At 69.3% G+C, this 54,495-nt stretch carries 44 protein-coding genes; 28 read left to right on the forward strand and 16 right to left on the reverse strand.

Annotation, left to right across the window (positions count from 1 at the left end; translation table 11 throughout):
• From VFK57_20240 to VFK57_20255, 4 genes are all read right to left on the reverse strand, one after another.
• Positions 1–721, reverse strand: a 721-nt coding sequence (locus VFK57_20240) for a nucleotidyltransferase family protein (GenBank protein HET7698055.1), incomplete at its 3' end; no start/stop codon positions are given.
• Positions 721–1,287: a class IV adenylate cyclase gene (locus VFK57_20245; GenBank protein HET7698056.1), complete on the reverse strand. Its 567-nt coding sequence runs from the start codon at positions 1,285–1,287 to the stop codon at positions 721–723. The genes VFK57_20240 and VFK57_20245, both read right to left, overlap by 1 nt.
• Positions 1,288–1,310: 23 nt before the next feature.
• Positions 1,311–2,876, reverse strand: a complete 1,566-nt coding sequence (locus VFK57_20250; GenBank protein ID HET7698057.1) for a trypsin-like peptidase domain-containing protein — start codon at positions 2,874–2,876, stop codon at positions 1,311–1,313.
• 39 nt (positions 2,877–2,915) lie between these two features.
• On the reverse strand, positions 2,916–4,094 hold the full coding sequence (locus VFK57_20255; GenBank protein ID HET7698058.1) for a M24 family metallopeptidase: 1,179 nt from the start codon (positions 4,092–4,094) through the stop codon (positions 2,916–2,918).
• 34 nt (positions 4,095–4,128) lie between these two features.
• Here VFK57_20255 and VFK57_20260 point away from each other — a divergent pair, with 34 nt between their 5' ends.
• The 4 genes from VFK57_20260 (at position 4,129) to VFK57_20275 (ending at position 8,708) form a co-directional block, all read left to right on the forward strand.
• Entirely contained in the window at positions 4,129–4,551 is a 423-nt protein-coding gene (locus VFK57_20260; GenBank protein HET7698059.1) for an archease, read from the forward strand.
• 93 nt (positions 4,552–4,644) lie between these two features.
• The gene (locus tag VFK57_20265) at positions 4,645–6,084 is read left to right on the forward strand and encodes an RtcB family protein (protein ID HET7698060.1); all 1,440 of its coding nucleotides are present in this window, start codon (positions 4,645–4,647) and stop codon (positions 6,082–6,084) included.
• Between the two features lie 51 nt (positions 6,085–6,135).
• Complete coding sequence (locus VFK57_20270) at positions 6,136–8,220, forward strand: VWA domain-containing protein (protein ID HET7698061.1); 2,085 nt, start codon at positions 6,136–6,138, stop codon at positions 8,218–8,220.
• Positions 8,221–8,309: 89 nt separating this feature from the next.
• Positions 8,310–8,708 (forward strand): hypothetical protein, encoded by a 399-nt coding sequence (locus VFK57_20275; protein ID HET7698062.1) that lies wholly within the window; start codon positions 8,310–8,312, stop codon positions 8,706–8,708.
• A 56-nt stretch (positions 8,709–8,764) separates the two neighbouring features.
• Here VFK57_20275 and VFK57_20280 read toward each other — a convergent pair whose 3' ends face one another.
• The 5 genes from VFK57_20280 to VFK57_20300 form a co-directional block, all read right to left on the reverse strand.
• The gene (locus tag VFK57_20280) at positions 8,765–9,304 is read right to left on the reverse strand and encodes a putative metal-dependent hydrolase (GenBank protein HET7698063.1); all 540 of its coding nucleotides are present in this window, start codon (positions 9,302–9,304) and stop codon (positions 8,765–8,767) included.
• Positions 9,305–9,371: 67 nt separating this feature from the next.
• Positions 9,372–9,875 (reverse strand): hypothetical protein, encoded by a 504-nt coding sequence (locus VFK57_20285; protein ID HET7698064.1) that lies wholly within the window; start codon positions 9,873–9,875, stop codon positions 9,372–9,374.
• Between the two features lie 58 nt (positions 9,876–9,933).
• The gene (locus tag VFK57_20290; protein ID HET7698065.1) at positions 9,934–10,392 is read right to left on the reverse strand and encodes a hypothetical protein; all 459 of its coding nucleotides are present in this window, start codon (positions 10,390–10,392) and stop codon (positions 9,934–9,936) included.
• A 45-nt stretch (positions 10,393–10,437) separates the two neighbouring features.
• Positions 10,438–12,567, reverse strand: a complete 2,130-nt coding sequence (gene glgP, locus VFK57_20295) for an alpha-glucan family phosphorylase (GenBank protein HET7698066.1) — start codon at positions 12,565–12,567, stop codon at positions 10,438–10,440.
• A 6-nt stretch (positions 12,568–12,573) separates the two neighbouring features.
• A complete protein-coding gene (locus VFK57_20300) occupies positions 12,574–13,539 on the reverse strand; it encodes a pyridoxal-phosphate dependent enzyme (GenBank protein ID HET7698067.1) in 966 nt (321 codons plus the stop codon).
• An 80-nt stretch (positions 13,540–13,619) separates the two neighbouring features.
• On the opposite strand from VFK57_20300, the gene VFK57_20305 reads away from it, so the two are divergent.
• The 9 genes from VFK57_20305 to VFK57_20345 all read left to right on the forward strand — a co-directional run bounded on the left by VFK57_20305 (position 13,620) and on the right by VFK57_20345 (position 28,505).
• Positions 13,620–14,744, forward strand: coding sequence for a N(4)-(beta-N-acetylglucosaminyl)-L-asparaginase (locus tag VFK57_20305; protein HET7698068.1), 1,125 nt, complete (start codon positions 13,620–13,622; stop codon positions 14,742–14,744).
• 71 nt (positions 14,745–14,815) lie between these two features.
• Positions 14,816–17,341, forward strand: coding sequence for an ADOP family duplicated permease (locus VFK57_20310; protein ID HET7698069.1), 2,526 nt, complete (start codon positions 14,816–14,818; stop codon positions 17,339–17,341).
• Complete coding sequence (locus tag VFK57_20315) at positions 17,338–18,198, forward strand: hypothetical protein (protein ID HET7698070.1); 861 nt, start codon at positions 17,338–17,340, stop codon at positions 18,196–18,198. Before VFK57_20310 ends, VFK57_20315 begins: the two co-directional genes overlap by 4 nt.
• Positions 18,198–20,033, forward strand: a complete 1,836-nt coding sequence (locus VFK57_20320) for a carboxypeptidase-like regulatory domain-containing protein (protein HET7698071.1) — start codon at positions 18,198–18,200, stop codon at positions 20,031–20,033. The genes VFK57_20315 and VFK57_20320 overlap by 1 nt, the downstream gene beginning before the upstream one ends.
• Entirely contained in the window at positions 20,030–21,751 is a 1,722-nt protein-coding gene (locus VFK57_20325) for a carboxypeptidase-like regulatory domain-containing protein (protein ID HET7698072.1), read from the forward strand. Before VFK57_20320 ends, VFK57_20325 begins: the two co-directional genes overlap by 4 nt.
• A gap of 124 nt (positions 21,752–21,875) precedes the next feature.
• Positions 21,876–24,884, forward strand: a complete 3,009-nt coding sequence (locus tag VFK57_20330; GenBank protein ID HET7698073.1) for a M14 family zinc carboxypeptidase — start codon at positions 21,876–21,878, stop codon at positions 24,882–24,884.
• Positions 24,885–25,025: 141 nt separating this feature from the next.
• Positions 25,026–25,994 (forward strand): metallophosphoesterase, encoded by a 969-nt coding sequence (locus VFK57_20335; protein ID HET7698074.1) that lies wholly within the window; start codon positions 25,026–25,028, stop codon positions 25,992–25,994.
• Positions 25,994–27,298 (forward strand): porin, encoded by a 1,305-nt coding sequence (locus tag VFK57_20340; protein ID HET7698075.1) that lies wholly within the window; start codon positions 25,994–25,996, stop codon positions 27,296–27,298. Before VFK57_20335 ends, VFK57_20340 begins: the two co-directional genes overlap by 1 nt.
• A 7-nt stretch (positions 27,299–27,305) precedes the next feature.
• Positions 27,306–28,505 carry a CotH kinase family protein gene (locus tag VFK57_20345; GenBank protein HET7698076.1) on the forward strand — a complete coding sequence of 400 codons (1,200 nt, stop codon included), beginning with the start codon at positions 27,306–27,308 and terminating at the stop codon, positions 28,503–28,505.
• On the opposite strand, the gene VFK57_20350 is transcribed toward VFK57_20345, so the two are convergent.
• Positions 28,502–30,793, reverse strand: a complete 2,292-nt coding sequence (locus tag VFK57_20350) for a fused MFS/spermidine synthase (protein HET7698077.1) — start codon at positions 30,791–30,793, stop codon at positions 28,502–28,504. The genes VFK57_20345 and VFK57_20350 overlap by 4 nt on opposite strands.
• A gap of 37 nt (positions 30,794–30,830) precedes the next feature.
• Between VFK57_20350 and VFK57_20355 the strand changes: the two genes are divergently transcribed.
• The 10 genes from VFK57_20355 to VFK57_20400 all read left to right on the forward strand — a co-directional run bounded on the left by VFK57_20355 (position 30,831) and on the right by VFK57_20400 (position 44,391).
• Positions 30,831–31,679, forward strand: coding sequence for a YitT family protein (locus VFK57_20355; protein ID HET7698078.1), 849 nt, complete (start codon positions 30,831–30,833; stop codon positions 31,677–31,679).
• A gap of 238 nt (positions 31,680–31,917) precedes the next feature.
• Positions 31,918–33,768 carry a hypothetical protein gene (locus VFK57_20360; protein ID HET7698079.1) on the forward strand — a complete coding sequence of 617 codons (1,851 nt, stop codon included), beginning with the start codon at positions 31,918–31,920 and terminating at the stop codon, positions 33,766–33,768.
• Positions 33,768–35,963 (forward strand): carboxypeptidase-like regulatory domain-containing protein, encoded by a 2,196-nt coding sequence (locus tag VFK57_20365; GenBank protein ID HET7698080.1) that lies wholly within the window; start codon positions 33,768–33,770, stop codon positions 35,961–35,963. The genes VFK57_20360 and VFK57_20365 overlap by 1 nt, the downstream gene beginning before the upstream one ends.
• Before the next feature lie 417 nt (positions 35,964–36,380).
• Entirely contained in the window at positions 36,381–36,911 is a 531-nt protein-coding gene (locus tag VFK57_20370; GenBank protein ID HET7698081.1) for an RNA polymerase sigma factor, read from the forward strand.
• On the forward strand, positions 36,880–37,995 hold the full coding sequence (locus VFK57_20375) for a hypothetical protein (GenBank protein ID HET7698082.1): 1,116 nt from the start codon (positions 36,880–36,882) through the stop codon (positions 37,993–37,995). The genes VFK57_20370 and VFK57_20375 overlap by 32 nt, the downstream gene beginning before the upstream one ends.
• Positions 37,995–38,906, forward strand: a complete 912-nt coding sequence (locus VFK57_20380; GenBank protein ID HET7698083.1) for an ABC transporter ATP-binding protein — start codon at positions 37,995–37,997, stop codon at positions 38,904–38,906. Before VFK57_20375 ends, VFK57_20380 begins: the two co-directional genes overlap by 1 nt.
• Positions 38,903–39,706, forward strand: a complete 804-nt coding sequence (locus tag VFK57_20385) for an ABC transporter permease subunit (GenBank protein HET7698084.1) — start codon at positions 38,903–38,905, stop codon at positions 39,704–39,706. Before VFK57_20380 ends, VFK57_20385 begins: the two co-directional genes overlap by 4 nt.
• A 62-nt stretch (positions 39,707–39,768) precedes the next feature.
• Positions 39,769–42,033: an aminotransferase class III-fold pyridoxal phosphate-dependent enzyme gene (locus tag VFK57_20390; GenBank protein HET7698085.1), complete on the forward strand. Its 2,265-nt coding sequence runs from the start codon at positions 39,769–39,771 to the stop codon at positions 42,031–42,033.
• A 7-nt stretch (positions 42,034–42,040) separates the two neighbouring features.
• Complete coding sequence (locus VFK57_20395; GenBank protein ID HET7698086.1) at positions 42,041–42,739, forward strand: glycosyltransferase; 699 nt, start codon at positions 42,041–42,043, stop codon at positions 42,737–42,739.
• Positions 42,736–44,391, forward strand: a complete 1,656-nt coding sequence (locus tag VFK57_20400) for a hypothetical protein (GenBank protein ID HET7698087.1) — start codon at positions 42,736–42,738, stop codon at positions 44,389–44,391. The genes VFK57_20395 and VFK57_20400 overlap by 4 nt, the downstream gene beginning before the upstream one ends.
• Before the next feature lie 54 nt (positions 44,392–44,445).
• Here the strand turns inward: VFK57_20400 and VFK57_20405 are convergent, their stop codons facing one another.
• The 3 genes from VFK57_20405 to VFK57_20415 form a co-directional block, all read right to left on the reverse strand.
• Entirely contained in the window at positions 44,446–44,757 is a 312-nt protein-coding gene (locus tag VFK57_20405; GenBank protein ID HET7698088.1) for an antibiotic biosynthesis monooxygenase, read from the reverse strand.
• Between the two features lie 37 nt (positions 44,758–44,794).
• The gene (locus VFK57_20410; GenBank protein ID HET7698089.1) at positions 44,795–45,250 is read right to left on the reverse strand and encodes a hypothetical protein; all 456 of its coding nucleotides are present in this window, start codon (positions 45,248–45,250) and stop codon (positions 44,795–44,797) included.
• Between the two features lie 117 nt (positions 45,251–45,367).
• On the reverse strand, positions 45,368–46,567 hold the full coding sequence (locus VFK57_20415) for a metallophosphoesterase (protein HET7698090.1): 1,200 nt from the start codon (positions 46,565–46,567) through the stop codon (positions 45,368–45,370).
• A gap of 156 nt (positions 46,568–46,723) precedes the next feature.
• Between VFK57_20415 and VFK57_20420 the strand changes: the two genes are divergently transcribed.
• Both VFK57_20420 and VFK57_20425 read left to right on the forward strand, forming a co-directional pair.
• Positions 46,724–47,245, forward strand: a complete 522-nt coding sequence (locus tag VFK57_20420; GenBank protein HET7698091.1) for a sigma-70 family RNA polymerase sigma factor — start codon at positions 46,724–46,726, stop codon at positions 47,243–47,245.
• Positions 47,242–47,967 (forward strand): anti-sigma factor, encoded by a 726-nt coding sequence (locus VFK57_20425; GenBank protein ID HET7698092.1) that lies wholly within the window; start codon positions 47,242–47,244, stop codon positions 47,965–47,967. The genes VFK57_20420 and VFK57_20425 overlap by 4 nt, the downstream gene beginning before the upstream one ends.
• On the opposite strand, the gene VFK57_20430 is transcribed toward VFK57_20425, so the two are convergent.
• Positions 47,945–48,799, reverse strand: a complete 855-nt coding sequence (locus VFK57_20430; GenBank protein ID HET7698093.1) for a hypothetical protein — start codon at positions 48,797–48,799, stop codon at positions 47,945–47,947. The genes VFK57_20425 and VFK57_20430 overlap by 23 nt on opposite strands.
• Positions 48,796–49,425, reverse strand: a complete 630-nt coding sequence (locus tag VFK57_20435) for a sigma-70 family RNA polymerase sigma factor (GenBank protein HET7698094.1) — start codon at positions 49,423–49,425, stop codon at positions 48,796–48,798. Before VFK57_20435 ends, VFK57_20430 begins: the two co-directional genes overlap by 4 nt.
• Before the next feature lie 158 nt (positions 49,426–49,583).
• Between VFK57_20435 and VFK57_20440 the strand changes: the two genes are divergently transcribed.
• Genes VFK57_20440 through VFK57_20450 form a run of 3 tightly spaced genes read left to right on the forward strand, consistent with a single transcriptional unit; the run spans position 49,584 to position 51,498 of the window.
• A complete protein-coding gene (locus VFK57_20440; GenBank protein ID HET7698095.1) occupies positions 49,584–49,997 on the forward strand; it encodes a DoxX family protein in 414 nt (137 codons plus the stop codon).
• A gap of 30 nt (positions 49,998–50,027) precedes the next feature.
• A complete protein-coding gene (locus tag VFK57_20445; GenBank protein ID HET7698096.1) occupies positions 50,028–51,023 on the forward strand; it encodes an NAD(P)H-dependent oxidoreductase in 996 nt (331 codons plus the stop codon).
• 19 nt (positions 51,024–51,042) lie between these two features.
• Positions 51,043–51,498: a GNAT family N-acetyltransferase gene (locus VFK57_20450; protein ID HET7698097.1), complete on the forward strand. Its 456-nt coding sequence runs from the start codon at positions 51,043–51,045 to the stop codon at positions 51,496–51,498.
• Between the two features lie 2 nt (positions 51,499–51,500).
• Here VFK57_20450 and VFK57_20455 read toward each other — a convergent pair whose 3' ends face one another.
• On the reverse strand, positions 51,501–54,452 hold the full coding sequence (locus VFK57_20455) for a TonB-dependent receptor (protein HET7698098.1): 2,952 nt from the start codon (positions 54,450–54,452) through the stop codon (positions 51,501–51,503).
• Positions 54,453–54,495: the final 43 nt, after the last annotated feature.

The following is a 54,495-nucleotide window of genomic DNA, read 5'->3' on the forward strand; positions in this document are numbered from 1 at the left end:
CGCCGCTGACGAAGCCCATCACCGACCCGCGCCGCTCGGCAATCAGCTGCGGATACAGACCCAGCACCGTCTCGGACGGCACGCCGTCGGGCAGCGACATGAACGCCGCCGCCTCGATGACCTGCGGGCCGATGAAATGAAATCCCTGCGTTCCGCGGCGCGTGAAGGCGGTGACGGCATGGTCGTCGTCGAGCTGCACGCTGCCGTATTTCTCCGGACGCGGATTCGGGATCAGCGCCATCGTCACCGCCGCGCCGCTGCGGCGATGCTGCTCGATCATCGCGCGGAGATCGACGGTCGTCAGCGTGTCGCCGTTCACGAGAACGCAGGTTCCGCCTTCGCCCGTTCGGGGCTTCGGCGCGACCAGTCCGCCGTCATTCCGTTCCGCGGGGCTTGCCGCGCCGGAGCCGCCGTGCGGCGAAGGCGGGTCGAGCAGCAGCGGCAGGGCATGGCGGGGACCGCCGGCGGAGCCGAGCACCGGGGACTCCCACGAGTACCGTACCCGCGCGCCGAGATCGCTGCCGTCGCCGACCACCGCGGTGATCGTCTCGGGCTTGTGGTGAAGATTCAGGACGAGATCGGTGAGGCCCTGCCGCACGAGCCACCCGATCGTGCGGCGAACGAGAGGTTCGCCATCGACCGGCGCAGCGGCCTTCGCGCGCGCGAGCGTCAGGGGCTGCAATCGCGTGCCGAGACCGGCCGCCAGCACGAGGGCTCGCACTACTCGGTGGCGTCGAAGACCATGTCCGGGCCTTTGATGCCCGCTTCGTCGCGATACTTCAGGTACAAGCCCCGGTAGGAGTCGACGATGTAGTCTTCGGGGCGGCGGCCGAGCAGCGTCGCCATCGTCGTGATGCCCTGCTCGCTGCCTTCGATCTCGACGAAGACGCCGACCGGCGTCTCGTCGACCGCCACGATGACTTCCTCGTGGCAGAACTCCTCGCGGTATTTCTCGTAGCGGAACCAGACGTGGAAGCCCAGCTCCTCGAAGATGCGCAGCAGCAGCAGGCCGTCGCCGACGATGGTCTCGAACTCGTCGCGGAGCTTCATCACCGATGCCTGCACGGGGCCCTTGAAGGTGATGCGGCTGTTGCCGTTCTCGACACGGATGCGCAGCACGCAGCGCTGCCGCCGCAGCGACTCGTCCTCGGTGTCGAGCAGGGCGTCTTCCTGGAGCCGCCTGCCGAGGAGCGGCGTGGCCCCCGTCGCCATGATGGCGGCGCGGGCCGATTCGACCGAGTCGTACCTCAGCTTTATCTCGCGCTCGACGGTGGTCGTGCTGCTCATGATCGGGCCGATTATAGGCCCGTCTAGCGCTTCGTCATCGTCACGAATACGTTGTCGCCGTTCCGCCAGACCAGCATGAAGATCGGCTGGCCCAGCTGAGCTTTCTGCAGCTCCCGCGTGATCTGGCTGACATTTGCCACCCTCTGGCGGTTCACCTCGAGGATGACGTCCCCGGGGATCACCCCGCCGTTCGCCGCCGGGCTGTTCCGATCGACGTCGCTGACGATGGCCCCGCCGGCGTTGGCAGGCAGGTCCAGGCGCCGGGCGATTTCGGGGGTGATCTGCTCGAGCGTCATGCCCAGGCCGGTGGCGGTGGGCTCGGGATTGTCGGGCGTGGAGCCGCCGCGCCGGGCGGTGCGGGACTGCTCGGCGTCGAGATCCAGCTCATCCACAACGACGTTCAGCGAGCGGCGCTGGTTGTTGCGGTAGACCACGATCGGCACGCTGGTGCCCGGTTTGGTGCTCACGACCATCGCGACCAGCGAGTCGCTGTCCTTCACCGGCTTGCCGCCGAACTCGACGACCACGTCACCCGGCTCGACGCCGGCCTTGTCGGCCGGACCATTCGGGTTGACCTTGTTGATCAGCGCGCCGTTGGTATTGGGCAGGCCGAAGGCCCTGGCCGTCTCGGTCGTGAGGTGATCGATCGAGACCTCCACGCCGATCACGCCGCGGATCACCTTGCCGTTGCGCAGCTGCGGCAGCAGATCGCGAATCGTGTTGATCGGCGTGGCGAAGCCGATGCCGATGTTCGCCGACCGCTCGTCGGTGTAGATCGCGGTGTTCATGCCGACGACTTCGCCGCGCACGTTGAGCAGCGGTCCGCCGGAGTTGCCCGGATTGATCGCCGCATCGGTCTGCAGCATGTTCTGGGCGCGTCCCGGCGTGCCGCCGAACGGGCGGCCGAGCGCGCTGATCACGCCGACGCTGACGCTGTGCCCGAGGCGGAACGGATTGCCGATCGCCATCACCCAGTCGCCCGCCTGCATCTGCTCGGAGTCGCCGAAGCGGATCGGGGTGAGCGGGGCGCGCGGCATCTCGGTCATCTGGAGGAGCGCGGTGTCGGTCAGCGTGTCATGGCCGACGATCTTCGCCTGGAAGGACTCCAGCCGCTCGGCGCCGTAGAGGCTGATCCGGATCGTCTCCGCCCCGTCGACGACGTGGTTGTTGGTGAGCACGAAGCCCGCGGGATCGATGATGAACCCGGTGCCGGCCCCTTCCATGATCGGCGTCTGGCGCTGGCGGTTGCGGTTGCGCGGCGCCTGCTCCGCGCCTCCGCCGCCGCCCCCGCCGAAGAACCGCTGCAGCAGGTCGTCGCTGCCGCCGAAGTACTCGGTGAGGTCGCGGTTCCGCTGCCGCACCTCGGTCTGGATGTTCACCACCGCGGGGGCGGTGAGTTTGGCGATGTTCCGGAATGTCGTGGCGTCGATCGGCCCCGCCAGCGGCGCGCTGTTCATCGCCGGGACGGACACGGTCTGGGCCGACGAGGCCGGGGCCAGATCGAGCCGCGAGGCGATGACCATGCCGACGGCGAGCGACGCAACCGCGGTGAGGATGATGTAAAAGAGCGAACTCTTGCGGGTGGACATTGGAACTCCGTTACCAGTTGCCAGACTCCAGTTGCCGGATCACAGAAGCACGAACTCGGTCTGCAGCGGGCCCGTGACGGTCGCGTCACGATCGCCGACGAACATATTGATTTCGGTGCGAACGCCGAAATCCTTAGAGTACACGCCCGGCTCGATGGTGAAGCCGGTGCCGGGGATCAGGCGGCGCTCGTCGTGCGTTTCATAGTCGTCCATGTGGACGCCGTTGCCGTGCACTTCGGTGCCGAGGCTGTGCCCCGTGCGGTGGATGAACTGCGCCCCGAAACCGGCGGCGTCGAGGACGGCGCGGCAGGCGCGATCCACTTCGAACCCGCGAATCTCCTGCCCGGCCCGCACCCGTCGCTGGACCAGCGCAACCGCGGCGTCGCGCCCGTCGCGCGCCGCGTTGAAGGCGCGCACGTACAGCTCCGGCACGCGGGCGGCGGTGAACCCGACCCACGTGATGTCAGCAAACACCGCGCCCGGCTCCGGGCGCTTGCCCCACAGGTCGAGCAGCACCACCTCGCCATCATTTATTGATCGCGAGTTCCCGGCGGCCGGCATGTAGTGCGGGTTGCCGGCGTTCTGCTGCGCGGCCACCACCGGCGGTGCGTCGGTCACCAGCCCTTCCTCCTCGAACCACCGCACCATCGCGCGCTGGACGTCGATCTCGGTGACCGCCCGCCCGCTGCGCCGCGCCTCGCGGATGAACTCGAAGGCCCGGTCCTTGATGCGGTACAGGCGCTCGGACGCGTCGCGATGGGTGCCGAGCGCGTCGGCGGACCAGATCGCCTCGAAGCGCTGCACCAGATCGCCGGACGAGACGACGTTCAACCCGAGCCCGCGCACCGCCTCGACGGTGCCGGCGTCGACGCGCGAGATGTATGGAATCGAGTTGTTCGGCGAGTATTCCATGGCCACGCGCTTGAGGCCGCCGAGGACCTGCTGCAGGCCGGCGGCGAGCGTCTCGCGCTGCGAGTAGATCGTCTTGCTGCCCGGCAGATGATCGAGGTTGTAGGGCTCGATCGCGTGCATGAGCTTCTTCGGCTCGCCATCCGCGGGGATGACATAGAACCAGCGCCGGGACGTCATCTTGCCGCCGCCGTCGAGCCCGGTCAACCGCCGCGCGATCGGGTTCGATCCGTGGAAGTCGTACAGCAGCCATCCGTCGAGCCCCTCCTCTTTCAATGCCTGCTGGACGGCGGGAATCGACACCGGCATGGTTTGAGTATAGACGTAAGGGCCGGCAAAACGGATGGGGTTTACCTTCGTCGATCACACCGCGGACGTGGCGGCGGACCTCACCGGCCGCACCGCCGGCGAGCTGTTTGCGTCCGCCGCGCAGGCGCTGACCGACACGATCACGGAGTTGTCCGCGGTGAAGCCGGCGGTCACACAGTCCGTCACACTCGAGGCCGGCTTCCTGGACGACCTGCTGGTCGACTGGCTCAACGAACTCTTGTACCGCTTCGAGGTCCAGAACCTGCTGGTCTCCGACGCGACGGTGACGCTTCGCGAAGCGGACGGCCGCTGGCATCTGGACGCGAGCGTCGCGGGTGAGCCGTTCGACCCGGCGCGCCATCCGTCGCGAGTGCTGGTGAAGAGCGCCACCTACCACGGCTTGCACGTTAGACACGAGCAGGGAACCTGGAGAGCACGCATCGTTTTCGACATTTGACTGTCTCGACGGGATGACGCCCTCACGCTCCGCTGTGGCGAAGCGTCAACCTCGTCGGAGTCGAGCCCGCACCGCTTCCGGCGTGAGGAACACGTGAAGAACGTTGAACGAATGGATCCATATCGCGTCCGGCTGCCGAAGACCGGCGGCATGCGCGTCGACGGCATCGTCTACGCCGACGAACGCATGATGCAGGACATCCAGAAGGACGAGAGCCTGCAGCAGGTGCGCAACGTCGCGCATCTCCCCGGCATCGTCGGCGCCTCGATCGCGATGCCCGACATCCACTGGGGCTACGGCTTCCCGATCGGCGGCGTCGCCGCGATGGATGCCGAGGCCGGCGTCGTGTCGCCCGGGGGGGTGGGCTACGACATCAACTGCGGCGTGCGGCTGCTGCGCTCGACCCTCGTGCGCGACGAGATCGCGCCGCACCTGGACGCCATCGTGACCGAGATGTATCGCAACGTGCCGACCGGCGTCGGCGCGCATCGCCAGGACCTGCGCATGTCGCGCGCCGACCTGCGGCGCGTGCTCGAGAAGGGCGCGGCGTGGGCGGTCTCCCAGGGACTGGGCCGGACCGAGGATCTCGAGACGGTGGAGGAGCGCGGCTGCATCGCCGGGGCCGATCCGGATCTCGTGTCGGACCGCGCGCAGGAGCGGGGCCACACACAGCTCGGGACGCTCGGTTCCGGCAATCACTTCGCCGAGCTCCAGTACGTGGCGGAGGTGTTCGACGAGCGGATCGCCGCCGGGTTCGGGCTGTTCAAGGATCAGGTGACGATGATGATCCACAGCGGATCGCGGGGCCTCGGCCACCAGGTGTGCACCGATCACCTGCGCGTGATGGGGGAGGCCAGCCGCAAGTACGGGATATCGCTGCCGGATCGGCAGCTCGCCTGCGCGCCGGTGACCTCGCCCGAAGGACGCAGCTATCTTGCGGCGATGGCGGCGGCGGCCAACTTCGCGTTCGCGAACCGCCAGGTGATGGCGCACTGGATTCGCGAGAGCCTCGGCGCCGCGCTCGGCATCGCTCCCGATCGGACCGGAGTGTCGGTCGTGTACGACGTCTGCCACAACATCGCCAAGTTCGAGACGTTCGTCGTCGACGGGAACCCGCGGCGCGTCTGTGTGCACCGGAAGGGGGCGACCCGCGCCTACGCGCCCGGCCATCCCGGCACCCCGCCGCCGTACCGCGAGTTCGGGCAGCCGGTGCTGATTCCGGGCGACATGGGGCGCTATTCGTACGTGATGGCGGGAACCCAGACGGCCATGGACGACACCTTCGGCTCCGCCTGCCACGGCGCGGGGCGGCTGATGAGCCGGTCTCAGGCGAAGCGATCGGTCAAGGGGCGCTCCCTGATCAAGGAAATGCGCGACCGCGGCGTCCACGTGATGGCCGCGGGGATGGCGACCGTCGCGGAGGAGATGCCGGAGGCCTACAAGGACGTCGCCGACGTCGTCAACGTCGTCCACGGCGCCGGGGTGGCGGTGAAGGTCGCGCAGCTGCGTCCGCTCGGCGTCATCAAGGGATGAGCGGCAACCGGCCTATAATCGAAGCGCCTGTCTGCTGGTATCACCATGCGAATGATCTCCTCGCTCCTTCTGATCGCGGCGGTCGCGCAGGCGCCCGCACCCGCGCAGCCTCCGGCGCAGCCGCCGCGTCCCTCGGCGCAGCCGCCGGTCACCTTCAAGGTCGAAGTCAATTACGTCGAAATCGACGCGAGCGTCACCGATGCGCAGGGCGCATTCGTCCGGACGCTCACGCGCGACGACTTCCAGGTGCTCGAGGACGGGAAGCCGCAGACGCTGACCGCCTTCTCGATGGTCGACATTCCGATCGAGCGGGCCGACCCGCCGCTGTTCGCGAAGACCGCCATCCCGCCCGACGTCGCGACCAACCGGACGCCGTTCGAAGGGCGCGTGTTCGTGCTGGTCATCGACGACCTGCACACCCGCGGCTATCGCACGATCCGCACGCGGAGCGCGGCGCGGCAGTTCGTGGAGCGCTACGTCGGCGCCAACGACATCGTCGCCGTGGTGAACACCTCCGGGTACGGCAAGGGGATGCAGGACTTCACGAGCAACCGGCAACTGGCGCTGCGGGCGATCGACGCGGCGATGGGCATCAAGGCGGACTCGTCGACCTCGGCGGCGATCGCCGACTACAACATCAACCGTGACCTCCCGGCCGGCGCCGGGTCGAACATCAACGCCTCGTTCAACGAGCTGCAGCGCTTCACCAACGCGCGCAATTCGCTGCGCACGCTGCGCAACATCGCCGATTACATGGCGGGGATGCGCGGGCGCCGCAAAGCGGTGGTCTATTTCAGCGAGGGGATCAACTACAACGTGATCAACCCCTTCGCGAACACCCACGCCACCGACGTCCAGCGCGAGATCCGCGACATGGTCAACGCCGCCACGCGCGCCAACGTGAACGTGTACAGCGTCGATCCTCGCGGCGTCACCAGCGGCATGGAGGACGGGATCGAGATCGGCAACTTCCCGGCGGACGGCTCGATCAATCCCTCGGGGTTGATCGACGAACTGCGTCTGGAGCACGACAGCCTGCGGGTCGTCGCGGAAGAGACGGGCGGATTCGCCGTGCTCAACCAGAACGACTTCCGCACCGGCTTCAGCCGCATCCTCGCGGACAACAGCAGCTATTACGTGCTCGGCTACTATCCGACCAACGACAAACGTGACGGGCGGTTCCGGAACGTGCAGGTGAAGGTGCTGAAGCCCGGGCTGCGCGTCCGCGCCCGCCGCGGCTACGCCGCGCCGACCGCGGGCAAGAAGACCGAACCGGCCGAGACGCCGGCGCGCACCTCGCCGGAGCTGCGCGATGCGCTCGACAGTCCGGTCGCGATCAGCGGCCTGACGATCAGCGCGTTCGCGGCGCCGTTCAAAGGGGCGGGCGGCAACGATGCGCTGGCGCTGGCGGTCGAAATCGACGGCGCCGGGATCCAGTTCTCGCAGACGCCGGCGGGCACGTTCGCCAACGATCTCGAGCTCACGGTGTTCGCGGCGAACGCCGACGGCAAGATCAAGGACGGCGCCCGCGACGTCATCAACCTGGGGCTCCGGCCGCAGACGTACGAGACGGTCCGGCAGGGCGGCTTCCGGATCGTCAGGCGGCTTCAGGTCCCGCCGGGCAAGTACCAGGTCCGCGTCGGCGCGCGCGAATCGGGCGGCCGGGTCGGCACGGTGCTCCTCGACGTCGAGGCGCCAGACTTCTCGAAGGCGGGGCTCTCGATGAGCGGCATCGCGATTGCGTCGGCGTTCGCCAGCCGGATGCCGACCGCGAACCCCGACCCGTCCGTGAACGAGTTGAAGGACGTCCTGCCGTCCGCGCCGACCGCGCTGCGCGAGTTCCCGCGCGGCGACCAGCTCTCGATCTTCGCCGAGGTGTACGACAACGGCGCGAAGGCGCCGCACCGGGTCGAGATCAAGACCGAAGTGCTCGCCGACGACGGGAAGGTCGTGCTGACGAAGTCGGACGAGCGGAAGAGCGAGGAGCTGCAAGGCGCGTCGGGCGGCTACGGCCACACGACGCTGGTGCCGCTCAGCGCGTTCGCCCCGGGCCGCTACGTGCTGCGGATCACGGCGAGGTCGTTTCTGGCGAATACGCCGGCAGTGTCGCGCGAAGTGGAGTTCAGGGTGCGCTGAGGCGAGGTTCGAGGCTCGAGGCTCGAGGTTCGAGGGTCGAGGGTCGAGGGGCGGAATGAAGTTTGTATCGGGTGAGGTGGAGCCACAGGATGAAGCCGCCCGACGATTCCGCCCCGGTGCTCGACTCCCGAACGTCGTCGACCGGACTGGATCCGCGAACCGCGTCGGCGCTCGCGTATCTGGCCGGTCCGTTCTCCGGGGCGCTGCTGCTGTGGACCGAAACCGCCAACCGTGACGTCCGCTTTCACGCGTGGCAATCGATCATCGCGCTCGGCGGTCTGATGCTGGCCGTGGTGGTCAGCGGCGGGCTCGCGGTGCTGGCGCTCTTCGTCTCGGCAACGGCCATGCTGGTGATGCTGCGCGCCGCCACCGTGCTGACAGGCGTGCTCGCCATCGTCTGGGCCATCTGCCTGTGGAAAGCCTTCGCCGGCGGGCGCTGGAAGTTACCACTGGCCGGACACTACGCCGAGCGCCGCCTCCAGCACTGAGCACTGCGCACTGAACGCACCGCGCACCGCGCACCGCGCACCGCGCACTGGCGTGGCTACCAGCCCTGCCGGGCGCGCAGCGTGGTGATGTGCGCCACGTGATGCGGCCCGTGCCAGGCGTAGAGCTGCAGCATGCGATCGAGCGGCATCTGGCCGGACTGCGGGTGCGTCAGCGGCCGCCGGAAATCGGCGTCGGTCATCACCTCGAGCAGGATGCCCCAGCGCTCGTGCAACGCGTCGAGCAGCGACAGCGACGCCTCGATCGGCGCCCGCGCCACGTCGCCGAGCCGCGCCCAGCGATCCTCTTCATACGGGCGGATCGTCGGGTTGTCCTCGGTCAGCGCCAGCTTGAACCGCACGAACGCGTTCATGTGGCTTTCCGGAACGTGATGCACCACCTGGCGGACGGTCCAGCCGCCGTCGCGGTACGGGGTATTCAACTGCGCCTCCGTCAGTCCCCGCACCGCCCCGCGCAGCGCCGCCGGCGTGGCGCGGATCGCGGCAATCGCGGCGCGCCGCGTGTCGGGAGTGACGTCGGGATCGAAGGTGAAGCGGCCGGTGGGGAAGCGGAGATCGGATTCGCCCGGTGAAGTCATGCGCGCATTTTAATGCCCGCATGACCTCCCGGGACAGGCCAAGACCAGCTTGGCCGATGTCGCGCGGCTACTTCTTCGTCGCCGCGGCCGCCTTCTCGTCGGTGAACTTCTTGACCGCCGTGGGCTTCACCTGTCCGTTGGCGTGCGAGAACATCAGCTGACTGCCGTTGATGCCCGGCTTGAGCTGCGCCGCGGTCGTGATCTCGGCGATCTCTCCCGGCGCCAGGGCGTGCCGCAGCCGTCCGCTGCCGACCGACGCCTCCTTCTGCCCGATGTAGAAGTACTCGTCGATGCGCAGGCCGACGATCGGCGCGTTCGAGACGTTCTTGACCTTGGTGGTGTTGTGCAGTTCGCCGTTGACCGCCTTCGGCGTGCCCTTGATGATTTCGATGTACGCCGTTCCTTTGAGCGCCGGCCGCATGCGCGCCTTGATCACTTCCGGCGACGGCGGCGGGGGCGTGGCGGTGGCGGGAACGGCATCCTTCTTCGGAGCGGCCTTGCCTTGCGCGAACGCGGCTGGCGCCGCGGCGAGAAGACCGAGAATGACGGCGGAACAGGCAATGCGCTTCATGTCCAACCTCCAGACCGGGGACCCGGGAGACGACGGACGATGAGCGCAGTATAGACCTCTACATCTCGCCGTTCCAGTCCTCGGGCTCGGGATTGGTCGAGCGGAACACTTCGAGGTGCCACTTGCCGCCGCCCCAGGGCTCGATCACCTCCGCGGCGACGACGTCGACGAGGATCTCGGCGAAGGTGCGCCCTTCGGGATCGCCGTCGAGGTGGTAGGCGGGCTCGTCCCACGCGAACGTCGGATAGAGCATCATCGTCAGGAACAGATCGTAGCCGTCGTCGACGACGATGAGCTGGCCGCAGGGACGCTTCTGCGTGGAATGGTAAATGAGGTACTTCTCCGCGCTGTGCGCGCGGATGTATCGCTTGAGCGCGAACTCGCGCGCGACGATCTCCTCGACGGCAATCTTCTTGTCCCAGCAGTCGCGGCAGTACTTCTCCTCGCCGCGCGGCTCCGAGACGTCTTTGGCGTTGCAGAGCGCGCAGCGCGCCTGAACGACGGTCTTGCGGGGCATATGGCTGATTGTATCAATTCCCGGGAGCCGGCAGGCGGCGCGGCGTCAGCGTCCCACTTCCGCCTGCTGCTGCATCGCCGGCGTATACATCCGGTCGACGTACTCCTTGACCATGCGCCGGGCGCTGAAGCGCGCCGCCACGGTGACGATCGCCTGGCGCACGTAGGTCAGCCAGCGCCGCGGGATGCCGTCCTCCAGGTCGTAGAAGGTCGGGACGATCTCCCGTTCGAGCAGATCGTAGATGCGGGCGGCGTCGGCGGCGTCCTGCGCCTCCTGGGTCGGCTGATCGGCGGCGTCGATCAGCCAGCCGTTCTGGCCGGTGAAGCCCTCGGCCCACCAGCCGTCGCCGATCGAGAAGTGGGGGACGCCGTTGGCCGAGGCCTTCATGCCGCTGGTGCCGCTCGCTTCGAGCGGCTTGCGCGGATTGTTCAACCAGACGTCGCAGCCCTGCACGAGGAAATGCGCGACGTGCAGATCGTAGTCGTCGATGAAGGCGATGCGGCCGCCGAACGCGGGATCGATGGCGCGGCGGTAGACCTGCTGCAGGTGATGCTTCCCGAGTTCGTCCGCCGGATGCGCCTTGCCGGCGAACACCAGCTGCACCGGACGGCGCGCGGCGTTGACGAGGCGCTGCAGCCGGGCGGGATCGTGGAAGATCAGTTCCGGCCGCTTGTAGCCGGTGAAGCGGCGGGCGAATCCGATCGTCAGCGCGCCCGGGTCGAGCAGCGTGCCGGCGGCGACCACGCGCGCGGCGCTGACCTGTTCGTCGCGCCAGCGCTGGCGCGCCCGCTCGCGCACGAACGAGAACAGATACGTCCTGAGCGCGGACCGCGCCGCCCACAGCGCCTCGTCGGGAATGTCGAACACCCGCTGCCACAGCGACGCGTCGTCGTGGCGGTCGCGCCAGTCCGAGGGCATGTACTCGTCGAACAGCCGCACCATCTCGTGCGACAGCCACGTCGGCATGTGCACGCCGTTGGTGATCGCCCCGACCGGCCGGCGCTGCGGCTCGACCCCGGGCCACATCGGCGCCCACATGTCGCGGGTGACCACGCCGTGCAGCTGGCTGACGGCGTTGACCGCGCCGGCAGTGCGCAGCGCGAGCGCGGTCATGTTGAACTGAGGCCCGGCGCCGTTGTCGTAGGCGCCGAGCTGCATGAAGCGGTCGCGGTACTCGCCGAGCGAGCCCCACGCCCCCGACAGGTGGGTTTCCACCAGGTTGAACGGAAACGCGTCGTGACCGGCGGGCACCGGCGTGTGGGTGGTGAACACCGTCGTCCGCCGCACTTCCTCGAGCGCCGCGTCGAACGACTGGCCGCTCTCGATCAGATCGCGGATGCGCTGCAGCACGACGAAGGCGGCGTGCCCTTCGTTCAGGTGCCAGACCGCCGGATGCGATCCGAGCGCCTTCAGCGCCCGCACGCCGCCGATGCCGAGAATGATCTCCTGCTGCACGCGGATCTCGCGATCGCCGCCGTAGAGCCGCGCCGACAGCTCGCGATCCCAGGGCGCGTTCTCTTCGAGATCGGTGTCGAGGAGGTACAGCTTCACCCGTCCGAGCCGCACCCGCCACACCTTGACCAGCACCGTGCGGTTGCCGAGCGGCACCGCGACGATGCACTGGTTGCCCTCGGCGGTCACCGCCGGATCGATCGGCGCGTCGTTCCAGTTCAGCCGCTCGTACGACTCCTGCTGCCAGCCTTCCGGCGAGATGGTCTGGTGGAAGTAGCCCTGCGGGTACATGAAGCCGACGCCGATCAGCGGCAGCCCGAGGTCGCTGGCTTCCTTGCAGTGATCGCCGGCGAGCACGCCGAGGCCGCCGGCGTAGATCGGCAGCGACTGGTGCAGCGCGAACTCGGCGGAGAAGTACGCGATGGTGCCGCGGTTGTCGGCGCAGCGGTGCTGCCACCAGGTGTCGCGCGCCGCCCGGGCGGCGTCGAGCGCGTCCATCGCCGCGTCGTAGATGCTGACGAACCGCTCGTCGCGCGCGGCGGTCTCGAGCAGCTCGGGCGCGATCTGCCGGAGCATGAGCACCGGGTTGTGCGCCGTCTGCCGCCACAGCGGATAGTCGAGCAGCCGGAAGACCTCACGCGCCTGCGAGTTCCAGGTCCACCAGAGATCGCCGGCCAGTTCGGGCAGTCGTTTGATGCGGTCGGGGATGTTCGATTGAGGCATGTCGGACTATTCGCAGGCGCCCACGAGCTTGGCGAACCGGGAGAGATCGACGTTGCCGCCCGAGACGACGGCGACCACCTTGCGATGGCCGCGCGCCGCCATGGCGGGCGCGACGGCGGCGGCGACGGCGCAGGCCGCCGCCCCTTCGGCGATGACGCGCGCCCGCTCGGCGACCAGGCGCATCGCCCGCGCCGCCTCGTCGAGCGAGACGACGATCGAGTCGTCGACGAACTCGTGCAGCAGCGGCCACATCGAGTCGAGCACGGACTTGCCGCCGGCGCCGTCGACGAACGACGCCTGCCACTCGTCGAAGCGGCTCGCCGCGTTGCGCTCGAACGATCGCCGCAGCGGGGCGGCGGTGGCCGGCTCCGCGGCGTAGACGCGGGCGTCGGGGCGCAGCGCGCGGAGCGCGACGCCGATCCCGGCGAGCAGCCCGCCGCCGCCGACCGGCGCGATCACCGCGTCGACGTCCGGCAGGTCCTCGATGATCTCGAGACCGGCGGTGCCGTTGCCGCTGATGAAGTCGTCGTCGTCGAAGGGATGCACGAAATGGCCGGTCATGCGATCGGAGGCGTGCGCCTCGACCGTGCGCCAGCACTCGTCGTAGGAGGCCTTCACGATGGTGGCGCCGAGGCGGTCGATGGCGCGGAGCTTCGCGTCGGGCGCGGTGTCCATCACCATCACGCTGCAGGGCACGCCGGCCTTGCGGGCCGCCAGCGCGACGCCTTGCGCGGCGTTGCCGGCGCTGACGGTCCAGACCCCGCGCGCCACGGTTTCCGGCGGCAGCCGCCGGACGGCGTTGTACGCGCCGCGGATCTTGAACGAGCCGATCGGCTGCAGCGTTTCGAGCTTCAGATAGATGTCCGGAGCGCCCGCGGCGATCGGCCCCAGGGGAACGAGCGGGGTGCGGACGGCGACGTCATAGATGTTCCGCGCCGCGTCGCGGATGGTGTCGATCGAGATGGCTCGCAACAGCCTCGTAGTCTACAATCACCGGGCCCGTCCGCAAACCTGAAACCGTTGAGACGAAAGACGGAACACGAGGACTCGACATGACCGACAAGATCTCCCGCCGCGAATTCGTCGTCACCAGCACCGCCGGCCTCGCTGCGGCGGCGGGCGCGCCGGCGCTGGCGCAGGCGCCGGCGGTCGTCACCAGGAAGCCGGTGAAGCCGGCGGTGATCGCGTCCGCCAACGGCAACCAGTACAAGAACGGCGGCGACAAGACCTGCGTCGAGACGGCGTTCGCGATGATGACGGCCGGCCGGGACGTGCTCGAGTCGCTGATCGCCGGCGTCAACATCGTCGAGCTCGATCCGGCGGACACGAGCGTCGGCTACGGCGGCCTGCCCAACGCCGAGGGGATCGTGCAGCTCGACTCGTGCTGCATGCACGGACCGCTGAAGCGCGCCGGCGGGGTCGGCGCGCTCGAAGGCGTGCGGACGCCGTCGCTCGTCGCCTACCGGGTGATGCAGGAAACCGATCATCATCTGATCGTCGGCAAGGGGGCGCAGGAGTTCGCGCGGGCGATGGGCTTCAAGATCGAGGATGATCTCAACACCGAGCAGTCGCGCAAGACCTGGCTCGAATGGAAGCGGCGCACCGACCCGCTGCACTACCTCGATCCGATCAAGCGCGAGGCGGCGATTCGCCGCGTGAACCTCGACATGATCGACGAGGGCTGGATCGATGCGAATCATTTCTACGGGACGATCAACTGCGACGGCGTGAACGCGAAGGGGGAGGTCTGCGGCGTGACCACCACCAGCGGCCTGTCGTGGAAGATCCCGGGCCGGCTCGGCGATTCGCCGATTCTCGGCGCCGGGCTCTACGTCGACAACGAAGTCGGCGCCGCGGGATCGACCGGGCGCGGCGAAGCCAACCTGTACAACCTGACGTCCTACCTGATCGTCGAGCACATGCGGCGCGGGATGCACCCGAAGGATGCCGGGCTCGAGGCGTTGAAGCGGATCAAGGCCAACACCGTCGAGCAGCGCCTGCGCAAGGCCAACGGCGATCCCAACTTCAACATCAGCTTCTACGTGCTGAGCAACACCGGCGAGTACGCCGGCGTCTCGATGTACGGTGGCAAGAACGTCAACTACGCCGTCTGCACGGAGCAGGGGGCGAAGACGCTGCCGATGGAGCCGCTGCTGCAGGGAAGCGCGACCGATTGACGTCGCTCCGGCGAACGCCGGAGGCAGCCTCGCGATCCACATCGGCACCCGCGCGCTGACGGAGGCGCGACATGCTTCAGGATCTGCGCTACACACTGCGGGCGATCGCCAAGCGCCCGTCCTTCGCGATCGGCACGATGCTGGTGCTGGGGCTCGCGGTCGGCGTGAACACGGCGGTGTTCAGCCTGCTGAACGCGATGCTCATGCGTCCGCTGCCCGTCGAGGCGCCGGGACGCCTCGCGTTCATCTATCACAGCGACGAGCGGCGCATGACCGGCTATCGCGCCTACCAGGAGCTTCGCGCCGGCACCGCCGATGTGTTTGCGGATCTCGCGGCGCGCGGCGGCGACGCGGCGCGCTTGCGGACCGATGGCGACGCCATTCCGCTGACCGGCGAGGCGGTCACTCCCAACTACTTCGACGTGATCGGCGTCGGCGCGGCGCTCGGCCGCACCTTCAGCGCCGCGGACGCGGCTCCCGGCGCCCCGCCGGTGGCGCTCATCAGCGACGGACTCTGGCGATCGCAGTTCGCCGCGGATCCCGACGTCATCGGCCGCAGGCTTCGCCTCGACGCCGGCAGTCCGTACTCGGGCGTGTACTCGGCGGCGCGGGACTACACCATCGCCGGCGTCCTGCCGCGCTCGTTCACCGGGACCGGCAACCCGTGGCAGCCCGCCCGCTACTGGGTGCTGATCGAGCAGCGCTTCGCGGATCTGCGCGCCGCGTGGGGCGATCGAATCCGCCTCGAAGACCGGCCCGCCGTGCCGATCGGGCGGCTCGCCCCCGGGATCACCCTGGCTCGGGCGCGCACCTCGGTCGAAGCGGCGGCGGCCGAGATCCTGCGCCGTTCGCCGGACCCGGTCGCGGCGGGACACACCTTCCGCACGCTCGCCGCGCGTCGCGTGACGCTGCCGTTCCAGGGCGCGTACTACATGGACATGCCGCGCATCACGGCAACCCTGACGGCGGTCGGCACGATCCTGCTGTTGATCGCCGGAGTCAACCTGGCCGGCATGCTGCTCGCCCGCGGCGTGGCGCGGCGGTCCGAGATTGCCATCCGGCTCAGCCTCGGCATCGGGCGCGCGCGCCTGCTGCGCCACCTGCTCGCCGAGAGCGTGCTGCTCGCACTGGGTGCCGGCGTGCTCGGACTGTTCGTCGCCAGGCTCGCCGTCCTCGCCGCGCTGCACGGCTTCCCCTCGCAGGTGCCGGGCGGCAGCGGCGTCACCATCGCCATCGACGTGCCGATCGATCGCCGCGTCGTGGCGTTCGCGTTCGCCAGCGGACTGGCGACCGCGCTGCTGACCGGGCTGGCGCCGGCCTGGCAGGCGCTGCGGATCGATCTGCTGGCGGCGCTCGGCGGCAGTGCGACGACGACCGGCCAGTCGCGATCGCGGCTGCGGCGGCTGGTGCTGATTCCGCAGATCGCGATGGCGCTCGTGCTGCTGCTCGTCACCGGCGTCTTCGTCCGGAGCATGCTGCGCGTCGAGCTCGCGCCGGCCGGTTTCGATCCCCGGCAGGTCGTCACCCTGGAAGTGCTGCTGCCGCAGCGCGCGATCGAGCCGCACGACGCACGGCGCGGGCAGTCGAAGGCGATGATCGCGCTCCAGGACAGGATCCTCGCGCGGCTCCGGTCCGTGGCCGGCGTCCGCAGCGCGGCGGTGGCGGGCGCGTCGTTCGACGGCCTTCCCCTCGCGCGCGGGACCACCTCGATCATTGCGCGATCCGATTACGAGACGACGCGGCAGTACCGGGGCGTGCGGCAGGGGTTCGTCTCGCCGGACTATTTCAGGACGCTCGGCATTCCGCTGCTGCGCGGGCGCGACTTCGACGCGCGGGAAGCGGCGGAGGACGCCTCGTCGGTCATCGTCTCCGAACGGTTCGCCAACGACGTCTGGCCCGGGCGCGACCCGATCGGCGAGCAGATCGCCACGCACTCGCCCGACAGCCCCTATCCGATTCGCTGGCGCACCGTGATCGGCGTGGCCGGATCGGTGACGCTGCCCTCCGAGGAATTCGCCTGGCCGGTCTTCTATTCGCCGATCGCGCGCGAGGCGCTGATGGGGACCACGTTCCTGATCGCCGGCGACGGGAATGCCGCCGAGCTGGGCGCCGCCGCGAGGGAGGCCGTCCGCGCGGTGGACGCGACGGTGCTGGTGACGCACGTGCGCCCGCTGGAGGACGTGGTCAGCGGTCTTCGCTATCCGCGGCGTTTCACCGCCGGGACGGTGGGCGCCTCGGGGATCACCGCGCTGCTGCTTGCCGCCATCGGCGTGTTCGCGCTGATGTCCTACGCGGTCGCGCAGCGCCTTGCCGAGATCGGCGTGCGGATGGTGCTCGGCGCCGGCAGGCGCGATGTCATTCGCCTCATCCTGCGCGACGGCGCGTCGGTGGCGCTGGGCGGCATCGGACTCGGCTTCGCGCTGGCGTTCGCGGCCATCCGCTACGCGTCGCACGCGATCGTGCCCCTGCCCGCGGCCGACGCCGCCACGTTCGTCGTCGTCCCGGTCGTACTCGCATCCGTCGTGCTGCTCGCCTGTTACATCCCTGCGCGGCGCGCCGCGTCCGTGGATCCGCTCATCGTCCTGCGCCAGCCATGATTTTCCGTACCTCTGGCGTGCTGCTCCTCGCGCTCGCGCTCGCGGCTCCCGGGCGCACCGCTGCCCAGCAGCGACCGCTGTCAGTGAAGGACGTGATGGCGCGAGTGGCGGCGTACGTCGAGGCCTACGGTGCGCGCACCTCGGTCGTGGTGGCGACCGAGCACTACTCGCAGCAATCGCGGCGCTACAAGGCCATGCCGGAGAAGCGGCAGCTGGGCGCCGACTTCGCAATCGTGAAGGTCGACGGCATGCGCGGCTGGCAGGGGTTCCGCGACGTGATCGAAGTGGACGGCACGCCGCTGCCCGACCGCAACGATCGTCTCGCCCGGCTGCTCACCCATTCCGGCGGCTACGACGAGGCGCGGCGGCTGCTCGCGGAGAGCGCGCGCTTCAACATCGGCCCCATCGAGCGCGACTTCAACGTGCCCACGACCACGCTCTTCTTCTTCACTCCGCAGAACCTCGACCGCTTCAGGTTCTCCGCGGTGACCGCGGGCGCCGACGGTATCTGGGAGATCGCCTTCCGCGAGACGGCGCGTCCGACATTGATCCGCACACCCCGCGGCCGCTCGATCGCGTCGAGCGGAACGCTGTGGGTGCACGCGGCCGACGGCACCGTCGTGCGCACGCGCCTCGAGGTCGAAGGGTTCGCGATGAGCTCGACCCTTGGCAACCGCTCGCGCGGCACCGGGAGCGTCGACGTCGTCTATCAGCGCGTGCCCGCGCTCGACATGTGGCTGCCCGCGTCGATGGACGAGGACTTCGAGATCCGCACCGGCGAGCACCGCGAGGGCATTTCGGGCCGCGCCTTGTACTCGAACTACCGGCAGTTCACGACCAGCGCGAGGATCAAGTGATGCCTGAGCCCGCGACACGCGTCGCGCGACTCGGCGCGCTCGCGGCGCTGACGGCCTTGGCGGTCGCGGCCGGCGCCCAGGAGCGGCCCGGCGAAGGGACGATCGCAGGGCGCGTGGTCGACGCGACGACCGGGCAACCGGTGAGCGCGGCAGTCGTAGCGGTCGCGGGATTCGCCTCCGGCGCCAATGCGCCCGCGTCCCGGATTCTGACGGACGGGGAGGGACGGTTCCTGCTCCGCGGCCTCAACCTGCCCGGCAACATCGACGTCATCGCGGCGAAGAGCGGGTACGCCGAGGGGGCGTACGGTCAGAACCGGCCGAACGGCTCGCGGCAGAACGTCGAGCTCACGGCCGCTCGCAAGACCGCCGACATCGTCATTCGCTTGTGGCGATACGCCGCGATTACCGGCACGGTCACCGACGAGGCCGGCGAGCCGCTCGTGCGGGTGCAGGTGCGCGCCGTGCAGCGGCGCGCGGGGATGGCGCGCGGATTCTCCGGCGCCGGCGGCGCGGCGATGACCGACGACCGCGGCGTGTATCGCATCAGCTCGCTTCTGCCGGGCGATTACATCGTCATTACCTCGCAGCCCGGTCTGTCGGCGCCGGCGGGCATCTTCGCCGACGTCGCCCGCACCGGACGGGCCAGCGGCGAGCTTGCCGCGCTCGTGGCGGGACGATCGATGGGCGAGCTCGCCGCGGGACTCAGTCTGCAGGGCGTGCGCGTCGGTGACGCGTTGTATGCCACCGGTCGCGGAACGGTCACGCCGCCGCCTCCGGCCGGCACACGAATGCAGATCTATCCGCCGACGTTCCACCCCGGTTCGACCGTCCCCTCGCAGGCGGCGATCGTCACTGTCGCGGCCGGCGAAGAGCGCGCGTCGATCGATCTTCATCTCACGCCGGTCACGACGCTGCGTGTGTCCGGCACGCTGATCGGCCCCTCCGGGCCGGCGGGAATGGTGCCGCTCCGCCTCACGCCGGGCAGCGTCGATCTGATCGCGCCGGAAGCGCTCACCGCCGTCGGTGTCACGGACGCGTCCGGCGCGTTCGTGTTTCCGGCCGTCGTGCCGGGCAGTTATGTGCTCAGAGCCGAACCGCGCGAGTCTCCGAACCAGACCTGGCTCGCGATGCCGCTGGCGGTGGGCGGGGACGACGTGGACGGGATCGTCGCGACCCTGCAGCCGCCGCTGCGAGTGACGGCGCGAACGCGGTTCGAGGGGAACGCCCCGCCCCCCTCGCTCACCCCGCCGCAGGGTCGAATGGTGACGCCCCTCTTTACGCTCGAGCCCGAAGATGGCGGCCCGGCCGTGCCACCAGGAGTGGCGGCGCTGAGCGCCAACGAGAGTCTGACGCTCACCGGGTTTCCGCCCGGACGCTACCGCGTGCGGGTGAACAACTCCCCGCCGGGGTGGATGTTCAAGGCGGCGATGCTCGACGGTGTCGACGTGTCGCTGAATTCGTTCGAATTCTCGCGCGACGTCGCGGATCTCCTGCTGGTGTTCACCGATCGCTGGAGCGGTGTCGGCGGGGTCGTCCAGGGGGCGTCCGCCGATCGCGCGGTCGTGATGCTGTTCCCGGCCGACAGCCGCGCCTGGGTCGACGCCGGGCCGAGCCCGCGTCGGTTGCGCACGGCCAGGGTGGACGCCAGGGGCTCCTTCGGTATGCGCTCGGTTCCCGCCGGCGACTACTACGTCGTCGCCATCCCTGACGAACAGGCAGGCGACTGGCGCGATCCGGCCGTCCTGGAGGCTCTGGCGCGGATCGCGACCCAGGTGACCGTCACCGAGGGAGAGCACAAGATGATCGACCTCGTGGTGAAGGAGATGCGGCAGTGATCGGCGCGGCGGCGGTTCTCGTGCTCCTCCTCGACGCGCAGCAGACGCCGGCGCCGCGGGATGCGCGCCCCGCCTCCGTCGCGCCGACCGGCCGGATCACCGGAGTGGTGGTGAGCGACGAGCCGCAGCCGCGTCCGCTGCGTCGCGCGCGCGTCGTTCTCAGCGGCGGCGGACTCGAGATGCCGTTGACGGCGATTACGGCCGATGACGGCGCCTTTGTTTTCGAGGCTTTGCCGGCGGGACGATTCACGATCACTGCGAGCAAGGACGCCTACGTCAGCATGGCGTACGGCGCGCGCCGCACCGGGCGGCCCGGGACCGGCGTCCAGATTGCCGCCGGCCAATCCGCAGCCGTGACGCTGCGCTTGCCGCGCGGCGCCGTGATCACCGGGACGATCCTCGACGTCGACGGACGGCCGGCCGCCGGGGTCTCTGTTTACGCGGTGTACCCGCGCCCCGGAACCGCCTTCACCGACCGGGTGTGGAGCACTGCCCCGGGAACTGCCGCCGCGGTCTCGGACGATCGCGGCGTGTACCGGATCTACGGTCTTGCCGCGGGCGAGTACCTCGTCTCGGCCATTCCTCAGGCGCGGTTTCCATTCACGAGCGGCCCGCCATCTCAGGAGATCCGCGTGATGCTGCGCGGCAACGCGGTGTCGCGGCCGATGACGCTCGCACCGGTGCTGCACCCGGGCGTTGCCGATGTGAGCCGCGCCGCGCGCGTGCTGGTCCGCGCAGGGGAGGAACGCGGCGGCATCGACGTGCAGCTGGAGTACGTGCCGCTCGCGACCGTCAGCGGCACGGTGGCGGCGCCTGCCGGATGGGCACCGGCGCGCGTGACGCTGTGGAGGACCGACGACACCGCGCAGCCGCCGGGCGGACCCGTGGTCAGCACGGACGAACAGGGGCGCTTCACCTTCCGCGGCGTGAGTCCGGGCAATTACCGCGTCGCCGCGCGCATCACCCAACTTCCCGGCAGCGGGCGGGGCGCACAATTGACCGGCGCGGTCTACTACGGCGCCGCGGACGTCGCGGTCGCCGGCGACGACGTCGACGGGCTGGCCTTGTCCCTGCAGCCGGGACTGACGCTCAGCGGCCGCATCGTCTTTGAAACCGATCGCGCGGCCGCTCCTGCGCTGCCGTTCCAGCTCAGGATCAACCCGCCCGCCTCGTTCAACAGCGCGGGCGGAAACTGGCCGATGCCGCCGGTCGTCATCGACGGCGCCACCTTCCGGATCGAAGGGCTCCTGCCGGGGCCGTATCGAATGTTCTCGGTTCCACAAGGAATCCGCGCGCCGATCGGATCGTGGTGGTTGAAGTCGATCTCCGCCGCAGGACGCGAACTGCTCGACACGCCGATCGCGCTGCTGCACAGCGTGGACGATGCGGTGGCGACGTTCACCGATCGCGCCAGCGAACTCGCGGGAACGGTGCGCGACCGGCAGGGCGCGTCCGTCCCCGACCTCTGGATCGTGGCGTACCCCGTCGACCGCAGCGGATGGTTCTTCAATTCCCGGCGCATCGCCGCCGCGCGTTCCGGACGGAACGGGGAGTGGAGTGTCCGCAACCTGCCCCCGGGCGAATACCGGGTGGCGGCCACCGACCTCGAGCAGAACGAATGGTTCGATCCGGCGGTGCTGGAACGGCTGCTGCCGGGCGCCACTCCGCTCCGCATCACCGGCCCCGAGAAATACACCGTGGACCTGGTTCTCCGCTGATCGGCCGTGCGCTGACCGCCGGCCGCACTCCGGATCCCCGATCCCTGATCCCTGATCCCTGATCCCTGATCCCTGATTCCCGATCCTGATATATTTCGCCGCGTCCTCATTTAAGGAGATCCCCATGCGAAAGTTCCTGGTCGCCGCGGCGCTGCTCGTCGCGGTGGTGTCGCTGCCGGCGCAGCAAGCGGTGCTCGAGACCCGCGATCCCGCGCAGCAGCAGGATGCCGACTTCGAGGAGTCGGTGAAGGAATGGACGACCCAGCCGTACTTCATCAGTCCGCTGGTCGATCACCTGCCGCTCGTCAAGGGGATCCCGACGCCGAAGTCGGTGCTCGGCTATCACATCGGCGCGCCGGCGAAGCTGACCTACTACGCCGACATCCTCAAGTACTACCGCGCGCTCGCGGCGGCGACGCCGCGGGTCAGGGTGGAGTCGATCGGCAAGAGTGACGAGGGTCGCGACCTCGTGGTGGTGTGGGTCTCGTCCGACGAGAACATCAAGAACCTGCAGAAGAACCGCGACAACCTCGCGCGCATCGCCGACCCGCGCGGCGCGACGCCCGACCAGATCAGGCAGCTGATCGCGACCACCAAGCCGCACTACCACTTCATGGGCGGGCTGCACAGCGGGGAGACCGGTCCGTCCGAGATGCTGATGGAGCTGACCTACCGGCTGGCGACGGAAACGTCGCCGCTCATCAAGCAGATCCGCGAGAACGTGATCGTGTCGATCACCCCGGTCGCGGACCCCGACGGGCGCGATCGGAACGTGGACTGGTTCTACAAGGGGCTCGACGAGCAGGAGAGCGCGCGCGCGGCGCAGGGGACGGCCCCGCAGGCGGCGCCGCCCGCGCCGGCCGCCGGCGGCGGGCGCGGCGGCGCGGCGCTGCCGTACTGGGGCAAGTACGTCTTCCACGACAACAACCGCGACATCAACCTCTCGCAGGTGTCGATGCGCGCGCTGGTCGACTGGTACTTCACTGCGTACCCGCCAATCATGCACGACCTGCACGAGGCGCAGCCGCTGCTCTACACCTACAGCGGCGGGCCGCCGCAGAACCCGAATCTCGATCCCATCCTGTTCACCGAGCTGCCGCTGTTCGCGAACTTCGAGCTCTCGCAGATGACGAAGTGGGGCATGCCGGGCGTCTACACGCACGCGTTCATGGACGGCTGGTCCCCCGGCTATCTGGGCTCCGTCGCCTACAACCACAACGGCATGATGCGGATGTACGAGACCCAGTCGGGGCGTGAGAGCGGACCCGGAGCCCAGGGCGCCGGCAGAGGCGCGGAGGGTGCCGGGAGAGGCGCCGAGGGTGCCGGCGGTGCACCGGCGGGTGCAGGCCGGGCCGGCCGGGGTGCTGGTGCCCGCGGTGGCGGCGGGGCGGAAGGTGTTCCCGCGGCGGCGGCAGCGCAGCCGCCGGCGGGTGCGGGACGCGCGGGTGGCGGGCGGGCGACCGTGCCGACCGGCCGCGGCGGCGGCCAGCCGCGCGAGTGGTACCGCGGACTCCCGGTCCCTCCGCCCGATGTGATCGCCAACTTCTCGCGCCGCAACAACACCAACTACATGCAGACCGGCGTGCTGTCGGGGCTGCAGATGACCTCGATGATCCCGAATCTGGTGATCGAGAACTTCTATCGCAAGACGCAGAACTCGATCGACGCCGGGAAGAAAGACGCGCCGTTCGGCTACGTGATTCCGTTGAACGCCAGGGGGGACATGACGCGCGCCGTCACCCTGGTGAACATCCTGCGCGCGCAGCGCATCGAGGTGGGCACGGCGAACGCCGAGGTGAAGATCGGCGAAGACACCTTTCCCGCCGGTTCCTATGTCATCAAGCGCGATCAGCCGTACGGTCGTCTGGCCAAGAACCTGCTCGAGCGGCAGAACTATCCCGACCCGAACCTCACCACCTACGACGACAGCGGCTGGACGATGGGGCTGGCGACCAGGGTGGACGTGAAGGAGATCAAGGACAAGGGGATCCTGGACGTGGCGGTGACGCCGGTGAAACAGGCGGCGGTGAAAGGACGCGTCGCGGGCACCGGCGGCGCCGGACTCGCCGTCGCGCACTACGGCTCGAACAACATGATCGCGTTTCGCTACAAGCTGCGGAACGTGCCGATGCGGATTGCCGAGAAGAGCTTCACCGCCGACGGCGTCGAGTTCCCCGCGGGCTCGTTCGTGATCGCCGCCGGAGCCGACATGGCCGCCGTGCGCGCCGCCGTGGAGCAGCTGGGGCTCACCGCCGCGGCGCTGTCGTCCGCGCCGGCGGTGGCGATGCACGACGCCGATCTGCCGCGGGTCGCCATCTATTCATCGTGGAACGGCACCCAGGAAATCGGCTGGTACCGGCACGCGTTCGATCAGTTCGGCATTCCCTTCGAGCTGATCTTCAAGGAGCGCGTGAAACAGGGCAATCTGCGCGCCGCGTACGACGTCATCCTCATGCCGACGCAGCAGGCGAACCGGCAGGCGGTGTTCGCGCCGCCCGCGGCGCGGCCGGTCCCATACGTGAAGACGGACAAGTTCAGGTTCCTCGGCGACTACGGTTCGTCGCCCGACATCACCGGCGGGATGGGGGGCGAAGGCGTGGACGCGTTCGCCAGGTTCCTCGAAGCCGGCGGCACCTTGATTTGTACGGGCAACGCGGTTCAGTTCCCCACCGAGCTCGGGTTCGCGCGCACCGTCAGCGCTTCGGATTCGACCAGCAGCGCGTTCTATGCCCCGCGCCCGCTGATCAACGCCGAGGTCGTGAAGCCGGAGCATCCCGTGTTCTACGGCTATACCGACCGGATCATGCCGGTGAAGTATCTCGGCGGGCCGCTGATGTCGGTCGGCCAGGCCGATCAGGCGGCGGTGCTGGCGCGGTATCCCGGCGGGGAAGCCAACGTGCTGAGCGGCCTGATGCGCGGCGCCGACGAAATCGCCGGACGCCCCTTCGCGATCGACGTGCCCGGCGGCTACACCGGCAAGGGGCGCATCGTCCTCTTCTCGAACAACCCGATTTACCGCTGGCAGAACCACGCCGAGTTCAACCTCGTGTTCAACACCCTCATGAACTGGAACGACATGGGGCCGGCGGCGGCGGCCGGCACCCGCGCCACGTCCTCCAGCGGGGGGCGCTGAGATCGGGCTGTGATCGGCCGGGCGGCGCACGGCAAAAGGGGCCGATCGGGGTGAATCCGCCCCGGCGGCCCCCAGATGCGTTACTCTGTACTCTCTCGCCCACAATCGACCGGGGAGTCCGCAACCGGAGCTGACCGCGCCGTGAACTTCGATCCCGTGTCCGCCGCCTCCGTGCCTCGCGCCGCCGCGACCGGGCATCCTGTGCCGCGACGCCCGTTTCGCGCCGCCGCGACGGCTGTCGCCGCGGCCGCGATGCTGTTGGCCGCCTGCAGCGGCGGCAGCTCCACGCCGGGACCGGGGCCGACCCCGCCGCCCCCCCCGCCGCCGGTGACCACCGCGACCCTGCTTGCGGCCGGCGACATCGGCGAGTGCGGCTACGGCGCGCTCGATACGGGCCGGTTGATCGACGGGCTGTCCGGGACGCTGCTCGCGCTCGGCGACCTCGCGTACATGCACGGCAGCGCCGCGAATTTCCGCGACTGCTACGACCCCGCGTGGGGGCGGCACATGGACCGCACCCGGCCGGTGCCCGGGAACCACGACTACGAGACCCCGGGGGCGGCGGGGTATTTCGACTACTTCGGCGGGCTCGCCGGGAACCGCGGCCAGGGCTACTACTCCTATTCCGCCGGTCCGTGGCGCGTGATCGCTCTGAACAGCGAGATCTCGATGGCCGCCGGATCGCCGCAGGTGCAATGGCTGCGCGACGAGCTCCAGGCGAATCGGACGCAATGCACCCTGGCTTATTGGCACCGGCCGTTGTACAGTTCCGGCCCTAACGGCAACAACCTCGACACCCGGGTGCTCTGGTCGACGCTGATCGAGTTCGGCGCCGAAATCGTGCTGAACGGCCACGACCACATGTATGAGCGCTTCGAGCGGCAGGACGACCAGGCGCGCCCCGACCCGGTGAACGGGCTTCGGCAGTTCACGGTCGGCACGGGCGGAGCGCACCTCACCAATCCCGGTCCCCCGAAACCGAACAGCGCCGCGCGCTCCGCCGCGTCGTACGGCGTGCTGCAGCTCACGCTCAACCCGACTTCCTATTCCTGGGAATTCATACCGGCCAACAACGCCTTCCGCGACAGCGGGGCGGGAACCTGCCGCTGATGCTGACGTCGGCCGCGCTGGTGCTGGTTCTGATGCGCGCCGCGCCGCCGCCCCCGAGTCCCGCGCCGCCAGCCGGGCGCGCGGACCAGCAGCAGGACGCGAAACCCAGGAAGCCCGACAAACCGAAGCCGGTGTTCAAGCTCGGGGACGAGCATCCCGAGTTCGATCTCGGCAAGGGCAGCCGGATCGAATTGCGCGCGCGCTTCGCGGCGGATCGCAGCGGCTCGGACGCGTCGACGGCGGATCCCGCCGAGGTGTCGACGATCGATCTCGGCAAGCGCCGCATCGGCGTGTCGGGCGAGATCCGGAACGCGTTCGAGTTCCAGGTCGAAGCGGAGCTGGACGACGACGATCCCTGGCGGGACGTGTACGGCGACTTCAAGTACTTCGGCTTCGCCCGGGTGCGCGGCGGCAAGTTCAAGATCCCGTTCAGCCTCGACGAGAACACCGGCGCGAGCCGGCTCGACTTCATGTACCGCTCGCTGGCGGCCACGCATCTGGCGCCGGGCCGGGATCGCGGCGTGATGGTGCACGGCCGCGTCGCGAAGGAGCGGCTGCGCTACGAGGCGGGCGTGTTCGAGCACGATGGCAAGAACGCGCGGACGAACAATCCGGCGAAGGTGTTCGGCGGCCAGACGCTCGCGGCGCGCGCCGCCGTCGAACCGCTTCGCAACACCAAGGACGCGGTCGGCGACCTGTCGTTCGCCGTCGCGTACTCGCGCAGCGACGTCCCGGAAGGGATCTCCGGACTGCGCGGGCAGACGGTGCTGCAGCAGAGCTTCTTCACCGGCGCCGACTACATCGTGAATGGCCAGCGCCGCCGGCTCGGTGTCGAGATGGCGTTCCTTCCCGGCCCCGCCTCGGTGAAGATGGAATGGATGCGCGTCGAGACCGAGCGGCTGGGCGAGAGCGTCGAGGACGGCGACCTGTCGCCGATCGTCGGCGACGGCTGGTACGTGAGCGGTACCTACGCCCTCACCGGAGAGAAGAAGTCGCGCGTGCAGCGGCCGCGCAAGCCGCTGTTCCAGGGGGGCTTCGGCGCGGTGGAGGTCGGTGCCCGCATCGAGAGCCTGCGGTTCAGGAGCGGCGTCTCGGGCGAGACACCGTCCACCAGCCCGCGCGCCGACGTGATCGTAGGCAACCGCAATCAGGTGACGACGCTCGGGGTGAACTGGTACATCAACCGGTTCGTCAAGATCCAGGCGAACTTCATCCGCGAGAAGCTCGACGATCCGGCCCAGGGGCCGCTGCCGTCGAAGGCGAGCTTCAACACCAAAGCGATCCGGTTCCAGTTTGCGCTGTGAGGCCAGTATGATCGCGCGCCGCGCTCTCGGAAACGTGCTCATCGCCGCGCTGCTGGCCGGCGCCGTGCCGGCGTCGGCGCAGACCGCGGCCGATCTGTTCGACGTCAACACCATCCAGGAGATCCGGCTGTCGGTGAACAGCCGCGACCTGCGCACGCTGCGCGAGCGGTTCGCGGAGAACGCCTACTACACCGCAGATCTGACCTGGCGGAACATCCGCGTGCGGAACGTCGGCATCCGCTCGCGCGGCCTGGGCAGCCGCAACGGCACCAAGCTCGGCCTGCGGGTCGACATGGCGCACTACACGACCGGCCAGACCCTGGTCGGTCTGTCGACGATCGTGCTCGACAACCTGTGGCAGGACGACGCGATGATCCGCGAGCGGCTCGCGTTCACGATGTTCGAGCGTCTCGGCGTGCCCGCGCCGCGCGAGTCGTTCTGCCGGCTCTACATCAACAACGAGTACCAGGGCCTGTACGCGGTCACCGAAGAGATCGACGGCGACTTCGCGCGCCGCGTCACCGGCGAGACCGACGGCACGATGTTCGAGTATCACTACGTCCGCGAGTGGCGCTTCGAGGATCTCGGCGACATCTCCGCCTACAAACCGCTGTTCGAGCCGCGCACGCATCGGCTCGACGCCGACGGCGCGCTGTACACGCCGATCCAGAATCTCATCCGCGAGGTCAACGGGCCCGACGACGCCGTCTGGCGCGAGCGCGTCGAGCAATACATCGATCTCAACCAGTTCGTCACGCACGCCGCGGTCGAATCGTTCATCGCCGAGAACGACGGGCTGCTCGGGTATGCCGGGATGAACAACTTCTATCTCTACCGGCAGCAGGGCACCAGCAAGCACCGTCTCTTCCCCTGGGACAAGGACAACGCCTTCCTGTTCATCGACGGGCCGGTCGCGACCACCGACGCCAACGTGCTGTTCCGGCGCGCCATGGGCCATGCCGACCTGCGCGAGGTTTATCTGTCCACCGTGGAGCAGGCGGCGCGGATCGCCGCCGCCGACGGCTTCCTCGCCGCCGAGATCGAGCGGCTGGCGGCGCAGATCTTCGACGCCGCCCGCGCCGATACGCGCAAGCAGTTCTCGAACGAGCGGTTCGACGAAGCGGTGGAGTTCATGCGCCAGTTCGCCGCGCGGCGCCCCGCGCTCGTGCTCGACGAAGTCGCGCGGATCCGCCGCAGCGGGTTCTAGCGGCCGCCGGCGCCGCGATACCGCACGCCGAACTCGTCCCGCGGAAAGAGATCCTCGTTCAACCCCTCGGTTGGCGCCGTGTCGGCGCCGCTCAGCACTTGCGGAGGCGTATCCAGGTACCGCGCCAGCAGGGCGTTGATGTTCACGCCGGCGCGGAGGTAATGGTCCTGGACCGCTCGGGACGCCAGCCGCGCCCGGACCTTCGCGGCGTCGAACTCGATCGGCGCCGTGCTCCCGATCAGGATGTCGCCGAAGTTGAGCGCATGTGGAAACACCTGCACGAACGTGTCGACGATCCGCGGCGTGGGCGCCCACGACACCGCGAGCCCGCCCGGCGACAGCCGCGATCGCACGAGCGTGAAGTAGCCGGTCGAATACAGATTGCCGGAATACGCGCTCGCCGGCCGAAGCGCGTCCGCTTCGATGATGTCGAAGGTGCGCCCGGCGTTCATCAGATACGCGCGTCCATCCCCGGCGACGTGTTCGATGCGCGGATCCGACAGCAGCGCGGCGAGCCCGCCGTATTGCGTGCGGCGGTGCCATTCGGCCAGGGTCGTCAGCTGGGGACGAATGATCTCGATGCAGGTGATCCGCGTCAGTTCCTGGCGGCCGGCCACGGCATGGACGGTGTCCCCCGATCCGAGTCCGATCAGCGCCGCTTCGCGCGGCTGCGGGTGCACGAACGCCGGCAGCGCGCCGAGCACCGTATGAATGTCCCCGTAGGGAATCCAGCTCTGGCCGATGCCGTTGACGAAGACCACGGCGCTCCGGCCGTCCGCCTTCAGCGCCGACACGCCTGACGCATCCTCGCCGACGACCAGCCGCTGAGGCACCGTCCCATGGAGCCGCGCCCACAGGCGCGCGCCGCCCGGCAGGGCGGTCGCGAGGATCACACCGGCGAGCCCGGCGCCTGCCGCCAGCACCGGCGTGACGCCGCGCCGCGGCAGCGACAGGACGGCGAGCGCCAGGAACATTCCGCCCGTCACCGCGAGCATCCGCAGCGAGCCCGCCGACCCGAGATAGGTCAGCGCGATCCATCCAGTCAGCACCGCGCCGAGCGTGCTGCCGGCGATGTTCGCGAGCATCACGGTGCCGACCAGGCGCCCGATATGCGCGAGGTCGGACACGACGATGCGCTGGATCAAGGGGAAGCTGGCGCCCATCGCCACGGTCGCCGGGCCGATCAGGATCGCGGGCATCAGCAGGTAGAGACGCACGAACTGCGCCCGGTCTCGCGCACTCTCGTTGCCGAAGAAGTTCGCGGCGGCGGCGGCCGCGTCGAACGGCTCGTAGCTCGCGAAGTAGGCCAGCAGCGCCGAGAGCGCCGGAGCCGTTCCGAGGCCGCTCGTGAGGGCGAGGATCGCCCCGCCCGCATAGAGCGCCACGAACGCCTGCAGCAGCAGGAAGGACAGCGCCGGACGCCGCACCCGCCGCAGCATCGCGCTTCCGATCGCGGCGCCCAGTCCCAGACCGGCAAGGTAGATCGCGAGCAGCGTGCCGAACGTGAACGCCGACGACTTGACCATCACGCCGAGCAGGCGGAACCACACGATCTCCAGCGACAGGGCCTGGAAGCCGGCGATGCCGTAGAGCACGGCCCAGGTGCGGAACCCCCAGGGCGGCGGCTCCGGCGCAGGCGCGCCGCGCTCGGTCGAGGCGGCGGACGCGCGTGCTTCCGGCACGGCGGCCGCGCGCCGCCGCGTCAGCCCCAGCGCCGCGGCTGCGGCCAGCGCGTTCAGCGACGCCGCGATCCACAGGCTGCCGGCCAGGCCTGCGGATGGAAAGAGGATCCACGTGGTCGCGAATGCGCCGGTCGCGGCGCCGAGCGTGTTCAGCCCGTAGAGCACGCCGATACGCGCCGGCGCCCCAGCCAGCGTCGACGTCACCGCCCGTGCCAGCAGCGGCAGCGACATGCCCATCCAGAACGTCGGCCAGGCGAGCGCGCCGAACACGACGATCGCGACCGCGAGCGGACTGAGCGCGAGCCCGCCGAGCGTCAGATACATCCAGTCGTAGAACAGGTAGCGGCTCGCGGCGCCGAACAGCCCCACCGCCGCCTCCGCGGCGGCGAACAGCCACAGGCACTGCGCGCGGCTCAGCCGATCGGCGACGTGGCCGCCGGCGAGGCTGCCGGCGCCGAGGCCGGCCATGAACGCGCCCACGATCACCGTCGTCGAGTAGACGTCGGCGCCGATCGGCAGGACCAGCATCCGCTGCCACACCACCTGGTAGACGAGCGCCGCGAATCCGGACAAGAAGAACGCGAGTGCGGCAAGTAGGATCGGCATGCGAGCGGCGCCTGACGATTCTACGTTAGGATCCCGCATGCATTCGCTGCGCCGGGAGGCCCTCAACACCGTGCTGATCGCCGGCGGCATCATGTCGGCGGCGATGGGGTTGAAGGGATTCCTGTTCCCCAGCAACTTCATCGACGGCGGCGTCACCGGCATCTCGATGCTGCTCTCCAAGGTGACGCGCGTGCCGCTGGCGTTGTGGCTGCCCATCGTCAACCTGCCGTTCGTGATCGTCGGCTACCGCCATCTCGGCGTCGCCTTCGCGGTGCGCAGCACGCTGGCGATCCTCGGGCTCGCCGCCGCGCTCGGCACGATCCAGTTCCCGGACGTGACCCACGATCACCTGTTGACCGCCGTGTTCGGTGGCGCATTCCTGGGCGCCGGCATCGGGCTGGCGGTGCGCGGCGGCGCGGTGCTCGACGGCACCGAGATCGCGGCGCTGTTGATCGGCAAGCGCAGCTCGATCCTGAAGGTCGGCGACGTGATCCTCGGGTTCAACGTCGTGCTGTTCATCGTCGCGATGAGCGTGCTCGGAGTGGAGCCGGCGCTCTATTCGATCCTCACCTACGTGTCGGCGGCGCGGACGGTGGACTTCATCCTGCACGGCATCGAGGAGTTCATCGCCGTGACGATCATGTCCGGCTCGCCGCAGCCGATCCGGGCGGCGATTCTCGACGAGATGGGGCGCGGCGTCACGATCTACCGCGCCAGCGGCGGCAAGACCGGCGAAGATCGCGAGATCCTCTACTGCGTCGTCACCCGGCTGGAGATCGGCCGGGTCATGCGCATCGTCGAGTCGGTCGATCCCTCCGCGTTCGTGGTGCAGCACCCGCTCTCCGACGTGCGCGGCGGGGTGGTGCACCGCCACGCGATGCACTGACACCACGCGAATCCCTCGTCCCTGATCGCTGATCCCGGATCGCTCATCCCGAATCCTTGGATCCCGAATCCTGCATCACAAATCCGTCATTCGGGATCCGTCAACGCGGGATTCGAGGATTCGAGGATCCGCGATTCGGGATTCGGGATCAGGGATGAGGGATAAGGGATTCGCGTGTGGGTTCGCGTTTGCAGTCCGCCCGCTACGCCCAGGCGTCTGATCTGGCGAGGAGGCGGACATGCTTCGACTGACATTGATAGGCCTGCTGAGTGCGCTGCTGGCACAGGACGCGCCGCGTGCCGACGGATGGGTGGTGCTGCCCATCGAGGAGTACAAGGCGCTGCGGACGCGGGCGTTTCCGGTGCCGCCGGATCCGCCGCCGCCTCCACTCGACGCGGCGTTGACGCGGGTCGACTACGACCTGCGCCTCACCGGCGATACCGTGAGCGGGCAGGCACGGCTCACCGTCGACGTGCTCAAGCAGGGCTGGGCGAGCATTCACGTGCCGTCCGGCATGCTGGTGCGAGACGCGCGCATCGACGGCAAGCCGACGGCGCTGGTGGAAGGCACGCCGCCGCGCGTGCTGATTTCGCGTCCCGGGCGCTCCACGCTGACGCTCGACATCGTCGTGCCGCTGACCGCCGGCGCCGGTACGGAGTCGATCTCGTTGCCGGCCGCCTCGTCTGCGCTCTCGGCGGTGACGCTCGCGGTGCCGCGCACCGGCGTGGCGCTCACCGCGAGCGGCGGCTTCATTGCCGAACAGAGCGAAACGGGCAGCGGAAGCCGCTGGGTGGTCTACGGGAACCCGGGCAAGCCGCTGACGTTCAGCTGGAAGCGGCGCGCCGACGATCGGCGCAGCGCGCTGCCGCTGCGGACGCGCGCGCGCGTGACGCAGCTGGTCTCGCTCGGCGAAGACGCCACGCAGATCACGTCCAGCATTCAGTTCGAGATCACGCAAGGGCAGGCGCGCGAAGCCGCGATCGCGCTGCCCGGCGATCTGATCGTCAACCACGTGTCGGGCCCGACGCTGGCCGACTGGAACGTCGATCGCAACCGTCTCACCGTCACGTTTCTCGAGCCGGTCACCACGCAGACGTCGATCGTGATCGGCGCGGAAGTGAAGGCGCCGCGGCAGGGATCGATCGCGATTCCTCTCGTCCGCGTGCCGGCCGCCGAGCGCGAAACCGGCGGGGTCGCGATCGACGTCGTCGGCGCCGGAGAGATCGGCGACCGCGATCCGCGCGGCCTGGACGCCGCGGATCCCACGGATCTCGGCGACATCGTCGCCGGACGCGAGTCGCCGTCGATGGTCGCGTTCAAGTTCCATCCCCTGCCGGGATCCGGGGCGCGATCGCTCACCGTCGAGGTGACGCGATACGCCTCGAAGGCGGTGCTCGTCGCCAACGTCGAGGAAGCGCGCTACGACGCGCTGCTCGGAGAAGACGGCAAGGTCCTGGTCCGCGCGCGCTACGCCGTCCGCAACAACCAGCGCAGCTTCCTGGCCGTCGCGCTCCCGGCGCAGTCGACGCTGTGGAGCGCCGCGCTCGCCGGACGTCCCGTCAGGCCCGGCATGGGGCCGAACGGCAGCGTGCTGCTGCCGTTGAAGAAGGGACGATCGAGCGAAGAGGCGCCGTCGTTCATCGTCGAACTGATGTACCTGCAGCGCGCGGCGTCATGGATCGAGCGCGGCGAGGCGCGTGTGACCCTGCCTGCGGTCGACCTGCCGGTGTCGCGCACCGGCCTGACGCTCCATCACTCGCCGCGGTATGCCGTCGAACCCCGTCCCGGATCGTTCCGCGTCGAGCCCGACACCGGCCCATGGGCCACGGTGTTCCATGCCGCCGGGGAACTGGCGGAGCCGACGGCCGTGACTCAGAAAGCCAGCGAGGCGGCCGCCGATCGCGCGGACGATCTGAGGCTGCTCGTCGATCGCTTCCGGAAGGAGGCCGGACGCACCGCGCCGGGGGTCATTCCCATCGCCATTACATTCCCGGCGCTCGGTCCATCCGTCTTTCTCGCCGCCGAGTTGACGCCGGAAATGCAGGCGCCCGCACTGGACGTGCGGTATCGCAAGACTGGAGGCCACTGATGTACCGCGCCATCACGTTCGCGATGGCGGCCGTGACGGTCGCGGCTGCGGCGTTCGCTCAGACGCCGCCCGCCGGCGTACCCGGCACGGTGACGCTGACGCGCACCGAATACGATCGGCTCCTCGATCTGTCGACCCGCCGGCCCGGCGGGCCGGAGACCGCGCCGGTTTCAGCGGCGCTCGCGCGCGCCGACGTCCGCGCCCGCGTCGAAGGGACGACGGCGCGATCGATGGTCCGGCTGGACGGCGAAGTGCTCCGCGCCGGCATCGCCAGTGTGCCGTTGATCAAGAACGCGACCGTGCTCGACGCGCGCCTCGACAACCGTCCGCTGCCGCTGGTGTCGCAGGGAGGCGCGCACGTCGGGCTCATCGCCGGCCCGGGGCCGTTCACGGCGACGCTCGAAATCGGCGCTCCGCTGGCGTTTCAGCCCGGGCGCGCGTCATTCCTGCTCCCGGCTCCGATGTCGGGCAGCGCCGTGGCGACGATCGACGTGCCCGGCGAGCAGGCGGACGTGCACCTGTCCAGCGGCCTGATTCTCGGCCGGCGCGCGACGAACGGCCGCACGATCGTCGACGCGACGCTCACGCCCGGCGTGACGACGGAAGTGTGGTGGTCGACGCACGACTATGCCGCGAGTGCAGGCGCCCGGGACCTCCGGATGCTCGCGGACGTGAAGTCCATCGTCAGCCTCGGCGACGCCGACATTCGCCTGATCTCGCTGGTCAACGTCACCGTGGTGCAGGGGGAGCCCGAGCGGATCGCGGTGGCGATCCCGGCGGGATACGAGGTCACGAGCGCGACCGGTCCATCGCTGGAACGGACGGAGCCCGGCCAGGGAACGGTCACGCTTTTCGTCGCGGATCCCGGCTTGCGGCGGCACCAGTTCCTGATCAGCCTCGAGCGTCCGCATGGGGGCGGCTCGTTCAAGCTGGACACCGGACTTCCGACGATCGCGGCCGCGCAGCGTGAAACCGGCGAAGTCGCGATCGAGGGGCTCGGGCCCATGGAGGTGACGTCGCCCGAGATGCCGGGGCTGCGGCGTATCGACGTCCGCGAGCTGGACCCTGCATTGGCGTCGGTGGCGCGGCAATCGCTGCTCGCGGCGTACCGCTACCAGCGAGCCGCCGACGAACCGGTCTCGCTCGCCCTCGACGTGCGGCGGTTCGCCGACGCGGCCGTGCTGTCGGCCGTCGCGGAACGCGGCGTCGCGACCACGCTGGTGACGCCGGAGGGGCGGGCGCTCACCGAGATCACGCTGTACCTGCGCAATCGCGCGCAGGCCTACATGAAGGTGTCGCTGCCGCCGGGCGCGGCGATCGTGTCGGCGGAAGTGGAAGGCGCGGCGGCCAGGCCCGCCGAAGGGATCGACGGGGCGCGTGTGCCGCTGCTGCGTCCGGGATTCCGGCCGTCCGGTCTCTACATCGTGTCGTTCGTCTACCAGCACTCGGGCGCGCCGTTCCTGAAGAAGGGGGACATGCGCATGGAACTGGCGAAGATGGACGTGCCGGTGAACGTTCTCGAGTGGGAGCTGTTCCTGCCCGATCGCTTCCGCGCCGATCGCTTCGCCGGGAACACGATCGCGCTCGCGCATCTGCCCGGCGGCGTCCTCGCGCCGGTGTCGGCGGCGGTCTCGATCTCGGGATCCGGCGGCGGCTCCGGCGGCGGCGTCGGCATGTCGTTCGCGATCGCGCCGCTGCCGCAGCCGGATCGCGGGCAGATGAACGGCCGAATCGTCGACGAACGCGGCGCCGTGCTGCCGGGCGTCACGGTCGTCATCGAGGGGGCCGGTCAGAAACAGGAAGCGACGACGGCGAGTGATGGGTCGTTTCTGGTCACGGGTGTGCCGTCCGGCGCGATCACGGTCACCGCGGAACTGTCCGGGTTCGTCACCCAGCGCCGCGGGGTGCAGTTCGATCAGCACGGGGTGCAGTTGAACTTCGTGATGCGGCTGAGCGCGCTGTCCGAGACGGTCCAGGTGATGGCGGAGTCGGCGGCAGTGCAGTCGGGACGCCGCGACGAACGCCCGTCCGTCGTCCAGGCGCCGTCGGCGAACGTCCAGAACCTGCAGCGGCGCGCCGCCGGTGTGCTGCCGGTGCGAATGGACGTGCCGCGCTCGGGCACGTCGCACCGCTTCGTGCGGCCGCTGGTGATCGACGAGGCGACGACCGTCACGTTCCGCTACAAGCGCCGCTGACGTCCCGGGTCCCGGTGCCAGGTCTGCGAACGGGCGCCGCCGGTGCCAGGTCTGTGCACCGACCCTCCGGTGCCAGGTCTGCACGCTGCCGCCTCCCGGTGTCAGGTCTGTCAATCGCCCTCGTGGTCCGGGTTCCCAGCCGGGTCCGTCTTCAGACCTGGCACCCGGTTGTGCCGGTTTGCAGACCTGACCCCTGCCGCGACGGTTTACAGACCTGGCACCCGATTGCGCCGGTTTACAGACCTGGCACCCACTTCGCGCTGATTTGCAGACCTGACCCCTGTTGCGGCGGTTTACAGACCTGGCACCGATTGCGCCGGTTTGCAGACCTGGCCCCCGGGCAGCCGGCACCCCGGGCAGCCGGCAGTCAGGGTCACAAAAGGGGCGCCTCCTGCGTTATACCTCTGGACGGCTCGTATGGACGGCACCTCCGAGGCGGCGCGGGATCTCTTCCGGCAGCACGGCGCGGCGATCTTTCGCTTCGCGGCCGTCCTGGTGCGCCATCGCCAGGACGCGGAAGACGTGGTGCAGGAGACCTTCCTGAAGCTGCTCACGCATCTGGAGGCCCAGGGCAGCCTCACGAACCCGCGCGGCTGGTTGTTCACTGTGGCGGCGCACGCGGCGCGCGATCGGCAGCGGCGCCGCATGCGGTGGGTGCCCTGGAGTTCCGCGCACGACGGGCGGGTGCCGCCGCCGCTGTTGCCGGACGAGGACGGCCGTCTGACCCGCGCGCGTGCCGCGTTGCGGGACCTGTCCCGGCGCGACCGGCTCCTCCTGGTGCTGCGCGCGCAAGGGCTGTCGTATCGCGACATCGCCGCGGCCGCCGGCATCAATCCCGTCTCGGTGGGACGCCTGCTCGCGCGTGCGGTGGACCGGTGGGCCGGCACACGGAAGGACGGAGAGGCCTATGAGTTGCTTGAACGACCATCACATCCAGGCGCTCGCTGACGGCGAGGCGACCGACGAGATCCGGGCGCACGCGGCGAGCTGCGCCGACTGTGCCGGCAGGGTGCGCGCGCGGGTTGCGCTGATGCGCCAGATGCGCGACGCGCTCGCGCCGCCGGTCGCCGTGCCGGCGTCGCTGACGGCGCGGGTGGACGCGCGGCTGGCCGCGGACGCCTCCCAGCGCCCCGCCGGGGCCACGCGGCTGCGCCGCCAGGCGTCCGCCGGCATCCGGCTCCCGCACGCGCGCCGCGGCTGGGTCTACGGCGCGAGCGCCGCGGCGGCGACGCTGATTGCGGTGCTGTTCGTCGCGCCCGTGCTCCGCAAGACCGACTCGACGCTGTCCGCTTCGGCGATTCTCGCCAGGTCCGCGAGTCAGCTGTCCGCGAGCGTCACCGGCGGGATCGAGCTGCTCGAATACGAGCTGGTGCTCGACGGCGTGCCGAAAGAGATGATGCCGGATTCGTCGGACGGCACCTACCGGATCCGCCAGGCGATCGATCACAACGTCCGCGGCCGGTTCCGCTTCGCGAGCTACGCCCCTGACGGCGGCATGGTGACCTCGATCGCGCAGGATCCGCAGACGCGCCGCCGCGTCACGTCGCTCCTCGTCGACGGGCAGCCGTATCGATTCGAGGTGTCGCTGCCGGCGAAGGACGCGGGGCTCTCGCTGCCGGAGATGGAGCGCCTCCACATGGAGGCGTCGATCGGCATGATGCAGGCCAGCGGCACCCAGGTCGTCGAGACGATCGACGGGCCGCACGGCAAGCTGTATCGCATCGAAGTTCCGCGCGTCGCCGGGCCGGGAACCAGTCCGGTGTGGGACCTGACGGAAGCGCGCGTCCTGATCGACGCCCGCGACTACCGGATCACGGAGCTGTCGGTCAGCGGATCCTTCCTGAAGCAGCCCTACAGCCTGTCGTACCGCCTGATCAGCCACAGCGTCGTGGCGAGCGTTCCAGCGGAGGCGTTCGCCGTGCCGAAGCGCGCGGGAGAGATCGTGATCGGCGGCGAAGGTTCGCCCATCCCGAGCCATGACGTGGTGATGCTGTCGCTGCGCGAGCTCACCAGACTGAAGCAAGGGCGGTGATGGACGCCGCCGTCCCGGCCATCCGGGTCGAGAACCTGACCAAATACTACGGCGCGGTGGTGGGAATCGAGGACCTCTCCTTCAGCGTGGCGCCGGGCGAGGTCTACGGCTTCCTCGGCGCGAACGGCGCCGGCAAGACCACGACGATCCGCCTCCTGCTCGATCTGCTGCGCCCGACGCGCGGCCGCGCCAGCGTCCTCGGCATCGACTGTCATCGCGACAGCCTCGCGGCGCGGCGGCGGATCGGGTACCTGCCGGGAGACCTGCCCGTCTATCCCGATCTCACCGCCCGCGACTATCTCGCGTACCTGTCGCGGCTCGACAGCCGTCCGGTGCCGGCCGACTACCTGCAGCAGCTCCTGCGACGGTTCGACGTGAGCGAGATCGATCAGCGGCGTCCGCTCCGCGAGCAGTCGCACGGCATGAAGCAGAAAATCGGGATCATCCAGGCGCTGATGACGCGGGCGCCGGTGCTGATCCTCGACGAGCCCACCGCCGGGCTCGATCCGCTGATGGTCCAGGCCTTCCGCGAGACCATCGTCGACCTGAAGCAGCGCGGCGACACCACGGTGCTGCTGTCGTCGCACGTGCTCGCGGAAGTGGAGCAGACCTGCGACCGGATCGGCCTGGTGCGCGGCGGCCGGATCGTGGCGACCGGAACGCTGGCGGATCTCGAGCGCGACGCACGGCGCCGGGTCAGCGTGACGTTCACGGCCCCGGTGCCGCCGCCGCGCGACGCCGACGGCATTGCCGTCGTCTCCGCCAGTCCGGCCGAGTGGACGCTGGACGTGCGCGGCCCGGCAGGGACGCTGGTCGCGATGCTCGGCGGACTCCCGGTGCGCGATCTCTCGATCGCGCCGTTCAAGCTCGAAGACTACATCGCGCAGTTCTACAAAGGCGCCGCCCGGTGATCGCGCTGCTCGCCCGATCGGCGTATCAGATCCGCTTCGCCTTGATCGCGACGGTGCTGGTGCTCGGGGGCCTTCAGGTCCTGATCATCGCCCAGGCGGTCGAGATCCAGCGCGCCAGCTCGTTCTCGAGCATGGCGAACCTGCTCCCGGGCTTCCTGCAGCGCGGGCTGGGCAGCAAGGCGCTGATCCTCGCGACGTTCAAGGGAACGGTCTCCTTCGGTTACTTCCATCCCATCGTCTGCATGACGATTGCCGTGATGGCCATGTATCCGGCCACCGAGATCGCGCACGAAGTGGAAGCCGGCCTGGTCGATCTCGAGCTGGCGCGTGCGGTGCCGCGGCATCGGCTGGTGACGCGTTCGCTGCTGCTCGCGCATCTCACGGCGGCGCTCGTGCTGCTGGTGATGGCTGCCGGCACCGTCATCGGCGTCCGGCTGTTCGACGCGGCGCAGCTCGACGTGCCGGCAGCGGACCTGCGCGCCCGGCTCCTGTTCAACCAGTTCGCCGTCACCTCCTGCTTCACCGGCTTCGCGCTGCTGGTCGCGTCACGGTCGCGCCGCTGGTCGACCGCGTTCACGATCGCGGCGCTGACCGCGGTGGTGCTGTACAACGTCGACTTCATCGCCCTCGGATGGCGGCCGATGGAAGTGATCGCCTGGCTGTCGCCGTTCCACTATTTCCCGGCGCTGTCGGTGATCGCCGGCGACGCCGAAACGCCGCGCAACGTCACCATCCTCTTCATCGCGTCCGCGGTGCTCAGCGCCGCGGCCTACTGGCAGTTTCAGAGAAGAGATCTCTGAAGGCTGCCGGCTGCCGCCTGCCGCCTGCCGCCTGCTGCCTGCCGATCCCCCATAATTGGGCGATGGACGTTCTCCGGCATGCGCCCGCACTGACGGCCGATGAGGCCGCCGCGCTCGCGCAGCGGATGTTCGGCGTCGACGCCGCGGCGTCTCCGCTGCCCAGCGAACGCGATCAGAACTTCGTGCTGCGCACGCCCGCGGGCGATCATTTCGTGCTGAAGATCGCCAACAGCACCGACGATCGCGCCCTGATCGAGGCGCAGAATGCCGCGCTCGCGCACGTCGCCCGATCGACGACGCTGTGTCCGCGCGTGATTCCGACCGTGGACGGCGATCAGATCGGCGTGCTGACGACGGACGCCTGGACGACCCACCTGGTCCGCCTGCTCACCTGGCTGCCGGGCGTGCCGCTGGCCTCGCTGCCGGACCACCCGCCGGCGTTGCTCGAGTCGCTCGGCGCCGCCGTTGCCGAGCTCGACGCGGCGCTCGAGCACTTCGATCATCCGGCCGTGCATCGCGAGTTCCACTGGGATCTCGCCCGCGGACTGGCCCTCGTCCACGAGCTGTCGCCCCGCATCGCCGACCCGGAGCTGCGCGGGCTGGTCGGCCGGGTGGCGCAGCAGGTCGATTTTCGCGACGGCCCGCGGCTCGACACGCTGCGGCGGGCGGTGGTGCACAACGATCCGAACGACCACAACGTGCTCGTGGACGTGCGCGTCGCCGGCATCCTCGACTTCGGCGACATCGTCCATTCCTACGCGACCGCCGACCTCGCGGTCGCCGCCGCGTACGCGGTGCTGGGAAAGCCCGATCCGCTCGCCGCCGCGGTCCACGTGGTGCGCGGCTACCAGCAGCTGCGTCCGCTCGACGACGACGACGTGGCGACGCTGTTCGGGCTGATTCTGCTGCGCCTGTGCATGAGCGTCTGCATTGCGGCGGAGCAGCAGCAACAGCGCCCCGAGGACGCCTATCTCGGCGTGAGCCAGGGACCGATCGCCGCGACGCTGCCGCGGCTGGCCGCGCTCGATCCGGCGGCGGTCGAATCGGCGTTCCGTGCGGCGCGCGGGCGCACGCCGGAGGAGACGCTCGCGGCGCGGCGGCGGGTGATCGGCCCCAACCTCTCGCTGTCGTACGCGCGTCCGCTGAAGATCGTCCGCGGCTGGATGCAGTACCTGTACGACCACACCGGTCGCCGGTATCTCGACGCCTACAACAACGTTCCGCATGCCGGCCACTCGCACCCGCGGATCGTGCGCGCCGCCGCCGAGCAGATGCTCGTGCTCAATACCAACACCCGGTATCTGCACGACAAGCTGGCGATGTTCGCCGAGCGGCTGACCGCGACGCTGCCGCCCCCGCTGCGGATCTGCTACTTCGTGAACTCCGGCAGCGAGGCCAACGAGCTGGCGCTGCGGCTGGCGCGCGCCCACACCCGGCGCCGCGACGTCGTCGTGCTCGACGGCGCGTACCACGGCAACACCACGACGCTCGTCGACATCAGCCCCTACAAGTTCAACGGCCCCGGCGGCGACGGCGCGCCGCCATGGGTGCACGTGCTGCCGCTGCCGGACACCTACCGCGGCAAGTTCCGCCGCGACGATCCGCGGGCCGGCGAGAAATACGCGGAGTTCGCCCGTTACGTCGCCAACCCGGGAGCGTTCGTCGCCGAGAGCGCGCCGAGCGTGGCCGGCCAGATCGTCCTGCCGGATCGGTACCTGGCCTCGGTGTACGCCATCGTCCGCGGCGCCGGGGGCGTCTGCATCGCCGACGAGGTGCAGACCGCGTACGGACGCCTGGGCACGCATTTCTACGCCTTCGAGGCGCAGCACGTCGTCCCCGACATCGTCGTGCTGGGAAAGCCGATTGGCAACGGGTATCCTCTCGGCGCGGTGGTCACCACGCCGGAGATCGCCGCCTCGTTCGACAACGGCATGGAATTCTTCAGCACGTTTGGCGGCAGCACCGTCGCGTGCGCGGTAGGCCTCGAGGTGCTCGACGTGGTCGAGGCGGAGCGCCTGCAGGAGCACGCGCTGGAAGTGGGCGGCGGATTGTTGCAGCGCCTCCGCACGCGTGTCGGCGGTCATCCTCTGGTCGGGGACATCCGCGGCTCCGGACTGTTCCTCGGGATCGAGCTGGTGAAGGACCGCGACACTCTCGCGCCGGCAGCCGAGGAGGCGGCGGCGATCGTCAACCGCATGCGCGATCGCGGGGTGTTGATCGGTACGGAAGGGGCGTTCTCGAACGTGCTCAAGATCCGTCCGCCGATGCCGTTCGATGCCGCCGACGGCGAGCTGCTGTGCGACACGCTGGCTGCGTCGCTGGAATGAACCGCGATTGGTCTCGATCATCATCCCGGCACACAACGAAGAAGCCTTGATCCGGCAGACGGTGCGCGCCGCCGACCGCGCCGCACGGGAGTGCGGCGTGCCATTCGAGATCGTGGTCGTGGACGATGCGTCCACCGACCGCACCGCGGCGATCGCGTCGGCGCAGGGGGCGCGCATCATCGCCGCGGACGTGCGCCAGATCGCCGGCGCCCGCAATGCCGGAGCGCGCGGCGCGCGCGGCGATCGGCTCGTCTTCGTCGACGCGGATACCGTCGTGCCGGCCGTGACGCTCGGCGCCGCGCTGGCGCAGTTGGCGGCGGGCGCGGTCGGGGGCGGCGCGTCTCCGCGGTTCGATGCCGGCACACCCGCGTGGGCGCGGCGCACGATCGGTGTCACGGTATGGTTCATGCGGACGATGGGATGGGCGGCGGGCTGTTTCCTGTTCGCGCGCCGTGACGCGTTCGAGCGGGTGGGTGGCTTCGACGAGCGCTACTTCGCCAGCGAGGAGATTCATCTCAGCCGCGCGCTGAAGCGCATCGGCCGCTTCGTGATTCTGCGCGAGCACGTCGTGACATCCGGACGCAAGGCGCACGCATATTCGCCGAGCCACGCGCTGTGGCTCGCCGTCCGGATGCTGCGCCCTGGCGCGCTGAAACGGCGGGAGCAGCTCGAGTTCTGGTACAGCAAGAAGGGGACGGACCGATGATGCGTGCAGGCGCGATGGTGGCGATCGGGATCGCGGCGGCATTCGCGCCGCCGCCCGGCGTGGAGCAGACCGCGCCGGGCAGCCGGCCGGCGGCGGCGCTGGTCGAGAGTTTCGACGGGTTGGGCATCGGCTTCGACGGCCCGCACGGCAAGGCCGAAGGACGCAATCCCTCCGACAACGGTCTGGCGGTGGGGCCCGACCACATCGTGCAGACGGTGAATTCCCGCCTCGCGATCTTCACCAAGAAGGGGAAGCGATACGACGTGACGGGCCGCGTGCTGTACGGCGCAGTGCCGACCAACACCGTCTTTGCCGGGCTGGGCGGACCGTGCGAAGCACGGAACAACGGCGACGCCGTCGTTCGCTACGATCAGCTGGCGGATCGTTGGCTGATCACGATGCCGATCTTCTCCCGCATTCCGCTCAGCGAGGTCGGCGATCGTCCGCCGGTCGGCGAGCCTGCGCGTCCGGGGCAGCTCGCACGCCCGGGACAAGCGTCGACGCCGGGCCCGGCTGCCGCGCTGCCGGCGAATCCGCCCGCTCCGCCGCCGCCGGCGCAGGGGCGAGGCCGCGGCGGTCAAGCCGCCGGCACGCCCGCGCCGCCGCCGCCGTCGAGCACCTACGCCATGTGTTACGCGTTGAGCACCGGACCGGACCCGCTCGGCGCGTATCACCGCTACGCCTTCGAGCGGCCGCTGTTTCCCGACTATCCTCGGCCGGCGATCTGGATCGACGGCTACTACAACCCGACCAGCACCGGCGACGATCGCATTTCCGAGACGATCGCGACGGAGAAGCACGCCTGCGTCGCCGATCGCGAGAAGATGCTGAAGGGGCGTCCCGCCGCCGAACAGTGCGTCATCGCGCACAACGTGAATTTCCTCAACAACGCGGACATCGACGGGAAGGCGCTGCCGCCGCGCGGCGCGCCGAACGTGATGATGGCCGCCGGCGGCACACAACTCGACAGGATCCTCGAAGCGGACACGATCGACTGGTGGCAGTTCCACGTCGACTGGACGACGCCGGCCAACACGAAGCTGGTCGGACCGAAGAAGATTGCGGTCGCGCCGTACCGATATCTCTGCGGCGGGCAGCTCACGAATTGCGTGCCGCAGCCGGGGACGGATCGCGGGCTGGACGCGCAGGGCGACAAGATCATGTCGCGGCTGGTCTACCGGCGCGTCGGCAGCCGTGAATCGATCGTCGGCGTGCACTCGGTGGACACCGCCGCGGGCGGCGGCGGCGTGCGCTGGTACGAGTTCCTGATCGGCAAGGGACGCGAGGTGACGCTGCACCAGCAGGGCACCTACGCGCCGGATCGGTTCTTCCGCTGGATGGCGAGCCCGGCGATCGACAAGTTCGGCAACATCGGCATCGGCTACTCGTTCGGCGGCACGCCGCACTTTGCCGGCCAGCGGTTCGCCGCCCGCGTGCCGTCGGATCCGCCGGGCACGCTCGGCCTGCGCGAGACGGTACTGGTCGAGGGGCAGGCGTCGCAGACCGGCACGCTGCGCTGGGAGGACTACACGACCACGGCGATCGACCCGTCGGACGACTGCACGGTCTGGTACGTGGGCGACTACCTGAAGAAGGATGCGCAGACCTACTCGACGAAGATCGGAGCCCTCCGCATGCCGAAGTGCCGCTGATCACGCGGATCGCCGCGACTCGCGACGGGATCCGCGTGATCCGACCTGCCTTCGTCAGACGCCGGGCGACGGCAGCTTCGCCCCGAGTACGTCCAGCCGCTCGATCGCCGGCGGACGCGCGAGCAGGTCGCCAGCCTGCTGCGCCAGCGCTGCGGCGATCGGACCGGACAGGTGCGCGCGCCGGCCTGTGTCGTCGGCGAACGCATCGAAGATGCCGAACGTGGTCGGGCCCAACTGAAAGCCGACCCACACCAGCGTCGCCGGCTCCGCCTGCGCCAGCGGCAGACCGGCGCGAAGCAGCGCGGCAAGCTCTCGTTCCTTCCCGGGCTTCGCCTCGAGCAGGACGAACAGTCCAACGGCGATCATCACCGGCCTCCGGATGAGGCTGCGGTCGGAACGGCCCTCAACCGCACGACTTCGCCACGGTTTTCAGCGACGTTACCGCCAGTTCCACCATGCCTTCCATCTCGCCGCGCGTCCCGGCCACCGACACCTTCTGGCCAACGTGCGACGCCAGGTCGACGGATGTGGACGAGACGTGCACCGTGTCCGGGGCGGCCGCCGTCTTCCTCATCGCGTCCTTCCTCATCCCGTCCTTCTTCATCCCGTCCTTCTTCATGCCGTCGTTCATCATCCCGTCGTCCTTCATCGTCCGACCCGTCTTCGCGCCCTTTTCCTTTGGCGCGGCGACCTGCGTGAGCACGAACGTCCCGTTCTCGGTTCGGTCGAGACAGCCGGAGTAGGTCTGCCCGGCCGGCATGTGGCTGCCGTGATCGGCGCGCGCCGGACCCTTGTCCTGCGCACCGGCCGCGGCGGTGATGGCGAGCGCGAGGCACCCGCCGTATACGATGTTCTTCATCTCAGCTCCTGTGATGACAGTGAATGCTCTCAGTGGATATACCCGCCGAGGCCGGCCGCATTCCCGATGCGCCCGCCAGTCACGGCCGCAGACCGACACGCTCACGCGACACAGGTTTCATGCGACCACCACCGTTCCCGTCATGCGGGGGTGAAGCGAGCAGAAGTACTTGAACGTTCCGGCTTGCGTGAACTGGCGGGCAAACTGGCCATCGGTGTCGAGTACCGCGCTCTTGAACGACCGATCGTCGGCGGCGACGGTGTGCGGGATGTCGTCGCGATTGGTCCAGCGGACGGTCGTGCCCGGCGGGATGGAAAGCGACGCGGGAGAGAAGCTGAAATTGTCGATACCGACCTCGCGGATGCCCGAGGACGGCTCCGCCTCGAGCGGCAGATCGGTAATCGCGATCGGGTGATTGACGTCGTGAAACGCCATGCGTGCCAGCCCCAGCACCTTGCGCAGGCGATCGTCCGCTACCTTCATCGGTCCGGGGGACGGCGCCGTGCCGGGTGCCGGCTGCGGAAACGCGGTCGACATGGCCGTGTGGAAGGTGACGTTGCCTTCCACTTTCTGCATGACCTGGTGGATGTGGCCGTTGAGCACCGAGACCGATCCGAAGCGCTTCAAATAGGACAGGGCCTGCTCGCTGTCGTCCGTGCCCCACCCCCACTCGGGATATACCGACCAGAGCGGGATGTGCGCAAAGACGACCACCGGCGTGCTGCTCGTGAGCCGCTTCACGTCTTTCTCCAGCCAGTCGAGCTGATCGCGGCCGAGCGCTCCCAGGCCGCCGGCCTTCAGGTTGAGGACGTTGACGAGCCCGACGAAATGCACGCCGCCGTGGTCGAAGCTGTGCCAGCCCGCGCCCTGCGTGCCTTTGCCGAACCGCTGCAGGTACATCGCGCCGTCGTCTTCGAGCACGTCGTGCTCGCCGGGCACGTAGCGCACCGGCAGCGATGATTCGCCCAGGATCTGCTGCAGGGCGTCGAACTCGGATTCCCTCGACAGATGCGTCAGATCGCCCGTGTGCAGAATGAACGCGGGCTCCGGGCCGGCCTTGATCTTGGCCACCGCGGAGCGAAGCGTGGCCGCAACGTCGGTGTTGGCGGGCTTGTCGAATCCAATGTGGCTGTCGCTGATCTGGACGAAGCGCAGACCGCCGCCGGATGACGCCATGGCACCCTGCGCCATTGCCTGCTCCAGCGGCGAGGCGCGCAGAATGCCGCCGGCGACCGTCCAGATCGCGCCGGTGCCGACCCACGCCATGCACTTGAGAAAGTGGCGGCGTCCGGGATTTTCTTCCTGATGTGAGCCCATCGTGATGCTGCTCCTGGAAATGGATGTCGTCAGCGAATGAATGGCGGGTGATGCCGGCCGGCGAATGCCATCTGCGTCGTGATACCGATCCGACGAAGGTTCTATTCCTCGCGATGCCCGGGAATAGACCCGGCGGCGCCCGGGTATTACGAGGTGATGGCGGGGCGCAGGTTCGAAGACGCCGTGATGCCGCATCTGGACGCGGCGTTCAACTACGCGCGCTGGCTCACCAGAAACGACGTGGACGCCGAGGACCTTGTCCAGGAGGCGTGCATGAGGGCGATGCGTTTTCTGGCGTCGCTGCGGGACGGCAATCCGCGGCCGTGGCTGTTCGCCATCGTCCGCAACACCTGGTACAGCCGGCAGTCGCGCCCTGGGATGGCCGTCGAGCATCCGATGGACATGCAGTCGCGCGACGACCGTCCCGATGACGCGCTCGATCCCGAGCAGCAGCTGGCGCAGCAGGACACCGTCGCGCGGGTGCGCCGCGCCCTCGAGGCGCTGCCGGCAGAGTTCCGCGAGGCGGTCGTCCTGCGCGACATCGAAGGGCTCTCGTACAAGGAGATCGCCGAGGCGCTGCGCGTTCCGATCGGGACCGTGATGTCGAGGATCTCCCGCGGACGGGAGCGCTTGCTCGAGACACTCAGTGTGCAATCCGCTCCGGAGGTGATGCTGTGACCTGCGCCTGTCTGGACCGCGATCTGGACGCCTACGTCGACGGCGAGCTTCCGGCGGAGGCGGACGCCGCGGCGCGCACGCACCTGGACGGATGCGCGTCATGCGCGGCGCGCCTCCGCCAGCGGCAGGCGCTGAAACGCGCGCTCCAGGCGATTCCCTATTTCGAGACGCCCCCGGGTGTGCGCGCGACGATTGCATTGCGTGCGTCGCGCATGCGGTCGCTGCGCAGGCTCGGCCTGATTGCGGCGGCGGCCGTTGTCGTGCTGGCTGCCGCCCGCACCGTCACGTTCCTGCCGTTGCGGCCGGCACCGGCGAGTGACGCGGCGCAGGCGCTCGTCGACGGGCACGTGCGATCGCTGATGGCCGATCACCTGCTCGACGTCCGCTCGACCGACCAGCACACGGTGAAACCGTGGTTCATCGGCAAGCTGGACTTTTCGCCGCCCGTCACGGACCTGGCGGGGCAGGGCTATCCGCTGGTCGGCGGCCGCGTCGACTACGTGGCGGGGCAGCTGGTGGCGGCGCTCGTGTATCAGCGGCGCCAGCACGTGATCAATGTGTTTGTCGCTCCGTCCGGGACCGCCACTGCCGGCGTTGCGGCACGATCGGTGCGCGGCTTTCACGTCCGTCGCTGGACGGCGGGCGGAATGTGGTTCTCCGCCGTCTCGGATCTGAACGAAGCCGAGCTGGACGCGTTCGTCAGCGCGCTGCGATCCTCGTGACCGCCGACGGCAGCACCGCTCCCATCAGACGCTGCGCCAGCGGCGTCACCACGATCCGAGACAGGTTGGTCAGCTCCGCGCCCTCCAGATCTCCGACCAGCAGGATCGAACGCCCCGACGCGTCGACGGATACGACCGACAATCCACTCGCCGGGCCTCCTACCAGATGCGGGATCGCGTCCTCGCGAACACCTGCACCGGCGCGGCTGCTGCGGGCGGTCATGAGCAGTGAGACGGTGTGATCGCGGTACTGCATGATCACGTGTCCGAAGCGTCGGCCATCGTAGGCGCAGGCGTGCCGCCCGCGGACGCGGATCCGGCCGCCGGGTGCGGACACCTCGTCGGGTGGCGCGGTCATCAGCAGCCGGTACGCTTCGTCGAACTCGGCGGCGGCCTCCGGCAGCGGGACGGGCATTCTCGTCAGCCGGTGCTGGAGCGCGCAGTTCCGATGGTCGCCGAGTGCATCGCGCACCAGCGCGTCCACGGAACTGTCCGCGGAATCGGTCATCAAACGGCCGGTCAGTCCAGCGGTCAGCACCAGCCCGGCCGCGAGCCCCAGCCACGAGCGCCGCGACATCGGCCACGGTTGATCGCGCCTGGCGTCTTCGAGGAGGTGCCTGCGCAGATCCGCGGTGAACTCCAGTGGCGGCGCCAGGGCCGGGGCGGTGGTGAACGCGCGGCGAAGCGCCGTTCGGACGCGCCGCCGTCCGTCGAGATCGGCGCGGCACGATGCACACATGTCGACGTGCCGCAGGATGTCGTGATTCGTTTCCGGCGCCGTCTCCGCCGACAGAAAGACGTCGGCGAGGTGGCGGAGGTCACGGCAGGTCATGACGCCTCCACGTTCTCGAGCGAGACGACGTCCACGGCAGCGAGCGCCGCTCTGAGGCGCGCTCGGCCTCGATGCAGCCGGGACATCACGGTCCCCACGGGAATGTCCAACGCCTCGGCGGCTTCCTTGTGCGACAGGTCTTCGACGTCACACAGCAGGATGACGTTCTGGAACATCACCGGCAGCTGGCGCAGGCTGCTCAACACCAGCTCGTCCGTCAGCTCCTGCGCGGCGGGCGGGACGAACGGCGTCGACTGTGCGATCCGGTCGTCGGGATCGCTCACCAGGATCGACCGTCCGCGCGCCCGCCGCCGGTTGCTGATAATGCGCTGAAGGATCGTGATGAGCCACGCGCGGCAGTTCGTTCCGGGCTGGAAGCGGTGAAATGACCGCATCGCCTGGACCATCGTCTCCTGGACGGCATCCTCCGCGTCGGCCCGGTTGCGCTCGAGCCACATCGCGTGACGGAACAACCGAGCCGCGTGCGGCAGCGCTTCTTCCTCGAAGCTGCTCCAGCCGCGTGGCTCGTCGCGAACGCCTGACTCTTTCGGCATCGGCTGTGACAGATTGAGGAAGTACTGGCCCCCACCGCAGTCGACGTTGTTCGCGGCTGACAGAGAAAACACTGAGCCCCCAGAAATATTCCACCGTCTCGACTTTCTATTGCCGCAAGGACCGCGGCTATTCCCGCTCGCGGAATATTTCCGGCGGCGGCGAACCTTAATGAAGTGGAGGGTTCGTGCTATCACTTCAGACACTTTCGGCGGCCCGGCGCTGGGCGCCCGTGCCCCTCAGGCTGATCGTCGGCTACGGCTTCGTCGCGCACGGCATGGCCAAGATCATGAACGGGCCGGCGCACTTCGGCGACATGCTGCAGGTCCTCGGGGTGCCCGCCCCGCACGCCATGGCCTGGCTGACGATCGCCGGTGAAGTCGCCGGCGGGCTCGCGGTTCTCGCCGGCGCGTGGATTCCGCTCTTCAGCATTCCGCTCTCGGCGATCCTGCTCGTGGCGGCGATCACCGTTCACCTGCCGTACGGATTCAGTTCGATCAAGCTCCGGGCCATCACGGCCGCAGGCGCGCAGTTCGGGCCGCCAGGTTACGAGACGGACCTGCTGTATCTCGCCGCCCTCGCCGCGCTCGTGCTGGGTGGATCAGGGCCACTCGCGCTCGATCGGATTCGGAAGCTCCCGCGCTAGCGATCCGGCGCAACCAGGAGGAGAAGACCCATGGCGGGTGTCGTCGACCGGCTCTTCGAAGCCCATCTCACGGTTCGACGGCTCGACGAATCGATTTCCTTCTACCGGGATCGTCTCGGTCTCGAACTGGCGCATCGCGCTGCCGGCGACCGCGCCGCATTCTTCTGGATCGGCGCGCCCGGCAGCGGCATGCTCGGGTTGTGGGCAGCGGGCTCGGGGCCGGAGCGCGTCACCGGGCACGTCGCGTTTGCCACGGACCTGGCGGCGGTGCTCGAGGCAGCGGACGTGCTGCACCGATCCGGTCTGACGGCGCTCGACTTCGACGGCCGCGCCACGACGGAGCCAGTCGTCATCGGGTGGATGCCGGCGGCATCGCTGTATTTCCGGGACCCTGACGGTCATCTGCTGGAGTTCATCGCCATGCTGGACGACAGCCCGCGGCCGGATCTCGGCGTCGTCAGCTGGAGCGAGTGGAGACACCTGCACGCTGCCCTCAGCCCTGCCGGCGTGCGCGTGCTGGCCGTTTCGGGAAGTCTTCGCAGTGGCTCGTCGAACGCGGCGCTGGTCGACGCCGCTGCTCGACTCGCACCGCCGCGTGTCGCCGTGTCCGTCTACTCCGGCCTCGGCGACATCCCGCCCTTCAATCCCGATCTCGAGGGGCGTCCCGTTCGATCGGTGCGTCGGTTTCGCGCCGCGCTCGAGTCGAGCGACGCAGTGCTCATCTCGAGCCCGGAATACGCGCACGGCGTCTCCGGGGTCCTGAAGAACGCGCTCGACTGGGTGGTCGGCAGCGGCGAATTGATCGACAAGCCCGTCGCGCTCGTCAACGCCTCCGCGCGCGCGACGCTGGCGCATGCGTCGCTCAAAGAGACCCTCACGACGATGTCCGCCCGTGTCGTTGAAGACGCGTCGATCGTCGTGCCGCTCGATGGCCGATCGTGGGATGCGGTCAGCATCGCGGGCGACGCCCGCCTTTCCCGGCTGCTCGCCGATGCCCTGGGCGCGCTGGTGCGCGGACTGTCGTGACCTTCGCAGGAGTGCTCTGATGATCGCCGACCTGGTCATTCGGCCGGCCCGAGCGGACGAACGAGCACAGCTCGAGGCGCTGCAATGGCGAGCCTCGCTCGCGAACCCCGGAGATCGCCCGGCGCTGCTCATGCACCCGGATGCGATTGCGCTGCCGCCGGAGCAGATCGCCGACGGGCACGTCTTCGTCGCCGAAAGGCTCGGCGAGGTTCTGGGGTTCGCGGCAGTCCTGCCGCGCCGCGATGGGGATGCCGAGCTCGACGCGCTGTTCGTCGATCCGACTGTCTGGAAGCACGGAGTGGGCCGGCTCCTGATCGATCGCTGTGCCACGGTCGCGAAGCAGCGCGCGGCGCGGTTGCTTCACGTCGTGGGAAACCCGCACGCCGAGGGCTTCTACCTCGCGTGCGGGTTTCGTGCGACCGGAACCGTCACCACTCGATTCGGCTCCGGTCTGGCGCTGCAGCGTGAGGTGTGACGCTAGAACTCGAACCGGACGCCCACCCGGACCTGGCGCGGCGTCGCGAACTGCTGACCGCCCAGGTTGTTCGAGACCCCGGCGCGGCCGAAGTCCGCGTTCGGCGTGTTGAAGCCCAGTTCCGAGAACGAGGCGTACTCGAGCGCCGTCTGCGCGTTGAACACGTTGAACACGTCTGCGCTGAGCCGAAGCGTCCGGGCGCCGACGCGAAGATCGTATGACGCACCGGCGCTCACGGGTTTCGTCCACGGCGTGCGGGTCCGGAATCCCTCGGAGGTCTCGAATCCCGCTCCCCGCACGGTCAGCGGAATCTCGCCGCCGCCGCCGTAGATCGGATGCGCGGCAAAGGCGGTGAGCGGCGCGCCCGATTCGATTTCGAGGCCGGCGGACACGTTCAACCCCGTGCGGAAGGCATAGCTGGCAAACAGCTTCACATCGTGCGTCCGGTCGAGCGGCAGCGGCCCCTCGCCGGCTTTCCCGAGGAAGCGGATGTCGCCGGTGTAGCCAAACTCCGGGACGCCGACGGCCGTGTAGCTCGGATCGTCGGTCGGATAGTCGTACAACGACGTGATACCCGGGTCGGACTGGCCGTTGTCGTTGCGGAAGAATCCTTCGAAGTTGCCCGTCAGCCGCGACCAGCGATATGAGGACGTCAGCGCCCACCGCCCGGAGAAGCGCTTCTGCGCGCTGACCTCGACGGCGTTGTAGTCGTGCACCGGCGCCTCGAAGGCGACCGTGAATCCAGGAAGGTCCTGGATCACCGGCGTCTGCGGACCCGGATTGGTGAGCAGATAGTCCGCCGTGGCCGCGCCGGGCAGGCCGGCCGACGCCGCAACGATCGGGTATGCCTGCACGTCCTCGAGCACGCGGCCGATGTCGCGATGGATGAAGCGCGCCCCGACGTTGAGGCCGTGCACGAGCGTATATTCGGCGCCGGCGATCCATTCGTTGTAGTAGCTCAATTTGGCGCGCGGGTCGATCGCGTCCGCGTTCCCGCCGAGCAGGGCGAAGTGCGTGGTCGTCGTCTTGCCGGTAATCGGATTGGTCGTCAGGATCCCGTCCGGCACCGGGCGCGTCAGGTTCGCATCGAAGTAGTCCGCCGTGATGCTGGCGTCCCCCGACAGCGCACGCGCCGCCAGATCGTTCGGCACACGCGCGTAGTACCGGCCGAAGTTCCCGAACACCTTGGCGACGCCGCGGCGTGTCGGATCCCAGACCACGCCGATCCGCGGCGCCCAGTTCCCCTTCAGTGCGAAATCGTCGACCAGCGTGCCGGCGAGCGTTTCCTGCTCGTAGCGCACGCCGGGCTTGACGGTCAGCGCGCCTCCGATCTTCCACTCGTCCTCGAGGAACACCGCGGCGTAGTGCTGCGACGTCGGTCTGGCGGAGGTGAGGCTGGCGCTGGCCACGTGGTAAATCTGGTCGAAGTTCGTGTCCGGAAAGATGTCGATCACCGCGCCGGTGGCGGTCTGCTGGCCGTTCGGGGCGGTGAAGGTCGGCCCGGTGTTCTGAATGAGCTGCGAAAAGTCCACGTGCTGGTAATCCACACCGTAGCGAATCTGGTGCGCTCCGACCAGGTTCGTGGCCTTGGCCTGGAACTGCCAGCTGTCACTGCGGTTGCCCTGCTCGAAGAAGCCGAGACCGCCGGTGATCACCCTGGGCGTCACACGGTTGTCGCGGATGCGCCACTCGTCCACTGACGGCGCCTCGACGATGCGGTTCAACGCCCGGCCCACGGAGGCTTCGACGAGCACGCGCGGCGTGACGACGCCGTTGTAGCGAACCGTCTGGTTGTGGCCGCCGTACTCGAGGGAGCTGTAGGCCGTCGTCTGCTGACTGAGAAGCGCGCCGCTGCGCTGCGGACCGCGGTCGCCGATCGCAGGGTCGCCGAAGAAGGACGCATCGATGTGGTGCGCGGCGGTGGCCTGCCAGGTACCCTTGGCGGCATAGTTGGTGAGACGGCGATCGCGGTCGACGCCGCCGAGCGCCTGCAGGGGAAACCCGTCAGGCGCCACAAACGTCGTCGTCTGCCACTGCGGATCGATCGCGGCGAAGTAGAACAGCCGATCGTGGAGCAGCGGCCCGCCAATCGTGCCGCCGGCATCGCTGAGGCTGTTGCCGATGACGTTGACGGTGCCTTCGATGGTCTGCACCGTGTCGTACTTCGATTCGAGCCGCTGCGGACGCGCATAGCCGAAGGCGCTGCCCCTGACCTGGTTCGAGCCGCTCTTCGTGACGACGTTGATCACGCCTCCCGTGGCCTGACCGAACTCCGCTTCGTAGCCGCCGGTCCTGACCTGCACTTCCTGCATGAAATCGAACGGCGTGCCGTTGCCGAGCGACCCGAACACCACCGAGTACGAGCCGAGCGCGCCGAACCCGCCGTTGGTGATGTTCACGCCGTCGATGACGTACTGGTTTTCGAGACCGCTCGATCCCTCGACCGAGGGGTTGGCGACGCCGACCGCGCCACCCGTGCTGACGCCCGGCGTCAGATACAGCGTGTCGCTGAAGCGCCGGCCGACCGGCAGGCGGGCGAGGGTATCGCTGTCCAGGTTCGAGCCGATGGCCGCCGACGTCGTGTCGACCAGCCCCGAGTCAGCCTTGACCACGACGCTCTCGTTGACGCCGCCCACCCGCATCGTCAGCGGCAGGTCGGCCGTCTGTCCCAGCCGGACCTGTATCGCCGAACGCGACACGGTTTCGAACCCCGGCAGCTCCGCGCGAATGGCATACGACTCGGGAGCGAGGAACGGTACGGTGAACCGTCCTTCGCCGTCCGTCACCGTCGTCCGTGTTCCCTGCGTCCCGATCACGCTGATCGTCGCCCCGGGGATCGGCAGCCCCTGCGTGTCGACGAGCCGGCCGGCGATCGTGCCGGTAGTGCCCTGCGCCGCCGCGGCTGCCGCGGCGGCAATGATGATTCCAAACACCAGCCCAAGTAATTTCTTCACAAACAAATGTCCTCCCAATGGCAATACCTGGCGGCGGGCCCCG

Source organism: Vicinamibacterales bacterium (genome assembly GCA_035699745.1).
GTDB lineage: Bacteria > Acidobacteriota > Vicinamibacteria > Vicinamibacterales > 2-12-FULL-66-21 > JAICSD01.

What these genes read in the sequence shown, in the direction of transcription:
- VFK57_20430 (HET7698093.1), bottom strand. Translation starts at nt 48,799, where the DNA reads ATGACCTGCCGTGACCTCCGCCACCTCGCCGACGTCTTTCTGTCGGCG.
- VFK57_20320 (HET7698071.1), top strand. Translation starts at nt 18,198, where the DNA reads ATGCCTGAGCCCGCGACACGCGTCGCGCGACTCGGCGCGCTCGCGGCG.
- VFK57_20270 (HET7698061.1), top strand. Translation starts at nt 6,136, where the DNA reads ATGATCTCCTCGCTCCTTCTGATCGCGGCGGTCGCGCAGGCGCCCGCA.
- VFK57_20350 (HET7698077.1), bottom strand. Translation starts at nt 30,793, where the DNA reads ATGCCGATCCTACTTGCCGCACTCGCGTTCTTCTTGTCCGGATTCGCG.
- VFK57_20315 (HET7698070.1), top strand. Translation starts at nt 17,338, where the DNA reads ATGATTTTCCGTACCTCTGGCGTGCTGCTCCTCGCGCTCGCGCTCGCG.
- VFK57_20255 (HET7698058.1), bottom strand. Translation starts at nt 4,094, where the DNA reads ATGCCGGTGTCGATTCCCGCCGTCCAGCAGGCATTGAAAGAGGAGGGG.
- VFK57_20260 (HET7698059.1), top strand. Translation starts at nt 4,129, where the DNA reads ATGGGGTTTACCTTCGTCGATCACACCGCGGACGTGGCGGCGGACCTC.
- VFK57_20405 (HET7698088.1), bottom strand. Translation starts at nt 44,757, where the DNA reads ATGATCGCCGTTGGACTGTTCGTCCTGCTCGAGGCGAAGCCCGGGAAG.
- VFK57_20280 (HET7698063.1), bottom strand. Translation starts at nt 9,304, where the DNA reads ATGACTTCACCGGGCGAATCCGATCTCCGCTTCCCCACCGGCCGCTTC.
- VFK57_20310 (HET7698069.1), top strand. Translation starts at nt 14,816, where the DNA reads ATGCTTCAGGATCTGCGCTACACACTGCGGGCGATCGCCAAGCGCCCG.
- VFK57_20450 (HET7698097.1), top strand. Translation starts at nt 51,043, where the DNA reads ATGATCGCCGACCTGGTCATTCGGCCGGCCCGAGCGGACGAACGAGCA.
- VFK57_20290 (HET7698065.1), bottom strand. Translation starts at nt 10,392, where the DNA reads ATGCCCCGCAAGACCGTCGTTCAGGCGCGCTGCGCGCTCTGCAACGCC.
- VFK57_20410 (HET7698089.1), bottom strand. Translation starts at nt 45,250, where the DNA reads ATGAAGAACATCGTATACGGCGGGTGCCTCGCGCTCGCCATCACCGCC.
- VFK57_20400 (HET7698087.1), top strand. Translation starts at nt 42,736, where the DNA reads ATGATGCGTGCAGGCGCGATGGTGGCGATCGGGATCGCGGCGGCATTC.
- VFK57_20340 (HET7698075.1), top strand. Translation starts at nt 25,994, where the DNA reads ATGCTGACGTCGGCCGCGCTGGTGCTGGTTCTGATGCGCGCCGCGCCG.
- VFK57_20360 (HET7698079.1), top strand. Translation starts at nt 31,918, where the DNA reads ATGCTTCGACTGACATTGATAGGCCTGCTGAGTGCGCTGCTGGCACAG.
- VFK57_20355 (HET7698078.1), top strand. Translation starts at nt 30,831, where the DNA reads ATGCATTCGCTGCGCCGGGAGGCCCTCAACACCGTGCTGATCGCCGGC.
- VFK57_20390 (HET7698085.1), top strand. Translation starts at nt 39,769, where the DNA reads ATGGACGTTCTCCGGCATGCGCCCGCACTGACGGCCGATGAGGCCGCC.
- VFK57_20415 (HET7698090.1), bottom strand. Translation starts at nt 46,567, where the DNA reads ATGGGCTCACATCAGGAAGAAAATCCCGGACGCCGCCACTTTCTCAAG.
- glgP (HET7698066.1), bottom strand. Translation starts at nt 12,567, where the DNA reads ATGCCTCAATCGAACATCCCCGACCGCATCAAACGACTGCCCGAACTG.
- VFK57_20305 (HET7698068.1), top strand. Translation starts at nt 13,620, where the DNA reads ATGACCGACAAGATCTCCCGCCGCGAATTCGTCGTCACCAGCACCGCC.
- VFK57_20370 (HET7698081.1), top strand. Translation starts at nt 36,381, where the DNA reads ATGGACGGCACCTCCGAGGCGGCGCGGGATCTCTTCCGGCAGCACGGC.
- VFK57_20445 (HET7698096.1), top strand. Translation starts at nt 50,028, where the DNA reads ATGGCGGGTGTCGTCGACCGGCTCTTCGAAGCCCATCTCACGGTTCGA.
- VFK57_20365 (HET7698080.1), top strand. Translation starts at nt 33,768, where the DNA reads ATGTACCGCGCCATCACGTTCGCGATGGCGGCCGTGACGGTCGCGGCT.
- VFK57_20275 (HET7698062.1), top strand. Translation starts at nt 8,310, where the DNA reads ATGAAGCCGCCCGACGATTCCGCCCCGGTGCTCGACTCCCGAACGTCG.
- VFK57_20380 (HET7698083.1), top strand. Translation starts at nt 37,995, where the DNA reads ATGGACGCCGCCGTCCCGGCCATCCGGGTCGAGAACCTGACCAAATAC.
- VFK57_20245 (HET7698056.1), bottom strand. Translation starts at nt 1,287, where the DNA reads ATGAGCAGCACGACCACCGTCGAGCGCGAGATAAAGCTGAGGTACGAC.
- VFK57_20330 (HET7698073.1), top strand. Translation starts at nt 21,876, where the DNA reads ATGCGAAAGTTCCTGGTCGCCGCGGCGCTGCTCGTCGCGGTGGTGTCG.
- VFK57_20250 (HET7698057.1), bottom strand. Translation starts at nt 2,876, where the DNA reads ATGTCCACCCGCAAGAGTTCGCTCTTTTACATCATCCTCACCGCGGTT.
- VFK57_20420 (HET7698091.1), top strand. Translation starts at nt 46,724, where the DNA reads ATGGCGGGGCGCAGGTTCGAAGACGCCGTGATGCCGCATCTGGACGCG.
- VFK57_20285 (HET7698064.1), bottom strand. Translation starts at nt 9,875, where the DNA reads ATGAAGCGCATTGCCTGTTCCGCCGTCATTCTCGGTCTTCTCGCCGCG.
- VFK57_20345 (HET7698076.1), top strand. Translation starts at nt 27,306, where the DNA reads ATGATCGCGCGCCGCGCTCTCGGAAACGTGCTCATCGCCGCGCTGCTG.